The following is a 56944-nucleotide window of genomic DNA, read 5'->3' as shown; positions in this document are numbered from 1 at the left end:
GGTGCGCTTTTGCGAAAAAGTGAAAAACCATAAACCGGACGTCACTCTGGTCTGGACGCTGCACGACCACTGGAGTGTTACCGGACGCTGCGCCTTTACCGACGGTTGCGAAGGCTGGAAAACAGGCTGCCAGAAATGCCCGACCTTAAATAACTATCCGCCGGTGAAGATTGATCGCGCACACCAACTGGTGGCGGGCAAACGCCAGTTATTCCGTGAGATGCTGGCGCTGGGCTGTCAGTTTATTTCCCCCAGCCAGCATGTGGCTGACGCTTTCAATAGCCTGTACGGTCCAGGGCGTTGCCGGATTATCAATAATGGCATTGATATGGCAACTGAAGCGATTCTGGCGGACTTGCCTCCGGTGCGCGAAACCCAGGGCAAGCCGAAAATCGCGGTGGTGGCGCATGATCTGCGTTACGACGGCAAAACTAACCAGCAACTGGTACGCGAGATGATGGCGCTGGGCGACAAAATTGAACTGCATACCTTTGGTAAGTTCTCGCCGTTCACCGCTGGCAACGTGGTTAATCACGGCTTTGAAACCGACAAACGTAAGCTGATGAGCGCGCTCAATCAGATGGATGCGCTGGTATTCAGTTCTCGCGTCGATAACTACCCGCTGATTTTGTGTGAGGCGCTATCGATTGGCGTGCCGGTGATTGCCACCCATAGCGATGCGGCGCGGGAAGTGTTGCAAAAATCCGGCGGTAAAACCGTCAGCGAAGAAGAGGTGCTGCAACTGGTGCAGTTAAGCAAACCGGAAATCGCGCAGGCGATATTTGGTACCACGCTGGCTGAGTTCAGCCAACGCAGCCGTGCCGCTTACAGTGGACAACAGATGCTGGAGGAGTATGTCAACTTCTATCAGAATCTGTAGCTACCTGCTGCTGCCGCTGATCTACCTGCTGGTTAACGTCAAAATCGCCCAGCTTGGTGAAAGTTTCCCCATCACCATCGTAACTTTTTTACCTGTTTTGTTACTGCTGTTTTTAGAACGCATCAGCGTTAAAAAATTGATGATTGCCTTAGGGATTGGCGCGGGACTCACGGCGTTTAACTATCTGTTTGGTCAGTCGCTGGATGCCAGTAAATACGTCACTTCAACTATGCTGTTTGTCTATATCGTGATCATTATTGGTATGGTGTGGAGTATTCGCTTTAAAACGATTTCGCCACACAACCATCGCAAGATATTACGTTTCTTTTATCTGGTGGTCGGGCTGGTGGTGGCGCTGGCGGCGGTGGAGATGGCGCAAATTATCCTCACCGGCGGCAGCAGTATTATGGAGTCGATTTCGAAATATCTGATTTACAGCAACAGCTATGTGCTGAATTTCATCAAATTCGGCGGCAAGCGCACGACAGCACTTTATTTCGAACCGGCATTTTTCGCTCTGGCATTAATCTCAATTTGGCTCAGCATCAAACAGTTTGGTATCAAAACGCCTAAAACAGATGCTATGATTCTCGCAGGGATAATATTATCCGGATCGTTTTCAGGGGTTATGACCTTTATCCTGTTTTATTTGCTGGAGTGGGCATTTCAATATCTGAATAAAGAGGCGATTAAGAAAAAGTTACCGTTAGCATTGATTTCTCTGGCTGTATTCCTGGTTGGTGTGGTAATTGCATTTCCTTATATTTCCACCCGTCTGGGCGATTTAGGTACGGAAGGATCGTCATCGTATTATCGTATTGTCGGTCCGCTGGTGATGGTCGGTTATTCTTTGACCCATATTGACGGTGTAGTCAGATTTGGCTCACTTTATGAATATGTCGCATCATTCGGAATATTTAACGGTGCGGATGTCGGAAAAACCATAGACAATGGTTTGTATCTGCTGATTATTTATTTTTCCTGGTTCGCAGTGTTTTTATCGCTGTGGTACATGGGGAAAGTGATAAAAATGATGATCAACGCTTTTGGTGATAACCGCAATTTTCGCGTGCAATTATATCTTTTTACTCCGGTGTCGCTGTTTTTTACCGGTTCGATATTTAGCCCGGAATATGCATTTTTAATCGTCTGTCCGTTTATTTTGCGAAAAGCGTTAAATATTACGAGGTAAGAATAAGAACATGTTGCTTAGCATAATCACTGTCGCGTTTCGTAACCTCGAAGGGATAGTCAAAACACATGCCTCGCTGGCGCATCTGGCGCTGGCGGAAGATATCAGCTTCGAATGGATTGTTGTCGATGGCGGTTCCAATGACGGCACCCGTGAGTATCTGGAAAATCTCAATGGTATCTATAACCTACGCTTTGTCAGCGAGCCAGATAACGGTATCTACGACGCCATGAACAAAGGCATTACGATGGCACAAGGCAAGTTCGCGTTGTTTCTCAATTCGGGCGATATTTTTCATCAGGATGCCGCAAATTTTGTCCGTAAGTTAAAAATGCAAAAAGATAACATGATGATCACCGGCGATGCGCTGCTGGATTTTGGCGACGGGCATAAAATTAAACGTAGCGCCAAACCGGGCTGGTATATTTATCACAGCCTGCCCGCCAGTCATCAGGCGATATTTTTCCCTGTATCCGGCTTGAAAAAATGGCGTTATGACCTGGAGTATAAAGTTTCTTCCGACTACGCGCTGGCAGCCAAAATGTATAAAGCCGGTTATGCATTTAAAAAACTCAATGGCCTGGTGTCTGAATTTTCCATGGGTGGGGTATCTACCACCAATAATATGGAATTGTGTGCTGACGCGAAAAAAGTCCAACGACAAATATTACATGTACCTGGCTTTTGGGCTGAATTATCCTGGCATTTACGCCAACGTACTACCTCAAAGACGAAAGCCTTATATAACAAAGTCTGAATATAAGGAGAACCAATGCAAGATTTAAGCGGTTTCTCGGTGCCGAAAGGGTTCCGGGGCGGCAACGCTATTAAAGTGCAATTATGGTGGGCAGTACAGGCAACAATATTTGCCTGGTCGCCACAAGTATTGTATCGCTGGCGAGCATTTTTATTACGTTTATTCGGCGCAAAAATAGGAAAAAACGTAGTTATTCGTCCGTCAGTAAAAATTACCTATCCGTGGAAATTAACCTTAGGTGATTACGCGTGGGTCGGCGATGACGTCAATTTATATACCCTCGGTGAAATAACCATTGGCGCACATTCGGTGATATCGCAAAAAAGTTATTTATGCACCGGTAGCCACGACCATGCAAGTCAACATTTCACCATTAATGCTACGCCTATTGTGATTGGCGAGAAATGCTGGCTGGCAACCGATGTTTTTGTTGCCCCTGGCGTCACGATTGGCGACGGCACCGTCGTGGGTGCACGAAGCAGTGTTTTTAAAACGCTTCCGGCAAATGTGGTTTGCCGGGGGAATCCCGCAGTGGTGATACGCGAACGCGTTGAAACTGAATAAATTCAAAAAATACAGAGGAATAAGACATGTCAAAAGTCGCTCTCATCACCGGTGTAACCGGACAAGACGGTTCTTACCTGGCAGAGTTTCTGCTGGAAAAAGGTTACGAGGTGCATGGTATTAAGCGTCGCGCATCGTCATTCAACACCGAGCGCGTGGATCACATTTATCAGGATCCGCACACCTGCAACCCGAAATTCCATCTGCATTATGGCGACCTGAGTGATACCTCCAACCTGACGCGTATTTTGCGTGAAGTGCAGCCGGATGAAGTGTACAACCTGGGCGCAATGAGCCACGTTGCGGTTTCTTTTGAGTCACCGGAATATACCGCAGACGTCGATGCGATGGGTACGCTGCGCCTGCTGGAAGCGATCCGCTTCCTCGGTCTGGAAAAGAAAACCCGTTTCTATCAGGCTTCCACCTCTGAACTGTATGGTCTGGTGCAGGAAATTCCGCAGAAAGAAACCACGCCGTTCTACCCGCGATCTCCGTATGCGGTCGCCAAACTGTATGCCTACTGGATCACCGTTAACTACCGCGAATCCTACGGCATGTACGCCTGTAACGGTATTCTCTTCAACCATGAATCCCCGCGCCGCGGCGAAACCTTCGTTACCCGCAAAATCACCCGCGCAATCGCCAACATCGCCCAGGGGCTGGAGTCGTGCCTGTACCTCGGCAATATGGATTCCCTGCGTGACTGGGGCCATGCCAAAGACTACGTAAAAATGCAGTGGATGATGCTGCAACAGGAACAGCCAGAAGATTTCGTTATCGCGACCGGCGTTCAGTACTCCGTACGTCAGTTCGTGGAAATGGCGGCAGCACAGCTGGGCATCAAACTGCGCTTTGAAGGCACGGGTGTTGAAGAGAAGGGCATTGTGGTTTCCGTCACCGGGCATGACGCGCCGGGCGTTAAACCGGGGGATGTGATTATCGCCGTTGATCCGCGTTACTTCCGTCCGGCTGAAGTTGAAACGCTGCTCGGTGACCCGACCAAAGCGCACGAAAAACTGGGCTGGAAACCGGAAATCACCCTCAGAGAGATGGTGTCTGAAATGGTGGCTAATGACCTCGAAGCGGCGAAAAAACACTCTCTGCTGAAATCTCACGGCTACGACGTGGCGATCGCGCTGGAGTCATAAGCATGAGTAAACAACGCATTTTTATCGCTGGCCATCGTGGAATGGTCGGTTCCGCCATCACGCGGCAGCTCGAACAGCGCGGTGATGTGGAACTGGTATTACGCACCCGCGACGAGCTGAACCTGCTGGACAGCCGCGCCGTGCATGATTTCTTTGCCAGCGAACGTATTGACCAGGTCTATCTGGCGGCGGCGAAAGTGGGCGGTATTGTTGCCAACAACACCTATCCGGCGGATTTCATCTACCAGAACATGATGATTGAGAGCAACATCATTCACGCCGCGCATCAGAACGACGTGAACAAACTACTGTTTCTCGGATCGTCCTGTATCTACCCGAAACTGGCAAAACAGCCGATGGCAGAAAGCGAGTTATTGCAGGGCACGCTGGAGCCGACCAACGAGCCTTACGCCATTGCCAAAATCGCCGGGATCAAACTGTGCGAATCTTACAACCGCCAGTATGGACGCGATTACCGCTCAGTCATGCCGACCAACCTGTATGGCCCGCACGACAACTTCCACCCGAGTAATTCGCATGTGATCCCTGCATTGCTGCGTCGCTTCCACGAGGCGACGGCACAGAATGCACCGGACGTGGTGGTGTGGGGCAGCGGTACACCGATGCGTGAATTCCTGCACGTCGATGATATGGCGGCGGCGAGCATTCATGTCATGGAGCTGGCGCATGAAGTCTGGCTGGAGAACACCCAGCCGATGCTGTCGCACATTAACGTCGGCACGGGCGTTGACTGCACTATCCGCGAGCTGGCGCAAACCATCGCCAAAGTGGTGGGTTACAAAGGTCGGGTGGTTTTTGATGCCAGTAAACCGGATGGTACGCCGCGCAAACTGCTGGATGTGACGCGCCTGCATCAGCTTGGCTGGTATCACGAAATCTCATTGGAAGCGGGGCTTGCCAGCACTTACCAGTGGTTCCTTGAGAATCAAGACCGCTTTCGGGGGTAATGATGTTTTTACGTCAGGAAGACTTTGCCACGGTAGTGCGCTCCACACCGCTTGTCTCTCTCGACTTTGTTGTCGAGAACAGTCGCGGCGAGTTTCTGCTTGGCAAAAGAACCAACCGCCCGGCGCAGGGTTACTGGTTTGTGCCGGGAGGGCGCGTGCAGAAAGACGAAACGCTGGAAGCCGCATTCGAGCGGCTGACGATGGCGGAACTGGGGCTGCGTCTGCCGATAACAGCAGGCCAGTTTTACGGTGTCTGGCAGCACTTTTATGACGATAACTTCTCCGGCACGGATTTCACCACTCACTATGTGGTGCTCGGTTTTCGCTTCAGAGTCGCTGAAGAAGATCTGTTACTGCCGGATGAGCAGCATGACGATTACCGCTGGCTGACGCCGGACGCGCTGCTCGCCAGTAACGATGTTCACGCTAACAGCCGCGCCTATTTTCTCGCTGAGAAGCGAGCCGGAGTACCCGGATTATGAAAATACTGGTCTACGGCATTAACTACTCGCCGGAGTTAACCGGTATCGGCAAATACACCGGCGAGATGGTGGAATGGCTGGCGGCACAAGGTCATGAGGTGCGGGTTATTACCGCACCGCCTTACTACCCGCAGTGGCAGGTGGGCGAGAACTATTCCGCCTGGCGGTACAAACGAGAAGAGGGGGCCGCCACGGTGTGGCGCTGCCCGCTGTACGTGCCAAAACAGCCGAGCACCCTGAAACGCCTGTTACATCTCGGCAGTTTTGCCGTCAGCAGTTTCTTTCCTCTGATGGCGCAACGTCGCTGGAAGCCGGATCGCATTATCGGCGTGGTGCCAACGCTGTTTTGCACGCCGGGAATGCGCCTGCTGGCGAAACTTTCTGGTGCGCGTACCGTGCTGCATATTCAGGATTACGAAGTGGACGCCATGCTGGGGCTGGGCCTTGCCGGAAAAGGCAAAGGCAGCAAAGTGGCACAGCTGGCAACGGCGTTCGAACGTAGCGGACTGCATAACGTCGATAACGTCTCCACGATTTCGCGTTCGATGATGAATAAAGCCATCGAAAAAGGCGTGGCGGCGGAAAACGTCATCTTCTTCCCCAACTGGTCGGAAATTGCCCGTTTTCAGCATGTTGCAGATGCCGATGTTGACGCCCTTCGTAACCAGCTTGGCCTGCCGGATAACAAAAAAATCATTCTTTACTCCGGCAATATTGGTGAAAAGCAGGGGCTGGAAAACGTTATTGAAGCTGCCGATCGCCTGCGCGATGAACCGCTGATTTTTGCCATTGTCGGGCAGGGCGGCGGCAAAGCGCGGCTGGAAAAAATGGCGCAGCAGCGTGGACTGCGCAACATGCAATTTTTCCCGCTGCAATCGTATGACGCTTTACCCGCACTGCTGAAGATGGGCGATTGCCATCTGGTGGTGCAAAAACGCGGCGCGGCAGATGCCGTATTGCCGTCGAAACTGACCAATATTCTGGCAGTAGGCGGTAACGCGGTGATTACTGCTGAAGCCTACACAGAACTGGGGCAGCTTTGCGAAACCTTTCCGGGCATTGCGGTTTGCGTTGAACCGGAATCGGTCGAGGCGCTGGTGGCGGGGATTCGTCAGGCGCTCCTGCTGCCCAAACACAACACGGTGGCACGTGAATATGCCGAACGCACGCTCGATAAAGAGAACGTGTTACGTCAATTTATAAATGATATTCGGGGATAATTATGGCGCAGTCGAAACTCTATCCAGTTGTGATGGCAGGTGGCTCCGGTAGCCGCTTATGGCCGCTTTCCCGCGTACTTTATCCCAAGCAGTTTTTATGCCTGAAAGGCGATCTCACCATGCTGCAAACCACCATCTGCCGCCTGAACGGCGTGGAGTGCGAAAGCCCGGTGGTGATTTGCAATGAGCAGCACCGCTTTATTGTCGCGGAACAGCTGCGTCAACTGAACAAACTCACCGAGAACATTATTCTCGAACCGGCAGGGCGTAACACTGCACCTGCCATTGCGCTGGCGGCGCTGGCGGCAACACGTCATAGTCCGGAGAGCGACCCGTTAATGCTGGTGCTGGCTGCGGATCATGTGATTGCCGATGAAGACGCGTTCCGTGCCGCCGTGCGTAATGCCATGCCGTATGCCGAAGCGGGCAAACTGGTGACCTTCGGCATTGTGCCGGATCTACCAGAAACCGGTTATGGCTATATTCGTCGCGGTGAAGTATCTGCGGGCGAGCAGGATACGGTGGCCTTTGAAGTGGCGCAGTTTGTCGAAAAACCGAATCTGGAAACCGCCCAGGCCTATGTGGCAAGTGGCGAATATTACTGGAACAGCGGCATGTTCCTGTTCCGCGCCGGACGCTATCTCGAAGAACTGAAAAAATATCGCCCGGATATTCTCGATGCCTGTGAAAAAGCGATGAGCGCCGTCGATCCGGATCTCGATTTTATTCGCGTGGATGAAAAAGCGTTTCTCGCCTGCCCGGAAGAGTCGGTGGATTACGCGGTCATGGAACATACGGCAGATGCCGTTGTGGTACCGATGGATGCGGGCTGGAGCGATGTCGGTTCCTGGTCTTCATTATGGGAGATCAGCGCCCACACCGCCGAGGGCAACGTTTGCCACGGCGATGTGATTAATCACAAAACCGAAAACAGCTATGTGTACGCCGAATCTGGCCTGGTCACCACCGTCGGGGTGAAAGATTTGGTGGTAGTGCAGACCAAAGATGCGGTGCTGATTGCCGACCGTAACGCGGTGCAGGATGTGAAAAAAGTGGTCGAGCAGATCAAAGCCGATGGTCGCCATGAGCATCGGGTACATCGCGAAGTCTATCGTCCGTGGGGCAAATATGACTCTATCGACGCGGGCGACCGCTACCAGGTGAAACGCATCACCGTGAAACCGGGCGAAGGCTTGTCGGTACAGATGCACCATCACCGTGCGGAACACTGGGTGGTGGTCGCAGGAACGGCAAAAGTCACTATCGACGGTGATATCAAACTGCTTGGTGAAAACGAGTCCATTTATATTCCGCTGGGGGCGACGCATTGCCTGGAAAACCCGGGGAAAATTCCGCTCGATTTAATTGAAGTGCGCTCCGGCTCTTATCTCGAAGAGGATGATGTGGTGCGCTTCGCGGATCGCTACGGACGGGTGTAAACGTCGCATCAGGCGCTGTTTGTCGGATGCGGCGTGAACGCCTTATCCAACCTACGGTTCGGATTTGTAGGCCTGATAAGACGCGGCAGCGTCGCATCAGGCGCTGGCTGTCGGATGCGGCGTGAACGCCTTATCCGACCTACGGTTCGGATTTGTAGGCCTGATAAGACGCGGCAGCGTCGCATCAGGCGCTGGCTGTCGGATGCGGCGTGAAAGCCTTATCCGACCTACGGTTCGGGTTTGTAGGCCTGATAAGACGCGGCAGCGTCGCATCAGGCAATGAATGCGAAACCGAGATGTAAATAACGACAAAAACAAAATTGGCCGTTTCGGTCAGGGCCAACTATTGCCTGAAAAAGGGTAACGACATGAAAAAATTAACCTGCTTTAAAGCCTATGATATTCGCGGGAAATTAGGCGAAGAACTGAATGAAGATATCGCCTGGCGCATTGGTCGCGCCTATGGCGAATTTCTCAAACCGAAAACCATTGTGTTAGGCGGTGATGTCCGTCTCACCAGCGAAACCTTAAAACTGGCGCTGGCAAAAGGTTTACAGGATGCGGGCGTTGACGTGCTGGATATCGGTATGTCCGGCACCGAAGAGATCTATTTCGCCACGTTCCATCTCGGCGTGGATGGCGGCATTGAAGTTACTGCCAGCCATAATCCGATGGATTACAACGGCATGAAACTGGTGCGCGAAGGGGCTCGCCCGATCAGCGGCGATACCGGACTGCGCGACGTCCAGCGTCTGGCAGAAGCTAACGACTTCCCTCCAGTCGATGAAACCAAACGCGGTCGCTATCAGCAAATCAACCTGCGTGACGCTTACGTTGATCACCTGTTCGGTTATATCAATGTCAAAAATCTCACGCCGCTCAAGCTGGTGAGCAACTCCGGGAATGGCGCAGCGGGTCCGGTGGTGGACGCCATTGAAGCCCGCTTTAAAGCCCTCGGCGCGCCCGTGGAATTCATCAAAGTGCACAACACGCCCGACGGCAATTTCCCCAACGGTATTCCTAACCCGCTACTGCCAGAATGCCGCGACGACACCCGCAATGCGGTCATCAAACACGGCGCGGATATGGGCATAGCCTTTGACGGCGATTTTGACCGCTGTTTCCTGTTTGACGAAAAAGGGCAGTTTATCGAGGGCTACTACATTGTCGGCCTGCTGGCAGAAGCGTTCCTCGAAAAAAATCCCGGCGCGAAGATCATCCATGATCCGCGTCTCTCCTGGAACACTATTGATGTGGTGACTGCTGCAGGCGGCACGCCGGTAATGTCGAAAACCGGACACGCCTTTATTAAAGAACGGATGCGCAAGGAAGACGCCATCTACGGTGGCGAAATGAGCGCCCACCATTACTTCCGTGATTTCGCTTACTGCGACAGCGGCATGATCCCATGGCTGCTGGTCGCCGAACTGGTGTGCCTGAAAGGAAAAACGCTGGGCGAACTGGTGCGCGACCGGATGGCGGCGTTTCCGGCAAGCGGTGAGATCAACAGCAAACTGGCGCAACCCGTTGAGGCGATTAATCGCGTCGAACAGCATTTTAGCCGCGAGGCGCTGGCGGTGGATCGCACCGATGGCATCAGCATGACCTTTGCCGACTGGCGCTTTAACCTGCGCTCCTCCAACACCGAACCGGTGGTGCGGTTGAATGTGGAATCACGCGGTGATGTGCCGCTGATGGAAGCGCGAACGCGAACTCTGCTGACGTTGCTGAACGAGTAATGTCGGATCTTCCCTTACCCCACTGCGGGTAGGGGCTAATAACAGGAACAACGATGACAAATCTAAAAAAGCGTGAGCGAGCGAAAACCAATGCATCGTTAATCTCTATGGTGCAACGCTTTTCAGATATCACCATCATGTTTGCCGGACTATGGCTGGTTTGCGAAGTGAGCGGACTGTCATTCCTCTACATGCACCTGTTGGTGGCGCTGATTACGCTGGTGGTATTCCAGATGCTGGGTGGCATCACCGATTTTTATCGCTCATGGCGCGGTGTTCGGGCAGCGACAGAATTTGCCCTGTTGCTACAAAACTGGACCTTAAGCGTGATTTTCAGCGCCGGACTGGTGGCGTTCAACAATGATTTCGACACGCAACTGAAAATCTGGCTGGCGTGGTATGGGCTGACCAGCATCGGACTGGTGGTTTGCCGTTCATGTATTCGCATTGGGGCGGGCTGGCTGCGTAATCATGGCTATAACAAGCGCATGGTCGCGGTGGCGGGGGATTTAGCCGCCGGACAAATGCTGATGGAGAGCTTCCGTAATCAGCCGTGGTTAGGGTTTGAAGTGGTGGGCGTTTACCACGACCCGAAACCGGGCGGCGTTTCTAACGACTGGGCGGGCAATCTGCAACAGCTGGTCGAGGATGCGAAAGCGGGTAAGATTCATAACGTCTATATCGCGATGCAAATGTGCGACGGCGCGCGAGTGAAAAAACTGGTCCATCAACTGGCGGATACCACCTGTTCGGTGCTGCTGATCCCCGATGTCTTTACCTTCAACATTCTCCATTCACGTCTTGAAGAGATGAACGGCGTTCCGGTGGTGCCGCTTTACGACACGCCGCTTTCCGGGGTTAACCGCCTGCTAAAACGTGCGGAAGACATTGTGCTGGCGACGCTTATCCTGCTGCTGATCTCCCCGGTGCTGTGCTGCATTGCGCTGGCGGTGAAACTCAGTTCACCTGGGCCGGTTATTTTCCGCCAGACTCGCTATGGCATGGATGGCAAGCCGATCAAAGTGTGGAAGTTCCGTTCCATGAAAGTGATGGAGAACGACAAAGTGGTGACTCAGGCGACGCAGAACGATCCGCGCGTCACCAAAGTGGGGAACTTTCTGCGCCGCACCTCGCTGGACGAATTGCCGCAGTTTATCAATGTGCTGACCGGGGGGATGTCGATTGTCGGTCCGCGTCCGCATGCGGTGGCGCATAACGAACAGTATCGACAGCTCATTGAAGGCTACATGCTGCGCCATAAGGTGAAACCGGGCATTACCGGCTGGGCGCAGATTAACGGCTGGCGCGGCGAAACCGACACGCTGGAGAAAATGGAAAAACGCGTCGAGTTCGACCTTGAGTACATCCGCGAATGGAGCGTCTGGTTCGATATCAAAATCGTTTTCCTGACGGTGTTCAAAGGTTTCGTTAACAAAGCGGCATATTGATATGAGCTTACGTGAAAAAACCATCAGCGGCGCGAAGTGGTCGGCGATTGCCACAGTGATCATCATCGGCCTCGGGCTGGTGCAGATGACCGTGCTGGCGCGGATTATCGACAACCACCAGTTCGGCCTGCTGACTGTGTCGCTGGTGATTATCGCGCTGGCAGATACGCTTTCTGACTTCGGTATCGCTAACTCGATTATTCAGCGAAAAGAAATCAGCCACCTTGAACTCACCACACTGTACTGGCTGAACGTCGGGCTGGGGCTTGTGGTGTGCGTGGCGGTGTTTTTGTTGAGTGATGCCATTGGCGACGTGCTGAATAACCCGGACCTGGCACCGTTGATTAAAACATTGTCGCTGGCGTTTGTGGTGATCCCCCACGGGCAACAGTTCCGCGCGTTGATGCAGAAGGAGCTGGAGTTCAACAAAATCGGCATGATCGAAACCAGCGCGGTGCTGGCGGGCTTCACTTTTACAGTGGTTAGCGCCCATTTCTGGCCGCTGGCGATGACCGCGATCCTCGGTTATCTGGTCAATAGTGCGGTGAGAACGCTGCTATTTGGCTACTTTGGCCGGAAAATTTATCGCCCCGGTCTGCATTTCTCGCTGGCGTCTGTTGCGCCGAACTTACGCTTTGGTGCCTGGCTGACGGCGGACAGCATCATCAACTATCTCAACACCAACCTTTCAACGCTGGTGCTGGCGCGTATTCTCGGCGCGGGCGTGGCAGGGGGATACAACCTGGCGTACAACGTGGCCGTTGTGCCGCCGATGAAGCTGAACCCGATCATCACCCGCGTGTTGTTTCCGGCATTCGCCAAAATTCAGGACGATACCGAAAAGCTGCGCGTTAACTTCTACAAGCTGTTGTCGGTAGTGGGGATTATCAACTTTCCGGCACTACTGGGGCTGATGGTGGTGTCGAATAACTTTGTACCGCTGGTCTTTGGTGAGAAGTGGAACAGCATTATTCCGGTGCTGCAATTGCTGTGTGTGGTGGGGCTACTGCGCTCCGTGGGTAACCCGATTGGTTCGCTGCTGATGGCGAAAGCACGGGTGGACATCAGCTTTAAATTCAACGTATTCAAAACATTTCTGTTTATTCCGGCGATTGTTATTGGTGGGCAGATGGCGGGCGCAATCGGCGTCACGCTTGGCTTCCTGCTGGTGCAGATTATCAACACCATTCTGAGCTATTTCGTGATGATTAAACCGGTGCTCGGTTCCAGTTATCGCCAGTACATCCTGAGTTTGTGGCTGCCGTTTTATCTCTCGCTGCCGACGCTGGTGGTCAGTTCTGCGCTGGGCATTGTGCTGAAAGGGCAACTGGCGCTGGGGATGCTGCTGGCGGTGCAAATAGCCGCGGGCGTGCTGGCGTTTGTGGTGATGATTGTGCTGTCGCGCCATCCGCTGGTGGTGGAAGTGAAGCGTCAGTTTTGTCGCAGCGAAAAAATGAAAATGCTTTTACGGGCGGGGTGAGTTGTTGTTTTCGGTTCCGACAACGGTTGCCGGGTGCAGCGTAAAACGCCTTATCCATCCTACGGTTCGGTGCTCGGGACCTGTAGGCCTGATAAGACGCGTCAGCGTCGCATCAGGCACTGAATGCCGGATGCGGCGTGAACGCCTTATCCGGCCTACGGTTCAGGGCTTGGATCTTGTAGGCCCGATAAGACGCGCCAGCGTCGCATCAGGCACTGAATGCCGGATGCGGCGTAAAACGCCTTATCCGGCCTACGGTTCTGTGCTCGGGTCTTGTAGGCCTGATAAGACGCGCCAGCGTCGCATCAGGCACTGAATGCCGGATGCGGCGTGAACGCCTTATCCATCCTACGGTTCTGTGCTCGGGACCTGTAGGCCTGATAAGACGCGTCAGCGTCGCATCAGGCACTGAATGCCGGATGCGGCGTGAACGCCTTATCCGGCCTACGGTTCTGTGCTCGGGTCTTGTAGGCCTGATAAGACGCGTCAGCGTCGCATCAGGCAAAAAGCGGCAACGAACAAAACAAACACAGCCTCACCTGGCATCAAATTTATGAGGAAAAAATGAAATTACTTATTCTGGGCAACCACACTTGCGGCAATCGTGGCGACAGCGCCATCTTGCGTGGCTTACTTGATGCCATCAACATCCTCAATCCACACGCCGAAGTGGACGTGATGAGCCGCTATCCGGTCAGTTCTTCCTGGCTGCTCAACCGCCCGGTAATGGGCGATCCGCTGTTCCTGCAAATGAAACAACACAACAGCGCGGCGGGCGTTGTCGGGCGCGTTAAAAAAGTCCTCCGTCGCCGCTATCAACACCAGGTATTGCTCTCACGCGTCACCGACACTGGCAAGCTGCGTAATATCGCCATCGCCCAGGGATTCACCGACTTCGTGCGCCTGCTCTCAGGTTACGACGCCATTATTCAGGTCGGAGGATCGTTTTTTGTCGATCTATACGGCGTGCCGCAGTTTGAACATGCGCTTTGCACGTTTATGGCGAAAAAGCCGCTGTTTATGATTGGTCACAGCGTCGGCCCCTTCCAGGATGAGCAATTTAACCAACTGGCGAACTACGTTTTTGGTCACTGTGACGCGCTGATCCTGCGCGAATCGGTCAGCCTTGATTTGATGAAACGTAGCAATATTACTACCGCAAAAGTTGAACATGGCGTTGATACCGCGTGGCTGGTCGATCACCACACCAAAGATTTCACCGCCAGCTATGCCGTTCAACACTGGCTGGACGTTGCCGCACAACAGAAAACGGTAGCAATTACCCTGCGCGAACTGGCACCGTTCGACAAACGTCTCGGCACCACTCAGCAAGTGTATGAAAAAGCCTTTGCCGGGGTGGTCAATCGCATTCTCGATGAAGGGTATCAGGTCATTGCGCTCTCCACCTGTACGGGCATCGACAGCTATAACAAAGACGACCGCATGGTGGCGCTCAATCTTCGCCAGCACATCAGCGATCCTGCCCGTTACCACGTGGTGATGGATGAACTCAACGATCTGGAAATGGGCAAAATTCTCGGTGCCTGTGAACTCACCGTCGGTACGCGCCTGCACTCTGCCATTATCTCGATGAATTTCTCCACTCCGGCGATTGCCATCAACTATGAACATAAATCCGCTGGGATCATGCAACAGTTGGGACTGCCAGAGATGGCAATTGATATCCGTCATTTACTGGACGGCAGCCTGCAAGCGATGGTTGCGGATACCTTAGGCCAGCTTCCGGCGCTGAACGCACGACTTAACGAAGCTGTCAGTCGTGAGCGTCAGACAGGAATGCAGATGGTACAGTCTGTGCTTGAGCGCATCGGGGAGGTGAAATGAAGGTCGGCTTCTTTTTACTGAAATTCCCGCTGTCTTCGGAAACCTTCGTCCTCAATCAAATTACCGCGTTTATTGATATGGGCTTTGAGGTGGAGATTGTCGCGCTGCAAAAAGGCGACACACAAAACACCCACGCGGCATGGACGAAATACAACCTTGCCGCCAGAACCCGCTGGTTACAGGACGAACCTACGGGCAAAGTGGCGAAACTGCGCCACCGAGCCAGTCAGACCTTGCGCGGCATTCATCGTAAAAATACCTGGCAGGCGCTCAACCTCAAACGCTATGGTGCCGAGTCGCGGAACCTGATTTTGTCTGCCATTTGCGGCCAGGTCGCAACACCATTTCATGCCGATGTCTTTATCGCTCATTTTGGCCCGGCGGGGGTAACCGCAGCAAAACTACGCGAACTGGGTGTCATTCGCGGCAAAGTTGCCACTATTTTCCACGGCATTGATATTTCCAGTCGGGAAGTGCTCAACCATTACACTCCCGAATATCAGCAACTGTTTCGCCGTGGCGACCTGATGTTACCGATAAGTAATCTGTGGGCCGGAAGGCTGCAAAAAATGGGCTGCCCGAGGGAAAAAATTGCCGTATCGCGCATGGGCGTGGACATGACGCGCTTTAGCCCGCGTCCGGTGAAAGCGCCCGCAACGCCGCTGGAAATCATATCTGTCGCACGCTTAACTGAGAAAAAAGGCCTGCATGTGGCGATTGAAGCCTGCCGTCAGTTGAAAGAGCAGGGCGTGGCATTTCGCTATCGCATCCTCGGCATTGGCCCGTGGGAACGACGCCTGCGCACCCTCATCGAACAATATCAACTGGAAGATGTGGTGGAGATGCCGGGCTTTAAACCGAGCCATGAAGTGAAAGCGATGCTCGACAACGCGGATGTTTTCTTGTTGCCATCGGTAACGGGCGCGGATGGCGATATGGAAGGCATTCCGGTAGCGCTGATGGAAGCGATGGCGGTCGGCATTCCGGTGGTTTCTACTCTGCATAGCGGAATTCCTGAACTGGTAGAGGCCGATAAATCCGGCTGGCTGGTGCCTGAGAACGATGCTCGCGCACTGGCGCAACGACTGGCGGCGTTTAGCCAACTGGACACCGACGAACTGGCTCCGGTTATCAAACGTGCGCGCGAAAAAGTCGAACACGATTTTAACCAGCAGGTGATTAATCGAGAACTCGCCAGCTTGTTGCAGGCTTTATAGAGGAGAACGTATGCCATTTAAAAAACTCTCCCGACGCACCTTCCTGACGGCAAGCTCGGCGCTTGCCTTCCTTCATACCCCTTTCGCTCGCGCACTTCCCGCCCGACAAAGCGTTAACATTAACGACTACAACCCTCACGACTGGATCGCCTCATTTAAACAAGCCTTCAGCGAAGGGCAAACGGTCGTCGTGCCTGCTGGATTCGTTTGTGACAATATCAACACCGGCATCTTCATTCCTCCTGGCAAAACGTTACACATCCTTGGAAGCCTGCGCGGCAACGGCAGAGGGCGATTTGTTTTACAGGACGGCAGCCAGGTGACAGGGGAGAAGGGCGGCAGTATGCATAACATCACCCTGGATGTGCGTGGCTCCGACTGCACCATCAAAGGGCTGGCGATGAGCGGCTTTGGCCCGGTAACGCAGATTTATATTGGCGGCAAAAACAAACGGGTCATGCGCAACCTGACCATCGATAACCTGACCGTGAGCCACGCTAACTACGCTATCTTACGCCAGGGATTTCATAACCAGATTATCGGTGCCAACATCACCAACTGTAAGTTCAGCGACCTTCAGGGCGACGCTATTGAATGGAATGTGGCAATTAACGACAGTGATATTTTGATCTCCGACCACATCATCGAGCGCATCAACTGTACTAACGACAAAATCAACTGGGGCATCGGCATAGGTCTTTCGGGTAGTACCTACGATAACAACTACCCGGAAGACCAGGCAGTGAAAAACTTTGTCGTGGCGAATATCACGGGATCGGATTGTCGGCAGTTGATCCATGTTGAAAATGGTAAACATTTTGTTATTCGTAATATCAAAGCCCGCAATATCACACCGGATTTCAGTAAGAAAGCAGGCATTGATAACGCGACAGTTGCTATTTACGGTTGTGACAATTTCGTGATTGATAATATTGAAATGATTAATAGCGCCGGGATGTTAATCGGCTATGGGGTAATTAAAGGCAAATATCTCTCGATACCACAAAATTTCCGGGTGAATAATATTCAACTGGATAACACCCATCTTGCTTATAAATTGCGCGGCATCCAAATCTCCGCCGGGAATGCTGTCTCCTTTGTGGCGCTGACTAACATTGAGATGAAGCGTGCGTCGCTGGAGTTACACAACAAACCGCAACATCTTTTTATGCGTAATATCAAGGTGATGCAGGAATCCTCTGTTGGACCAGCATTGAGCATGAACTTCGACATGCGCAAAGACGTTCGCGGCGTCTTTATGGCGAAAAAAGAAACCCTGCTATCTCTTGCAAATGTTCATGCGGTGAATGAGAAAGGACAAAGCTCCGTCGATATCGACAGAGTTAATCACCATATTGTTAATGTGGAAAAGATTAACTTTAGATTGCCGGAACGGAGAGAGTAGATTTGCGACCATTCCTGGAAAAATGGAGCCATACTTAGGAACAATGCTACTGCAATCCACAACGAAGCGGCGTAACATCACAAGTAATTCAGTAATCAATTCAGGATAATTGATGCTGGCGAAAAAAATCGAACAAGCTATAATTCAGCAACCATTTTACAGGTGGATGAAATAATGACGAATTTAAAAGCAGTTATTCCTGTAGCGGGTCTTGGGATGCATATGTTGCCTGCCACTAAGGCGATTCCCAAAGAGATGCTACCAATCGTCGACAAGCCAATGATTCAGTACATTGTTGACGAGATTGTGGCTGCAGGGATCAAAGAAATCCTCCTGGTAACTCACGCGTCCAAGAACGCGGTCGAAAACCACTTCGACACCTCTTATGAATTAGAATCTCTCCTTGAACAGCGCGTGAAGCGTCAACTGCTGGCGGAAGTACAATCTATCTGTCCGCCGGGCGTGACCATTATGAACGTGCGTCAGGGTGAACCTTTAGGTTTAGGCCACTCCATTTTGTGTGCACGCCCCGCCATTGGCGACAACCCATTTGTCGTGGTGCTGCCGGACGTTGTTATCGATGATGCCAGCGCCGACCCGTTGCGTTACAACCTTGCTGCCATGATTGCGCGCTTCAATGAAACCGGACGCAGTCAGGTGCTGGCAAAACGTATGCCGGGTGACCTCTCTGAATACTCCGTCATCCAGACCAAAGAACCACTGGATCGCGAAGGTAAAGTCAGCCGCATTGTTGAATTTATCGAAAAACCGGATCAGCCGCAGACGTTGGACTCAGACATCATGGCCGTTGGTCGCTATGTGCTTTCTGCCGATATTTGGCCGGAACTTGAACGCACGCAGCCAGGTGCATGGGGGCGTATTCAGCTGACTGATGCCATCGCTGAACTGGCGAAAAAACAGTCCGTTGACGCCATGCTGATGACTGGGGACAGTTACGACTGCGGTAAAAAAATGGGCTATATGCAGGCGTTCGTGAAGTATGGACTACGCAACCTGAAAGAAGGGGCGAAGTTCCGTAAAGGGATTGAGAAGCTGTTAAGCGAATAATGAAAATCTGACCGGATGTAACGGTTGATAAGAAAATTATAACGGCAGTGAAGATTCGTGGCGAAAGTAATTTGTTGCGAATTTTCCTGCCGTTGTTTTATATAAACAATCAGAATAACAACGAGTTAGCAATAGGATTTTAGTCAAAGTTTTCCAGGGTTTTCCTTGTTTCCAGAGCGGATTGGTAAGACAATTAGCGTTTGAATTTTTCGGGTTTAGCGCGAGTGGGTAACGCTCGCTACATCGTAGGCATGCATGCAGTGCTCTGGTAGCTGTAAAGCCAGGGGCGGTAGCGTATCTAGGGGAAGATCATCGTGTGCGGTAAGCACAAAAATGCAAAAAGGAACGTTTTGCATGTAATAAGCATAAGCTTGTAAAGAGATCAGGGAACAGGGAAAGATCACATAACGCCGGTTTTTTGTACTAAATAATTCGCACTAAATGTTCAATAATTGAGACATTCCTTATTGTCTAAAACTGTTTTTCACAGCTTATATATGATCAAATACTCCTTACATAAATAAGGAGAACAAAATGGAACTTAAAAAACTGATGGAACATATTTCTATTATCCCCGATTACAGACAAGCCTGGAAAGTAGAATATAAATTTTCAGATACTCTACTATTGACTATTTGTGCTGTCATTTCTGGTGCAGAAGGTTGGGAAGATATAGAGGATTTTGGTGAAACGCATCTCGATTTTTTGAAGCAATATGGTGATTTTGAAAATGGTATTCCTGTCCATGATACCATTGCCGGAGTTGTATCCTGTATTAGTCCTGCAAAATTTCACGAGTGCTTTATTAACTGGATGCGTGATTGCCATTGTTCAGATTATAAAGACGTCATTGCAATTGATGGGAAAACGCTCCGGCACTCTTATGATAAGAGTCGTCGCAGGGGAGCGATTCATGTCATTAGTGTGTCCTCAACAATGCACAGTCTGGTTCTCGGACAGATCAAGACGGATGAAAAATCTAATGAGATTACAGTTATTCCTGAACTTCTTAACATGATGGATATTAAAGGAAAAATCATCACAACGGATGCGATGGGGTGCCAGAAAGATATTGCAGAAAAAATACAAAAACAGGGAGGTGATTATTTATTCGCTGTAAAGGGAAATCAGGGGCGACTAAATAAAGCCTTCGAGGAAAAATTTCCGCTGAAAGAATTAAATAATCCAAAGTATGACAGTTACGCAATTAGTGAAAAGAATCACGGCAGAGAAGAAATCCGTCTTCATATTGTTTGCGATGTCCCTGATGAACTTATTGATTTCACGTTTGAATGGAAAGGACTGAAAAAAATTATGCGTGGCAGTCTCCTTTCGTTCAATAATAGCAGAACAAAAGAAAGAGCCAGAAATGACGGTCAGATATTATATCAGTTCTGCTGATTTAACCGCTGAGAAGTTTGCGACAGCGATTCGAAATCACTGGCACGTGGAGAATAAGTTGCTCTGGCGTCTGGATGTAGTAATGAATGAAAGACGACTGCAAAATAGGAAGAGGAAACGTTCAGGGATAAGACATATTGCAATTAATATTTTGACGAAAGATAAGGTATTCAAGCACGGTTAAGACGTTCGATGAAGACAGCGACTACCTGCGTCAGTCTTTGTGAGGAGCGGACTCTAGTAATCCAACTTTGTTGTTAGGTTTTACTCGCGGAATAATCATGGGCGAATTTTATTAATAATGTATATTTTCCTAATTAAAAACATGTTAAGAAAAGAAACAAAACTTTCAAGCTAGGTTACTTATGATATGAAGTCAACACATTCTAAAATTAAAATTGCACATGTTCAATTGATGCCACTACTGAGTGGTGTTCAGCGAGTATCGTTACAAGAATTCGAATTATTACCAAATGAACAGTTCGACATTAATTTAATTTGCAAAGAGAGTGGACCATTAACTGATTATTTAGATGATAGTGTAAGGGCTTTTTTTGTCCCGACATTATGTAGAAATATATCGCTCATAAAGGATATGAAATCATTAATATCTTTATATAAATTATTGAAAAAAGAAAAATATGATATCGTCCATACACACTCCTCTAAAACTGGTATTCTAGGGCGGATAGCTGCGCGGCTGGCAGGAGTTCCTTGTGTAGTACATACTGTACATGGCTTTGCCTTTGAAAGCACAAAAAGAAAATCAGTAAAGCTCGTTTATAAATGGCTGGAAATATTTGCAGCCAAATGCACTACCCGATTAATTTGTCTTCATAATGAAGATAAAGAAATATGTATAAAAGAACTATATGTTGATCCAATGAAAATTTCTGTAATTCCAAATGGAGTTGATTTGGAAAAATTCGCTCCAGCAATTAATAAAGGAGACTTAAAAGAAAAAATATTAGGGTTAAAAAGAAATAGCTTTGTATTTACCATGGTGGGACGGTTGTGGCCACAAAAAAATCCGTTATATTTTGCTGAAGCAGCAAAGTATATTATAGAAAATAACTTAATACCTGATTCAGTTTTTGTCATAGTTGGTGATGGGGAGTTGATGAATGATTTAAAATACAATTATCAAACAGATATGAATTTAAAAAAAAGGTTATTACTTTTAGGCTGGCGAAATGATATCCCAAACATATTAAAAGCAAGTGACGTTTTTGTTCTTCCTTCTTTATGGGAAGGAATGCCTCTTGCCATATTAGAAGCTCAATCTACAGGGTTACCATGTATCGTTTCTAATATCAATGGTAATAATTGTTTGGTTAAGAATGAATTTGATGGATTCTTAATTGAACTTAATGATATTGATAGCTTTATAAATGCGTTAGTTAGAGTGACAGACGATAAAGTCTTAAACATTATGTCAAAAAATTGCCGTAATAAAATTGTTAATGAATTTAATATAGTTAAAAGAGTGGATAAAATTAAAGATCTATATATTGATATGGTTGTTAATAAATGATTGTGTGCTTTTTGAATGTTTATATCAATATCGCACTGTATATTTTATTTTATGTAGATTTATTATGAATATAAAGGCATGGTGATTTACATCATTATTTATATACAGACGCTGTTATTGGTATAGAGAAATATCATATAACATTAGTTTTCGTACAAAATGTAAAAAATGAAAGATTTATTACTAAGTAAGACTATTTTTGATAACCTATATATTATCAAATACTCTGTACATAAAGGAGGGAAATGGAACATGAAAAATAATAGTCGTATTTCTGTTAACCAATTTCAAACAACCTGGGAAAGTGGAACGTAAATTATTAGATATTTACTACTGATTATTTGCTCCTGCTTCGTCATTTCTGACGCAGAAGGATGGGAGTATACAAAGGATGTTTGTGAGACGTGTGTCGATTTCTTGAAGCAATACGATGATTTGGGACATGGTACTCCTGTTTATAATACCATAGCTGAGTTCTATTCCGTATCAGTCCTATTAACTGGTTACGTGATGTTATTCTTCAGATTATAAAGACATCATTGCAGTAGGTGGAACTTAATAGCGGAGCAGAATAAAGAGTTTAAAATGATATTCAATATTGTATCAGTTCTGCTGGTTGTTTAAATTCTGAGAAGTCCGCGATCGTGATTTGAAACTGCTAGAATGTTGAGAATAATCAGCGCTGGTGTCTGGATGTAGTAATGAATGAAGAGAAGTGCTCAATAAGCAAAGCAGCTATGGACAGTGATTAGCCCGCATCAGTTCTTGCAGGGGTGTGTTTTTATTATCTTTCCCTGATTATTGGGTGACTGTGTGACTTATACATTCTCTTATTTTGAGTGTGATGGTAAAAATGTTTGACTCTATGCATGTTCGGGTTGCTGTAAATTTTGCATCAAAGATAACATTTGCTTTGATATCTATAATTACAATTCCAGTTATAAAATCAAAATTAGGAGTAAATGCTTATGGTGTCCTAACATTCTTTCTATCAATCCAGGTAGTTATATTACTGCTTGAGGGGGGAATGAGTGCCACAATGGCTAGAGGACTATTGAATAAAAAATATAAGATATACAATATAAGTAAAGCAGAGTACCAAAGTGTTTATTTTATCTTTTTTATATTAGTGTCATTATTTGTATTTTCAATTTTTATTGTCTTTAATCATAATATTTCCACATTGATTTACAACCTTGATGATAGGGAAGTCTATAGTTTTATTAGTGCTGATTATGTTATTTTGCTGGCTGGTGCAATGATTGCCTTGCAGTTTTATATCATATATTATGAAGCATTATTTGTGGCTTATGAAAAACAAGTCTCTTATGGAATTCATATAATAGTATTTAATGTAATCAAAACCATAATATCATTATTCTTGTTGATTGTTTTTAATCTTGGGTTGGATGTTTATTTTTTAGTTCATGTATTTTGTACCTTTATACTTATTATTTTATTGCACATTAAGGCAATAAAAAACGGATTATTAGAAATAACAACATTGCGAGTGAAAAAAATATACACAAAAATATCATTTATGAAAGAAGAATTTCATTTTTCTAAAAATATATTATGCGTGTCCATTCTTTCTGCAATTGCATTCCAAGCTGACAGACTATTTATTACAAAATATATGGGTATTAGTGCTGTTGGAATGTATGGTATTGCTTATACATTATCAACAGTACCAACTTTATTTACATCATCATTGTATAATGTTATCTATCCAAGACTTATTATTTTAACAAGAGAGCAAAGCAGCAGTGCGATTTCATTTTTTGAATTAGTATCGAAATTAATATATATTATCATAATACCCACTTGTGTGATTATTTCGCTTAATTCGACCCAAATCCTAAATATTTGGATAGGAAAGCACGAAGGAATAATATCATTGCTGTTAAGTATTCTAATAATAGCGACGTTATTTCAGGGGTTGCAGGTGATTCCTTTTGCACTACAGATGGCTCAAGAACGACTAAAATTTACAGTTTTCATGAATGCTATATTTGTGCCCAGCCTAATATTGGCATATTATTTGGTTAGTATTCATAAAATTCTGTTATACATCTCCATAGTGTGGTCAGTATATAATATAATAACTTTTTTCTCTTTAACTATTTATTTATATGCTAAAAATAAAATGTATACAAGACTACTTATTTTATATTTTAATATATGCTTGTGTGCTGTCGTAACAGTAGTTATATGTAGCATTTTTAAGAATCAAGAATCTCAAATATTCTTGTCTCTAGTTAATATTTCTCTTCAGTTTTTTATGTCGATGAGTTTGTGCATAATACTGTTGTTCTGGAAAACTATATATGGAGCATTGAGATGTGTTTGTTGTCGGTAGTAATTGCGACTCATAATCGCGCGGGATATGCTAAAAAAAGCATAGAAAGTATTCTTTCAATTGATGTTGAAGAATTTCAACTAATTATTCATGATACAAGCGATAATAATGTACTTGAGGAATTTTGCGCTGAAATCCAGGATGCGAGATTAAAATATATCCATTGCAATGAATTATTGTCGATGACAGAAAATTTTAATAGAGCATTAGAATATGTTCAGGGAGAATATACTATAATGATAGGAGATGATGATACGATTTTATCGACTGCGATAAAATATTGTAGATATGCGAAAGAAAAAAAAATTGATGTAATCTCGCAGAAGATATCTGCAGAGTATTGTTGGCCGGATTTTAGATCTAAGATCTCAGGGGATTTTAACGCATCGTCTCTGATAGTGAACAAATTTACAAGTAACCAAGTTACTTATGAGGGGCGTAAACAATACTATGAAGCAGTTAAAAACTGTTTTCAAGGTACTGCAAGCCTCCCCAAGTTATATCATGGTATTGTTAAAACTTCTTTATTGTTAAAGATAAAAGAAAATACAGGTACTTACTTTCATGGGGTTAGCCCTGATATTTCAATTGCATTGTCGTTAGCGTATAACTGCGAACGATATATTGAAGTGGATTATCCAATTACCCTTCCAGGATCTTCGGGGGGAAGTAACGCAGGTAGAAGTGCAATGCGTACTCATGTTGGTAAATTAGACGACGATCCACATATGAAAAGATTTAAAAGTTATGTCTGGCCAAACTTATTGCCAAGATATTTCAGTGTAGAGACTGTGTGGGCTCAGGCAGGCTTAGTAACAATCCAAAAAATAGATAATAATAAAGGATTTAATTTTATTAAGTTCTATGCATTATGTTTGATTAAACATCGACCCTATAAAAAATTTATTATTGATGAGATAAAAAAATACAAGAAAGTAAAAGGAGGGTTTAATTGTATAATTTATACAAAAATTATTTATCACATGTCTTATTTTTATATTAATGGAATATCAAATCTTTCTAAAAAAATTATAAAATATGTCTTCAAAAAACTTAAGTCTCAAGAGAAGCAAAAAAATATAAAAGCAAATGATATTTTTGAAGCCAGGATGATAATTGAAAAGGAATTATCAAAGGAAACATTTGAATGATTATATTTTCTACTTTTCTACTTTTCTACTTTTTTATTTTTCTTTCATTGCTTCCTGTTTTAATTAAAGAGGGAGCTAGAGGGAATGGCAAATATTTTTATTTCTTTGATTTATATATTTACTTAGTATTAGCTAGTCTTATTATTTATATAATTTGTACACGAGATATTTTTTCTGACTCCGATACAGAACGTTATCTTAGTATATTAGAATATTATAGAATAAATGGCTTTTATCTTTTTGATAAGAACTATATTTTTGCTGTGTATACATATTTGTACTCTCTATATATAGATGGTTACTATATGTATATGATAATCCCACTTATTACCCTGCTATATTCATATTGTAAGTTAGTAAAACCACTAAAATATCCTGTTTATAGTTTTTCTTTAGTATTAATAGCAACATTTCCTGTTTTTTGGCAATTGAGCGCAAGCGCATTTAAACAATGCATTGCAATATCTTTTATTCTTTTAGCATTAGTGCATATTATACAAACAAAATATAAACAAGCGGTGCTTTTATCTCTTATAGCTAGTTCCTTCCATTTCACAGCATTAACGTTTTTTATATTTTCGTTGTTTTTCTATATTAGAAAAGAAAGGGTCAGTTTAAATTTATTTTTTTTAATTTGGTTTTTTAGTGTCATTTTTAGCATAAGCGGATTAAATTCGTATATTCCTTCAATTATACCTTTTTATGATTTAGTGGGTGAAAGTAAGGTCAATATTTATCTTGAATCAACAAATAATGCAACTGGTTTTCGTGTTGATTTCTTTTTGTTTTCACTAGCCCCTGTGTTAATTATATTTATTAACAGAACATTAGTAATAAAAGATCGCTATATTAAAATGATTGCATTAAGTTATTTATATTTCAATTCTATATATAATATAATGTCATTCATCCCATTTTCAGATAGAGTTGCCGCATATTCATGGTGTCTTTCCCCCATTATTCTATTATGGAGTGCTCTTAAGTGTAGATCATCAATTTATATGTTAAGTTCTATAGGGATCGCGTTATTAAATCCTTTGATTTTTATGTACTATAATTCAATGTTTATTTTTTTAAAGTGAGGATATATGTTTAACGGTAAAAAGATTTTAATCACTGGTGGTACTGGGTCATTTGGTAATGCAGTGTTACGTCGGTTTCTTGAGACAGATATTCAAGAGGTTATTATTTTCAGTAGAGATGAAAAAAAACAAGATGAGATGAGAACGCTATATCGCAATGATAAAATGAAATTTATTATAGGTGATATTAGAGATTATACATCTGTTTTAGCTGCAACTAGTGACGTTGACTATATATTCCATGCTGCGGCTTTAAAACAGGTGCCTTCATGTGAATTTTATCCATGGGAAGCAGTTAAAACGAATATAATTGGTACAGAAAATTTATTAAATGCTGCAAAACAAAATAAAGTTAAAAAAACAATTTGTTTGAGCACTGATAAAGCTGTGTATCCAATTAACGCAATGGGAATTTCGAAGGCTATGATGGAAAAAGTGATGACAGCAAAGGCTAGAACGTTCAACAATGAAGATTCAGTTGTTTGCGGAACTCGTTATGGCAATGTTATGGCATCACGCGGCTCTGTTATCCCTCTGTTCATTCAGCAGATTCAAACAAATCAACCATTAACTATAACAGACCCTGAAATGACTAGATTCATGATGACGTTAGATGATGCTGTAGATCTCGTATTATTTGCATTTAATAACGGGCAAAACGGTGACATTTTTGTTCAGAAAGCGCCTGCCGCGACAATTGCTGTGCTTGCTAAAGCATTAGTTGAATTGATGGGGGTGCCAAACCATCCTATTAAAGTAGTTGGTTCACGTCATGGGGAAAAGATATATGAAACCTTACTTAGCCGTGAAGAAATGGCAAAAGCGATTGATCATGGAGATTATTATCAGATTCAACCAGATAATCGTGATCTGAATTATGACAAATATTTAAGCGAAGGGAGTAAAAAAATTGAGCTGTTTGATGATTACAATTCCCATAATACATATAGACTCAATGTTGATGAAATGAAAAAATTATTGTTAAAACTCAATATCATTCAAAATGTGTTAAATAGTTAAGGATAATTTATAATGCAAAAAATATTGATCTTAGGTGTGAGTGGTATGCTTGGGCATACCCTCTTTCGTTTTTTATCATCTCAGCAGGATCTTTTAGTAACTGGTACAGTACGCCATATTACGCAAGAAATAAAATTAGTATCATCTAAGAATATAGTCCTGATGAGAGATGTCTTTAACAAAGAAAAATTAGAAAACATTATAAATTCGAATGATGTTATTATAAATTGCATTGGCGCAATTAAGCAGAAATATGATAATAAAAACACAGATTATATTCTATTAAATTCGTACTTTCCACATCTTCTTAATGAAATTTGTATAGAATCTAATAAAAGACTAATTCATTTCTCAACAGATTGTATTTTTAACGGTGAGAAAGGAAATTATGATGATGGTAGTTTATCAAATGTTATAGATATGTATGGTAAATCTAAATATTTAGGTGAGGTTTATGGTGATAAAACACTTACTTTAAGGACATCATTAATTGGGCATGAATTAAAATCATCGTATAGTTTGATTGATTGGTTTTTGAACTCAAACTCAACTGTTAATGGTTATACAAAAGCTATTTTCAGTGGATTGCCAACCATAGAAATTGCGCATTTTTTATATGAGCATGTTTTACAATCCCAGTTGCATGGTATTTATAATTTATCAGCAGCACCAATTTCAAAATTCGATTTATTGACTTTAGTCAATGAAGTATACAAACTTAATAAAACCATCGTTCCTAAAAGTGACTTTGTGATTGATCGTTCTCTTGACTCTCATAGGTTGCGTTCATTAACTAAGTATACACCTCCTGACTGGAATACTCTTGTTGTAAAGATGTATTTAGATTACTTAAGTTTAGGAGCATTGCTTAATGAAAGATAACTTATCTTTTTCTAAACTGATTTCTGAAGCTGAGATTAACTCCAGAAATCGTTCTCACCTTAATTTGCATGAATCTTTTTCTGATCCTATACAGAAAACTTTGATTTGCTGTTGTTCGAATACGTATATTCCTCCTCACTATCATAAATTTGCCCATCAAAGTGAATTGTTTATTAGATTAAAAGGATGTTTTAGTCTATTAATTTTTTCTGTTGATGGAGTGCTTACCCGTCGTATAACTATAGATGAGGAGAATCCTCTTTATGAGATAAAACCAGGTGTTATTCATACGGTGGTAGCTTTAGACAGACATAACATTTTACTTGAAATTAAGAGGGGACCGTATGTCGAATCTGAAGCGAAAAATTTTCCTGATTGGGTAACATTAGAAAATAGCGATAATCAACTTGATTTAGAGCGATTGCGAACATTGAAGGTCGGTGATAAGTTATCATAACAAGGCTGTTATAAATTTATTTTAGGTGATATCTATGCTTCCATTAATATCTATTATTACGCCGACATATAATAGAGCATATACTCTAGATCGGTTATATAATTCTTTAGTAACACAAGACTCTGAAAAATTCGAATGGATAATAATCGACGATGGTAGTACAGATGAAACACGGAAGAAATGTTTAGGTTATATAAATGATTCCATTTTTAAAATACAATATTACAAACAAAATAATAGTGGTAAACCCGCAGCTATCAATTTAGGAGTAACCAAAGCTGTTGGCGATTATATTTTTATTGTAGATAGTGATGATGCTTTAACATTAAATGCAATTGGTACTATTTATGACTGTATTGTAAAATACACAGTCGCATCTGACTTTGAATTTTCCGGCTTAGGATTTAGAAAATCTTTTTTTGATGGGAAAATGCTCGGCAAACATATTGAGCGGAATACGAATTCACCTATGCTGTTACATAGCACAGATTGTAATAATTTATTTAAAGTCGATTTAGCATATTGTTTTAAACGAGAGTTGATGATTAAATATCCTTTCCCAAAGTTTAAAGATGAAAAATTTGTTCCAGAACTGTTTATATGGAATAAAATTACAGATGTTGCCAAAATAATATTTTTTCCTAATGTTGTTGTATATTATTGTGAGTATCTGGCTGATGGACTTACAAATAATTTTAAAAAACAACTTCGACATAATCCAATTGGCTTTGCAGTATATTATAAAGATCAGTTCCATAGAGAACATTCTATATGGGGGAAAATAAAAATGGCAATAAGATATATCCAATGTATTATATATAAATTCATATAGTCATGCAGGGTTCATCCATTCATTTAATTAGTTGCTATGATTTTTATATGAAAATATTACATGTTGTACCACAGTTAAAGCATGGTGGTGTCGAAACTGCTGTTTTTAATTCTATTGAAAGGATAAGAAAGAGTGGATATGATTTTAATGTTTTGACTATTGAAAGAGGAAACTGCTTTAACAATTCATATGTAAAAGTAGAACACTGCTTAAATTCTTCTGTATACAATCCAGTTTGTTTTTATAAATTTATTAGGTTTATTCATAAAGAAAAACCTGATTTGATAGTTTATTCTTTATGGAAATCTGCATTGTTAGGAATTTCATTGTGTCTTTTAAAACCTTTTCTCAAAAGTAAGCCTAAAACCGCGTTAATTATACATAATACTAGGTTTGCACATTTTGTTGATTACATAATAACAAAACTTTCACTTAAAATAACCGACTCTATATATTTTGATTCGGAAAAATCAAAAGCTTACTTTCTGAATAGAGATTATGCAACAGGCGAGGTTATTAGTTTTATCGATAAAAAGATGGTGGCAAAAAAATTTAATAATATCAATGGTGAGATTAAGTTTGTATTTATTGGTAGGTTGCACTCTCAAAAAGGGGTTGATAGGGCATTAAAATATATACATCTTTTTAAAAAGCAACATGAAGAAATACGATTTGATATATATGGTCCAGACGAAGGAGAATTGAATAATATTATAAATAAGGTAAATAAATTAGGATTGCAGGATAAAGTTGTCTATAAAGGTGTTGTCGATAATAACAAAGTTAATGATATATTAACCCAATATGACTTTTATCTTCAATTCAGCCATTTTGAAGGAATGGCAATGTCTGTTGTTGATGCGATGCAGGTTGGGGTTATTCCAATCGTTAATAATGTTGGTGAGATACCAAATTACGTAAAAAACAATATTAACGGCATTATCTTAGATAATAAAAAGCTTGGTGATGAAAACTATCTTAATTTAAACATATCATGCTTATTAAATATCATAAAGAATGATGGTGGATATTTTTTATATAATAACGCGATAAAGACATTTCAGGATAATAATACTTATGTAGATGACTATATAAAGAAAATAATAAATGCTAACAACTGATATCATGTGTTAAAATGGTTTATATAGCTCCTACTAAATAATTTGGCTTTTTCGTAATGGCTGTGTAGCCGCAATCTCGCAGTAACCCCCTGACAGGAGTAAACAATGTCAAAGCAACAGATCGGCGTCGTCGGTATGGCAGTGATGGGACGCAACCTTGCGCTCAACATCGAAAGCCGTGGTTATACCGTCTCTATTTTCAACCGTTCCCGTGAAAAGACGGAAGAAGTGATTGCCGAAAATCCAGGCAAAAAACTGGTTCCTTACTATACGGTGAAAGAGTTTGTTGAATCTCTGGAAACGCCTCGTCGCATCCTGTTAATGGTGAAAGCAGGTGCAGGCACGGATGCTGCTATTGATTCCCTCAAGCCATACCTCGATAAAGGTGACATCATCATTGATGGTGGTAACACCTTCTTCCAGGACACCATTCGTCGTAACCGTGAGCTTTCTGCAGAAGGCTTTAACTTTATCGGTACCGGTGTTTCCGGTGGTGAAGAAGGTGCGCTGAAAGGTCCTTCCATTATGCCTGGCGGACAGAAAGAAGCCTATAAACTGGTTGCACCGATCCTGACCAAAATCGCCGCAGTGGCTGAAGACGGGGAGCCATGCGTTACCTATATTGGTGCCGATGGCGCAGGTCACTATGTTAAGATGGTTCACAACGGTATTGAATACGGTGATATGCAGCTGATTGCTGAAGCCTATTCTCTGCTTAAAGGCGGCCTGAATCTCTCTAACGAAGAACTGGCACAGACCTTTACCGAGTGGAATAACGGTGAACTGAGCAGCTACCTGATCGACATCACCAAAGACATCTTCACTAAAAAAGATGAAGACGGTAACTACCTGGTTGATGTGATCCTGGATGAAGCGGCTAACAAAGGTACCGGTAAATGGACCAGCCAGAGCGCGCTGGATCTCGGAGAACCGCTGTCGCTGATTACCGAGTCTGTGTTTGCACGTTATATCTCTTCTCTGAAAGATCAGCGCGTTGCCGCATCTAAAGTTCTCTCTGGTCCGCAAGCGCAGCCAGCTGGCGACAAGGCTGAGTTCATCGAAAAAGTTCGTCGTGCGCTGTATCTGGGCAAAATCGTTTCTTACGCTCAGGGCTTCTCTCAGTTGCGTGCTGCGTCTGAAGAGTACAACTGGGATCTGAACTACGGCGAAATCGCGAAGATTTTCCGTGCTGGCTGCATCATCCGTGCGCAGTTCCTGCAGAAAATCACCGATGCATATGCCGAAAATCCGCAGATCGCTAACCTGCTGCTGGCCCCGTACTTCAAGCAAATTGCCGATGACTACCAGCAGGCGCTGCGCGATGTCGTCGCTTATGCAGTACAGAACGGTATCCCGGTTCCGACCTTCGCCGCTGCGGTTGCCTATTACGATAGCTACCGTGCCGCTGTTCTGCCTGCGAACCTGATCCAGGCACAGCGTGACTATTTCGGGGCGCATACTTATAAGCGCATTGATAAAGAAGGTGTGTTCCATACTGAATGGCTGGATTAATCTTATTTAACTAACAATAAATTGAGGCCTGGCGTATATTGCGCCGGGCTTTTTTTTGCCAATTATCTTATAGACTAAATTTCACTGCTTAATATTAACTTAATAAATATCAGCTATTCTTATAAAGAAAATCTGAATTGTTTTTCGTTGCGTTGACCATCTCACAACGTAGCGTTAAAACTTTTAGCTCTTATCAGGATGCTAAAAACATCATGATTCACAGTTAAGTTAATTCTGAGAGCATGAAATGAAAATCACCATTTCCGGTACCGGCTATGTAGGCTTGTCAAACGGGCTTCTAATCGCACAAAATCATGAGGTTGTGGCATTAGATATTTTACCGTCACGCGTTGCTATGCTGAATGATCGGATATCTCCTATTGTTGATAAGGAAATTCAGCAGTTTTTGCAATCAGATAAAATACACTTTAATACCACATTAGATAAAAATGAAGCCTACCGGTATGCTGATTATGTCATCATCGCCACTCCAACCGACTATGATCCTAAAACTAATTATTTCAATACATCCAGTGTAGAATCAGTAATTAAAGACGTAGTTGAGATAAATCCTTATGCGGTTATGGTGATCAAATCAACGGTTCCCGTTGGTTTTACCGCAGCAATGCATAAGAAATATCGTACTGAAAATATTATTTTCTCTCCGGAATTTCTCCGTGAAGGTAAAGCTCTTTACGATAATCTCCATCCTTCACGTATTGTCATCGGTGAGCGTTCAGAACGCGCAGAACGTTTTGCTGCGTTGTTACAGGAAGGCGCGATTAAGCAAAATATCCCGACCCTGTTTACCGACTCCACTGAAGCAGAAGCGATAAAACTGTTTGCTAATACCTATCTGGCGATGCGCGTAGCATACTTTAATGAACTGGATAGCTATGCAGAAAGTTTAGGTCTGAATACTCGCCAGATTATCGAAGGCGTTTGTCTCGACCCACGCATTGGCAACCATTACAACAATCCGTCGTTTGGTTATGGTGGTTATTGTCTGCCGAAAGATACCAAGCAGTTACTGGCGAACTACCAGTCTGTGCCGAATAACCTGATCTCGGCAATTGTCGATGCTAACCGCACGCGTAAAGACTTTATTGCCGATGCCATTTTGTCACGCAAGCCGCAAGTGGTGGGTATTTATCGTCTGATTATGAAGAGCGGGTCAGATAACTTCCGTGCGTCTTCCATTCAGGGGATTATGAAACGTATCAAGGCGAAAGGCGTTGAAGTGATCATCTACGAACCGGTGATGAAAGAAGATTCATTCTTCAACTCTCGCCTGGAACGTGATCTCGCCACCTTCAAACAACAAGCCGATGTCATTATTTCCAACCGTATGGCAGAAGAGCTTAAGGATGTGGCAGACAAAGTCTACACCCGCGATCTCTTTGGTAGTGACTAACATCCTGTTATCAGGGCGATTTTCGCCCTGATTCTCTTATGTTCCCTTTGTAATAATTCATTATTTTTATCATTTATCCTATAGCATTCATGGCGATTATCGCTAAACTATGGCGACTTAAAATTATTTCGTCCGTTAGGGTAATGATGAGAGTAGAAAATAATAATGTTTCTGGGCAAAACCATGACCAGGAACAGATTGATTTGATTGATTTACTGGTGCAGTTGTGGCGTGGCAAGATGACAATTATCATCTCTGTCATTGTTGCTATTGCCCTGGCTATTGGGTATTTGGCGGTAGCGAAGGAGAAATGGACGTCAACAGCAATTATCACTCAGCCTGACGTGGGGCAAATTGCTGGCTATAACAATGCCATGAATGTTATCTATGGTCAGGCTGCACCTAAAGTGCCGGATTTACAGGAGGCGTTAATTGGTCGCTTCAGTTCTGCCTTCTCTGCATTAGCAGAAACGCTGGATAATCAGAAAGAACCAGAAAAACTTACCATCGAACCTTCTGTAAAGAACCAGCAATTACCATTGACTGTTTCTTATGTTGGGCAAACTGCAGAGGACGCACAAATGAAATTGGCCCAATACATTCAGCAAGTTGATGATAAAGTAAATCAAGAGCTAGAAAAGGATCTCAAGGACAACCTTGCTTTGGGACGGAAAAACTTGCAGGACTCTTTAAGAACTCAGGAAGTGGTTGCGCAGGAGCAGAAAGATCTGCGTATCCGTCAGATTCAGGAAGCGTTGCAGTATGCGAATCAGGCGCAGGTGACAAAACCGCAGATTCAACAGACTGGCGAAGATATCACACAAGATACGTTGTTCCTTTTGGGGAGCGAAGCGCTGGAGTCGATGATTAAGCATGAGGCAACTCGTCCGTTGGTGTTTTCGCCAGACTACTATCAGACTCGTCAAAACCTGCTGGATATCGAAAACTTAAAGGTTGACGATCTTGATATTCATGCTTACCGTTATGTGATGAAACCGACGTTACCTATTCGTCGCGATAGCCCGAAAAAGGCAATTACCTTGATTCTGGCGGTGCTGCTGGGCGGCATGGTTGGCGCGGGGATTGTGTTGGGGCGTAATGCTCTGCGTAATTACAACTCGAAGTAATCTTTTCGGTTTTAAAGAAAATGGGCAGGGTGGTGACACCTTGCCCGTTTTTTTTGCCGGATGCGACGACAATATCGCATCCGCTTACCCCGCAACTCACTGATGCCGTTTACGCAGGTTCTCAATCACCGTCGTTAAGTCCAGATCCTGATCCTGCAATAGCACCAGCAGGTGATACATCAAATCAGATGCCTCGTTGGTCAGCTCAAAGCGGTCATGTACTGTCGCTGCCAGTGCGGTTTCCACGCCTTCTTCGCCCACTTTCTGCGCAATGCGCTTGGTGCCGCTGGCATACAGTTTGGCGGTATAGGAGGTTTCCGGGTCGGCAGATTTACGTTCGGCGAGCAGTTGTTCCAGTTGATACAGGAACAGCCACTGGTGAGCGGTGTCGCCGAAGCAGCTGCTGGTGCCTTTGTGGCAGGTCGGGCCGATGGGATTCGCCAGCAACAGTAACGTGTCGTTGTCGCAGTCCGGCGTAATATTTACTACGTTGAGGAAATTGCCCGACGTTTCGCCTTTGGTCCACAGTCGCTGTTTAGTGCGCGAGAAGAAGGTGACTTTGCCGCTTTCGATGGTTTTGTCCAGGGCTTGCGGGTTCATATAGCCCAGCATTAACACTTCACCGGATACCGCGTGTTGCACAATCACCGGCATAAGTCCGTCGGTTTTTTCCCAGTCCAGTTCGCGACGTTGTTGTTCTGTTAACATATCCTGATCTCCACGCCCTGTGTTGCCAGGTACGCTTTTAATTCACCAATATTGATTATTTGTTTGTGGAATACGGAAGCTGCCAGCGCGCCGTCAACGTCGGCATCGCGGAAGGCTTCGAGGAAGTGTTCCATGGTGCCCGCGCCACCGGAGGCAATCAGCGGGACGTGGCAAACTTCACGCACTTTTTTCAGCTGCTCGAGGTCGTAACCGTTACGCACACCGTCCTGATTCATCATGTTGAGGACGATTTCTCCGGCACCGCGTTTTTGCACTTCCTCTACCCAGTCGAGTGTTTCCCACTGAGTGACGCGGGTGCGGCTTTCATCGCCGGTATATTGATTCACATGATATTTACCGGTTTCAGCGTCGTACCAGGTATCAATACCGACCACAATACACTGCACGCCAAATCGATCCGCCAGGCGAGTAATTAACGTCGGGTCCGCCAGCGCAGGGGAGTTGATGGAAATTTTATCCGCGCCAAAGGAAAGAATTTTCGCGGCATCTTCCAGAGACTTAATCCCACCCGCCACACAAAACGGAATGTCGATCACTTCCGCCACGCGAGATACCCAGCTTTTATCTACCACACGGCCATCGCTGGAAGCGGTGATATCGTAGAACACCAGTTCGTCTGCACCTTCTTCGGCGTAGCGTTTTGCCAGCGGCACGATGTCGCCAATGATTTCATGGTTGCGAAACTGTACGCCTTTCACCACCTGACCATCACGAACGTCGAGACATGGGATTATGCGTTTTGCCAGCATGCGATGGCCTCCTTCACGGTGAATTTACCTTCCAGTAATGCCCGACCAACTATTACGCCGCGCACGCCAGTGCCACGCAGGGCAGCAACATCGTTAATGTCGCCAATACCGCCGGAAGACTGAAATGCCACCTGCGGGTATCTGGCGCACACTTCTTCATATAAAGAGACGTTAGAACCTGCCAGCGTGCCGTCGCGCGAGATATCGGTACACAGCACATGTTTCAGGCCGACGGGCAGATAGGTTTCCACCAGTTGTTCCAGTGAAACGCCCGAGTTCTCTTGCCAGCCGCTGACTGCCACCTGCTTGTTGCCTTGCTCGTCAATACGGACATCCAGCGCCAGCACTAAGGCATCGGCACCGAAACGTTCAAACCAGCCTTTCACCATTTCTGGTGATTTCACCGCGGTGGAGCCGACCACCACGCGCGCAACGCCCGCTTCCAGTAACGCCGCGACGTCTTCTTCGCTACGCACGCCGCCGCCAACCTGCACCGGAACGTTAACGCCCGCGACCAGGGTTTTAATCAACGGGATTTGACGTTTTGCTGGATCTTTTGCCCCGGTCAGATCCACCAGATGCAACACTTCGGCACCCTGCGTGGCGTAATCCTGTAAGCGCGGCAGCGGGTCGTTACCGTAATCGCGCTGTTTGCCGTAATCGCCCTGATGGAGACGCACCACGGTGCCGTCGATTAAATCTAATGCCGGAATAATCATCACATCTCCAGGAAGTTTTTCAGCAACTTAGCGCCAGCGGCACCAGAACGCTCCGGGTGGAACTGCACGCCGTAGAAGTTATCTTTTTGTACCGCCGCGGTGAACGGTTCGCCGTAATTACACTGGGCGATGGTCCACGGATTGACTGGCATTGCGTAGCTGTGAACAAAGTAAAAGTACGCGCCGTCTTCAATCCCCTGAAACAGGCGGTTGCCTGCCTGCGGGTAAACGCGGTTCCAGCCCATATGGGGCAGCGGTAGACCAAAGTCGGTCATTTTCGGCACGTCTTCGTCGATGATGCCCAGCAAATCGACGCCGTTGCTCTCTTCGCTGCGCCGCCCCAGCAGTTGCATCCCTAAGCAGATGCCCAGCACCGGTTGGGTACAGGCTTTAATGAGATCAAACAGTTCGCGCTCACGCACCTGATCCATCGCTGCTTGTGCGGTGCCAACGCCGGGTAGAAATAGTTTATCGGCCAGCAACACCACGTCCGGGTCACGGCTGACTTTGGGTTCATAACCGTGGCGCGCAATGGCAGACTTCACCGAGTTCAGGTTGGCGCAGCCAGTATCAAGGATCACCACGTTCATTACAGCACTCCTTTCGACGAGGGCAGGGTATCGCCTTCCACGCGGATGGCCTGGCGCAGGGTGCGACCAAAAGCTTTGAACAGGCTCTCTACACGGTGATGATCGTTTTTACCTTTGGTTTTCAGGTGCAACGTCACGCCCATGGTGTAAGAGAGCGAACGGAAGAAGTGCTCGATCATTTCAGTGCTGAGATCGCCCACGCGCTGGTAGGTAAATTCAGCTTTATATTCCAGGTGCGGGCGACCAGAGATATCCAGTGCGCAGCGGGCAAGGCATTCGTCCATCGGCAGCACAAAACCAAAGCGGCAAATACCGCGTTTGTCGCCAAGAGCAATTTTTAACGCTTCGCCCAGCGCCAGGCCGGTATCTTCGACGGTGTGGTGATCGTCGATATAGAGGTCGCCTTTGACGTTGATTTCCATCCGGAAACCGCCGTGGGTGGCGATCTGATCCAGCATGTGATCAAAGAAGCCAACGCCGGTGTTAATCTTGCTGCCACCTTCGCGATCCAGCCACACCTGGACGTCAATTTGCGTCTCTTTGGTGTTGCGCACCACATGGGCGTAACGGTCTCGTTTAGTGAGCTGCTCGCCAATCATTGGCCAGTTCAGGGTTTCGCGGTCATAGCGTAAACCATTAATGCCCATGTTTTCCGCCAGTTGAATGTCGGTCGCGCGATCGCCAATCACATAACTGTTGGCACGGTCCATCGCTTGCTCAGCCAGATAACGCTCTACCAGTTTTACTTTCGGCTTACGGCAGTCGCACTCATCGGCGGGCAGGTGCGGACAAATCAGCACTTCATCAAACTGCACGCCTTGCGAGGTGAAGATCTGCATCATCAGGTTGTGCGGGCCATCAAAATCCGCCTGCGGGAAACTTTGTGTTCCCAGACCATCCTGATTAGTGATCATCACCAGCTTGTAGCCCGCTTTTTGCAGCTTCAGTAGCTCCGGGATCACGCCCGGTTCAAAGGCGAGTTTGTCAAAACGGTCCACCTGAAAATCACTCGGCGGTTCGCTAATCAGGGTTCCATCGCGATCGATAAAAAGATACTTCTGACTCATCAAACTTGCTCCGCACGTAAGGCGTCAATGACGCGCTGGCTTTCTTCACGGGTTCCGACGGTAATTCGCAGGCAGCCGCTTAAAGAGGGTTGTTTATTCTGATCACGTAAGATAATGCCCTGATCCCACAAAGATTTAAACACTGCACTGGAGGCTTTAAAGCGCGCCAGAATGTAGTTGGTTTCAGAGTCAAAAACCTGCTCCACGCAGGGGATCTCTTTCAATGCGGCAATCAGATATTCGCGTTCTGCAATAATTTGCGCCACCCGCTCACGCATGGCGACGATCCCCTGCGGGCTTAACGCCTGGGCCGCAATGTCGGCAACCGGCGTCGAGAGCGGGTAGGGGGCGATCACTTTCATTAACAGATTGATGACCTCTTCGTTTGCCAGCGTAAATCCGCAACGAAGCCCCGCCAGAGCAAAAGCTTTCGACAGTGTGCGCAAAATAGCCAGGTGCGGATATTCCGCCAGCCAGCCAGCCAGCGATGCCTGTGGACAAAACTCTATATAGGCTTCATCGGCAACCACAATCGCCTTACCGCGCGTTAACTCCAGCAGGGTGCGAAAATCCTGCGGCTTGATCAGTTGCCCGGTCGGGTTGTTGGGGCTGCAAACATAGACCACTTTTACGCCGTCCAGCTTGTCGGAAATGCCCTGTAAGTCCAGTTGCCAGTTGTCCAGCCTCGGCACTGTGCGGCACTCGACGCCAATCGTTTCGGCGCTGACACTGTACATGCCGTACGTTGGCGGGCAGTAGAGGATGGCGTCTTTACCCGGTTCGCAAAAAGCGCGAATCAGCAGTTCAATACCTTCGTCCGCGCCACGGCTGACCAGCACCTGCTCCGGTTTTACGCCTGCATATTGCGCGTAATTTTCAATCACTGCTTTCGGCTGACATTCCGGGTAGCGGTTGAGCGTTTGCTGAGTAAGCTGAAACTCCACGGCTGTGGGATATTCGTTGGCGTTCAGCCAGACGTCGCCATTACCGCCCAGACGACGCGCCGACTGATACGGCGTCAGGTTGCGGACGTTTTCACGCGCTAAATCGGTAATAGTCACGGTGCTCATGCTTGCTCCTTAAGGGCGTTAACACGCAAAGTAACGGCATTTTTATGGGCGGTCAGGCGCTCGGCGGCGGCCAGTGTTTCTATGGTCGAAGCCAGCGCAGAAAAGCCTTCTTTCGACAGTTCCTGCACGGTCATGCGCTTCTGGAAATCTGCCAGCCCGAGGCTGGAACAGGTGGCGGTGTAACCGTAAGTCGGTAGAACGTGGTTGGTGCCGGAGGCGTAATCACCTGCCGATTCCGGTGACCAGTCACCAAGAAATACCGAACCGGCGCTGGTGATGCCATCGACCAGTTCGCGGGCGTTGCGGGTCTGAATGATCAGGTGCTCCGGGCCGTACTGGTTGGAGATCTCTACGCACTGCGCTAAATCTTTAGTCACGATCAGGCGGCTGGCGTTTAGTGCCTGACGTGCGGTTTCGGCACGCGGCAGTTCTGCCAGCTGGCGTTCGACAGCTTCGGCAACGCGACGCGCCATATCAGCATCGGGCGTCAGTAAAATCACCTGAGAGTCCGGGCCGTGTTCAGCCTGAGAAAGCAAATCAGAAGCCACGAAATCTGGCGTAGCGCCGCTGTCAGCAATCACCAGCACTTCCGACGGGCCTGCGGGCATATCGATCGCCGCACCGTCCAGACGCTGGCTCACCTGACGTTTCGCTTCGGTGACAAAGGCGTTACCCGGCCCGAAGATTTTGTCCACTTTCGGCACAGATTCCGTACCAAACGCCAGAGCGGCAATGGCCTGTGCGCCGCCGACGTTAAACACGTCCTGCACACCGCACAGCTGCGCCGCATAAAGGATCTCATCGGCAATCGGCGGCGGTGAGCACAACACCACTTTTTTACAGCCCGCAATACGCGCCGGAGTTGCCAGCATTAATACCGTTGAGAAGAGTGGGGCGGAGCCGCCAGGAATATACAACCCAACTGAAGCTACCGGGCGCGTGACTTGCTGGCAACGCACGCCTGGCTGTGTTTCAACATCTACCGGCGGCAGTTTTTGCGCAGTGTGGAAGGTTTCAATATTTTTTACTGCCACCGCCATCGCCTGTTTTAGCTCGTCGCTAAGGCGTTCGCTGGCGGCGGCGATCTCCTCAGCAGACACCTTCAGCGCGGTAACCGTGGTTTTATCAAACTTCGCGCTGTATTCCCGCAGGGCGTCATCGCCGCGTGCTTTCACGTTATCGAGAATATCGTTAACGGTGCGGGTAATGCTTTCAGAAGCGGAGATCGCCGGGCGCATTAACAGCTGGCGTTGTTGCTCCGCAGTACAGCTATTCCAGTCAATGATTGTGTTAAAGCTCATGGCGATCACTCCATCATCTTCTCAATCGGCAGGACCAGGATTGAACTGGCACCCAGCGCTTTCAGTTTTTCCATGGTTTCCCAGAACAGGGTTTCGCTACTGACCATGTGCATCGCTACGCGCTGTTGATCACCCGCCAGCGGTAGAATAGTTGGGCGTTCGGCACCTGGCAGCAGGGCGATGACTTCATCCAGACGTTCGGTCGGTGCGTGCATCATGATGTATTTTGATTCGCGCGCCTGGATCACACCCTGAATACGGGTCAGCAGTTTGTCGATCAGTTGCTGTTTGGATTCTTCCATTTCGCCATCGCGCTGGATCAGGCAGGCTTTCGAGCGGTAGATAACTTCGACTTCGCGCAGGCCGTTAGCTTCCAGCGTGGCACCGGTGGAAACCAGATCGCAAATCGCATCCGCCAGTCCGGCACGCGGGGCGACTTCAACAGAACCGTTCAGTAAGCAGGATTTAAAAGAGATGCCTTTCTGGTCGAGATAACGCTTGAGCAGGTGAGGATAAGAGGTGGCGATACGTTTACCGTTTAAGGAGAGCGGGCCGTCCCAGGCTTCATCAACTGGCGTTGCCAGCGAAAGACGGCAGCCGCCGAAATCCAGACGACGCAGGGTAAAGTAGCGTGGATCTTCACCCTGGGCGCGGCGGTTAAGCAGCTCTTCTTCCAGCACGTTTTCGCCGATAATCCCAAGGTCTACCACGCCATCCATTACCAGACCGGGAATGTCGTCGTCACGCACGCGCAGAATATCAATCGGCATGTTTTCTGCCATCGCGATCAGGCGCTGGGTGTGAAGATTGATTTTAATGCCACAGCGCGCCAGCAATTCGCGTGAGTCATCACTTAAACGGCCGGATTTCTGCATAGCTATGCGTAAACGAGTGTTGTCTGTCATTTTCTTATTCCTCTTTAAACCTGTCTGAACCGTTATCAACCGCGCAATAAAAAAGCCCCCGGAAGGTGATCTTCCGGGGGCTTTCTCATGCGTTCATGCACCACTGGAAGATCTGAATGTCTTCCAGCACACATCGCCTGAAAGACTAGTCAGGATGATGGTGATGATGGTGGTGTTTAAATTGAACGCGTGTCATAAAAGTCTCTGTGAATGTTTATTCAACTGATGTCTTTTAACCTAAACCACTTTCACGTTAGAAAGCAAGGGCTTTTTTATATATTTTATGGCAATGGATTTGTTTAATGAATGAGCGGGGAAAGGAGGGGGCTAAGAGGACTGTCCTCTAAGCTGATGGCACCAAAAATAGCGAAGCCTGGATTTTCGTCTCACTGACAATACCTTGATCTACAAACTAATTAATAAATAGTTAATTAACGCTCATCATTGTACAATGAACTGTACAAAAGAGGAGATTGACATGCGTACAATTAGCTACAGCGAAGCGCGTCAGAATTTGTCGGCAACAATGATGAAAGCCGTTGAAGATCATGCCCCGATCCTTATTACTCGTCAGAATGGAGAGGCTTGTGTTCTGATGTCACTCGAAGAATACAACTCGCTGGAAGAGACGGCTTATCTACTGCGCTCCCCCGCTAACGCCCGGAGATTGATGGACTCAATCGATAGCCTGAAATCAGGCAAAGGAACGGAAAAGGACATCATTGAGTGAAACTAATCTGGTCTGAGGAATCATGGGACGATTATCTGTACTGGCAGGAAACAGATAAGCGAATTGTTAAAAAGATCAATGAACTTATCAAAGATACCCGCAGAACGCCATTTGAAGGTAAGGGGAAGCCAGAACCCCTGAAACATAATTTGTCAGGTTTCTGGTCCCGACGCATTACAGAGGAGCACCGTCTGGTATACGCGGTTACCGACGATTCACTGCTCATTGCAGCATGTCGTTATCATTATTGAACAGATTCATTCATAGAATGAATTGTCAGTTTTGATACGCTAGCGTAGCCTTATAGATCTAAGGTGTATCAGGAGATAACGGATGAAAAAGGTCGCAATTGTCGGGTTAGGGTGGTTAGGCATGCCGCTGGCGATGTCACTTTCAGCGCGAGGCTGGCAAGTCACCGGGAGTAAAACCACACAAGATGGTGTCGAAGCGGCCCGAATGAGTGGCATTGATAGCTATCTGCTTCGCATGGAGCCTGAGTTAGTTTGCGATTCTGACGATCTGGATGCCCTGATGGATGTCGATGCGCTGGTCATTACGCTTCCGGCACGTCGTAGCGGCCCCGGCGATGAGTTCTATTTACAAGCGGTACAAGAGTTAGTGGATAGCGCGCTGGCCCATCGTATTCCCCGCATTATTTTTACCAGCTCAACATCTGTCTATGGCGACGCGCAAGGCACGGTGAAAGAAACTACCCCGCGTAATCCGGTAACCAACAGTGGACGAGTATTAGAAGAACTCGAAGACTGGCTGCACAATTTACCCGGTACTTCGGTCGATATTCTGCGTCTTGCGGGGCTGGTCGGACCGGGACGTCATCCCGGACGCTTCTTTGCCGGAAAAACCGCGCCTGATGGTGAACATGGTGTTAATTTAGTCCATTTAGAAGATGTTATTGGCGCTATCACTCTGTTGTTACAGGCACCTAAAGGCGGACACATCTATAATATATGCGCGCCAGCTCACCCTGCGCGTAATGTTTTCTATCCGCAGATGGCCCGTTTACTGGGGCTGGAGCCTCCGCAGTTCAGAAATAGTCTGGACAGCGGCAAAGGTAAGATTATTGATGGCAGTCGGATTTGTAATGAACTGGGATTTGAATACCAGTATCCCGATCCGCTGGTAATGCCGCTGGAGTAAACGATCACGCCAGCAGGACGCCGCATGCACTGCAAGGGGGCGTGTATGAAACCACTGCTGGATGTGTTGATGATCCTCGATGCCTTAGAAAAAGAAGGCAGTTTTGCGGCGGCGTCGGCCAAACTCTATAAGACGCCGTCCGCTCTGAGTTACACCGTTCACAAGCTGGAAAGCGACCTTAATATTCAATTGCTTGATCGTAGCGGTCACCGCGCTAAATTCACCCGTACCGGAAAAATGTTATTAGAGAAAGGGCGGGAAGTTCTGCATACCGTGCGAGAACTGGAAAAGCAGGCGATCAAACTGCATGAAGGCTGGGAAAACGAGCTGGTGATTGGCGTGGACGACACGTTTCCTTTTTCTCTGCTTGCGCCACTGATTGAAGCTTTTTATCAACATCATAGCGTGACGCGCCTGAAGTTTATCAATGGCGTACTCGGTGGTTCCTGGGATGCCCTGACTCAGGGGCGAGCGGATATTATTGTTGGCGCGATGCATGAGCCACCATCTTCCAGTGAGTTTGGTTTTTCACGGTTGGGCGATCTGGAACAAGTCTTTGCGGTCGCGCCTCATCATCCGTTAGCTCTGGAAGAAGAGCCGTTAAACCGTCGTATTATTAAGCGATATCGGGCGATTGTGGTGGGGGATACTGCGCAGGCAGGCGCTTCTACGGCCTCACAACTTCTCGACGAACAAGAAGCCATTACCGTTTTCGATTTTAAAACCAAGCTGGAGCTGCAAATTAGCGGCCTCGGCTGCGGCTATTTACCCCGTTATCTGGCGCAACGGTTTCTCGATAGTGGCGCGTTAATCGAGAAGAAAGTGGTCGCCCAAACTCTCTTTGAACCCGTCTGGATTGGCTGGAATGAACAGACCGCAGGGCTTGCCAGCGGCTGGTGGCGGGATGAAATTTTAGCAAATAGTGCGATCGCCGGTGTTTATGCAAAATCTGATGACGGAAAATCAGCCATTTAAAGAAAAATTATTATGACAAGCCTCTCATTCTCTTGTCATTTCCCCCCCATTTAGGCACAATGCGCCGCTGTCAAAAAATGACTAAAAACCGACGTTTCATCAGCGTCGGTTATTTTTTGCTTCAAACCAATCATTCATACCAAGAGGCCGGGCTTCGTACCGGATAGATATTTACTAAAAATCGACAGTTGTTGTCGCTGAGGAATCCAAAAAAATGGGGCAATTTTTTGCTTACGCGACGGTTATCACCGTAAAGGAGAATGACCATGTCGCATAACGTTACTCCAAACACCTCTCGCGTGGAATTGCGTAAAACGCTTACGTTAGTTCCGGTTGTAATGATGGGTCTTGCCTATATGCAGCCGATGACGCTGTTTGATACTTTTGGTATCGTTTCAGGCCTCACGGATGGTCATGTGCCGACAGCCTATGCGTTCGCATTGATTGCGATCCTGTTTACGGCTCTGAGCTACGGGAAGCTGGTTCGCCGCTATCCTTCTGCTGGCTCTGCATACACTTACGCCCAGAAATCCATTAGCCCGACTGTCGGCTTTATGGTGGGTTGGTCTTCTCTGCTCGACTATCTGTTCGCGCCGATGATCAACATTCTGCTGGCGAAAATTTATTTTGAAGCTCTGGTGCCTTCCATCCCATCGTGGATGTTTGTGGTGGCGCTGGTGGCCTTTATGACCGCCTTTAACCTGCGTAGTCTGAAATCCGTAGCGAACTTCAACACTGTAATCGTCGTGTTGCAGGTAGTGCTGATCGCGGTGATTCTGGGCATGGTTGTTTATGGCGTATTTGAAGGTGAAGGCGCTGGTACGCTGGCGAGCACTCGTCCATTCTGGTCTGGCGATGCGCATGTTATCCCGATGATTACCGGGGCGACAATCCTGTGCTTCTCCTTTACCGGCTTTGACGGCATCAGCAACCTGTCGGAAGAAACCAAAGATGCAGAGCGCGTGATCCCGCGTGCGATTTTCCTGACCGCGCTGATTGGCGGCATGATCTTCATCTTTGCAACTTACTTCCTGCAGCTGTACTTCCCGGATATCTCTCGCTTTAAAGATCCGGATGCGTCACAGCCTGAAATCATGCTGTATGTTGCAGGTAAAGCATTCCAGGTTGGTGCGCTGATCTTCTCCACCATTACCGTACTGGCGTCCGGTATGGCGGCGCATGCAGGCGTTGCGCGTCTGATGTACGTAATGGGGCGTGACGGCGTATTCCCGAAAAGCTTCTTCGGTTATGTACACCCGAAATGGCGTACTCCGGCGATGAACATCATCCTGGTTGGCGCGATTGCCTTGCTGGCAATCAACTTCGACCTGGTAATGGCTACAGCGCTGATCAACTTTGGTGCGTTGGTGGCGTTCACCTTCGTTAACCTGTCGGTCATCTCGCAGTTCTGGATCCGTGAGAAGCGTAACAAGACGCTGAAAGATCACTTCCAGTATCTGTTCCTGCCGATGTGTGGTGCGCTGACCGTTGGTGCGCTGTGGGTTAACCTGGAAGAAAGCTCAATGGTTCTGGGTCTGATCTGGGCGGCTATCGGTCTGATTTACCTGGCTTGCGTCACCAAGAGTTTCCGTAATCCGGTTCCGCAGTACGAAGACGTAGCGTAATCATCTTTTGTAATAATAAACCGGAGTCGAATGAATATTGGGCTCCGGTTTTTTTATTCTTTTTTATCGACATCCTCATTAATAACCATTTGTTCTAATTTAGAGAATTTGGTTATTGGTCTGCATTCCACCAGTCATGAATAATTTCCCTATTAACATTCATCTGGTTAATTAATTTATGTTTTCAATGATATTAAGCGGGCTAATTTGTGGTGCTCTGCTGGGATTTGTCATGCAGCGTGGGCGTTTTTGCCTGACTGGTGGTTTTCGCGATATGTATATCGCGAAAAATAATCGCATGTTTTATGCCCTGCTGATTGCAATTTCGGTACAAAGCGTGGGGGTTTTTGCGTTAATTCAGGCGGGCCTACTGACTTACGAAGCCGGGGCGTTCCCGTGGCTTGGTACTGTTATAGGTGGGTATATCTTCGGGCTGGGAATTGTTCTGGCGGGTGGATGTGCCACCGGGACCTGGTATCGCGCGGGGGAGGGATTGATCGGCAGTTGGATCGCGCTTTTCACTTATATGGTGATGAGTGCGGTGATGCGTTCTCCACATGCCAGTGGTTTAAATCAAACCTTGCAGCACTACAGTACTGAACATAACTCTATTGCTGAGACTTTTAATGTGTCTGTGTGGCCGTTGGTTACCGTTTTGCTGGTGATAACGCTCTGGGTGGTGATGAAAGAGTTGAAGAAGCCAAAACTCAAAGTCGCGACCTTACCGCCGCGCCGAACCGGGATCGCTCATATTCTGTTTGAAAAACGCTGGCATCCCTTTGTCACTGCTGTACTCATCGGTTTGATTGCGCTTTTAGCCTGGCCCCTGAGTGAAGCAACCGGACGCATGTTTGGGTTAGGAATCACTTCCCCAACGGCCAATATTCTGCAATTTCTGGTCGCGGGTGACGTGAAATACATTAACTGGGGCGTTTTCCTGGTGTTAGGGATCTTCGTGGGGTCATTTATTGCAGCCAAAGGGAGCCGTGAGTTCCGCGTTCGCGCAGCTGATGCACAAACAACATTACGTAGCGGGTTAGGTGGTGTACTGATGGGCTTCGGTGCCAGTATTGCAGGTGGTTGCTCTATCGGTAATGGACTGGTTATGACTGCAATGATGACCTGGCAGGGCTGGGTTGGCCTTGTATTTATGATTCTCGGTGTCTGGACTGCGTCCTGGCTTGTGTATGTTCGACCGCAGCGTAAGGCGCGACTGGCGACTGCTGCGGCAAATTAAGTAAGGTGTAAAGATGGCGATTAAAAAGCTGGATGTGGTGACGCAGGTCTGTCCGTTTCCACTCATAGAAGCAAAAGCAGCACTGGCAGAAATGACCAGCGGCGATGAGTTGGTAATTGAGTTTGATTGCACCCAGGCAACAGAAGCAATCCCACAATGGGCGGCAGAAGAAGGACATGCCATCACCGATTATCAGCAGATTGGCGATGCTGCGTGGAGCATCACCGTTCAAAAAGCCTGACCCAACATTGTCCTCCGCCGTATCAGCGGCGGAGGCTTCAAACTAGACAATCTCTTCCGCGTACTGCCAAAGCGCTTTTAACAGCGCCACTTTTTCTTTATCGTCGGCATACTGCTGCGCCAGCATCTGAATCTCTTCTGCATAGCCTTGTAAAAACTCGGGTGTGAATACCTGGCGGCGGTGCTCCAGCCAGCGTTGCTGCTCGGCATAATCCAGCGTCCCCGGGAAGTTGCGCGCCCGATAATTGAACAACAGCTTTTCAATCCGTTTATCGACAAAAGTGATATCCAGTGCCGGTAAATTACGCGGCTCGGTTTCCAGCACAATTTTCATTGCTGCACGATCGGCGTCACTGAAAAAGCCGTTATAAAGCTGTGCATCCACGTTATCTGAAGGCGTAAACGGTTCGGCTTCCGCGAATATCGCCACCACTTTTTCGCGCACTTGCGGATTTTCACGCAGAATTTTCAGGTTATCGAGGCAATGCTGACGATTAATTCCCAGTCGGTCGGCATCTTCCGGGCGTAGCGTATTCGCCTGGGCCAGCACCGGACATTTATTGATGTGCACCAGCTTAACCGGAACGGCGGCGTTATCGCCAAGATCGGTTTTTGCGGTATATAAACGCTCGCGCAATGTGTCGCTATCCAGTTCCAGTAATGGCGAAATGTCTCCTGCCAAATCCACCATAATTACGGCATTGCGATTTTCAGGATGCCACGCCAGCGGTGCCACCCAGCTGGTGTTGCCGCGCCATGCCCCAAACATTCCGGAAACGTGCACCAGGGGTTTCATCTGCGGAACATCAATCAACGCCATCAGTTTGTGTTTATTACGATGGGTAAAGAGATAATCAAACAGGCGTGGCTGACGCGTTTTTACCAGCTTTGCCATCGCAATAGTGGCGTACACATCAGCCATCGCATCGTGGGCGTTGCTATGTTCAATACCATTCGCTTTGGTTAAATGCTCAAGGCGAAAGCTCGGTAGACCGTCATCATTTTCAGGCCAGTTTATTCCTTCCGGGCGCAGGGCATAACAGGCACGCATAACATCCAGTAAATCCCAGCGCGAGTTATCATGCTGCCAGCTCCAGGCGTAAGGATCGTAGAAATTACGATAAAAAACGTTGCGTGTGACTTCGTCGTCGAAACGCACATTGTTGTAGCCCAGAATACAGGTCTTCGGTACGGTAAAAAGCGAGTGAATACGGGCGGCAAACGCGGCTTCGTTTTCTCCTTTCGACCGTGCTTCCTGCGGGGTAATACCGGTAATTAATACTGCTCCAGGCTGGGGTAAATAGTCATCAGCGGGCTTGCAGTAAAAGACTTCGGGTTCGCCGATGACATTGAATTCGCTATCGGTGCGAATGGCTGCGAACTGTGCAGGGCGATCTAACGCGGGGTGCGTGCCAAAGGTTTCGTAATCGTGAAACAAAAAGGTAGATTGTTGCTTACCGTCATTCATCATTAGGTTAAATCCGTTATTTCTGCTGTCTGCCAGAGTATCAAATATCACCGTGCTAATCAGCTTTAGCGCCACAATTTGGCAGCGAGTGGCAACAGATCATGTCAGATAAAAATGAGAGGGTAGTCACATTTTCTTGCACTTTATTCCAGCCAGTTCATAAGTATTTCCGTAAAAAGAACAGCTATTTGAAACTCCTGAGGGTTTGCTGTTGAAACGCCGTCTTATTATTGCTGCTTCTTTGTTCGTTTTTAACTTATCGTCTGGTTTTGCGGCGGAAAACATTCCTTTTTCACCTCAGCCTCCAGAGATTCATGCCGGGTCCTGGGTATTGATGGATTACACCACCGGTCAGATCCTCACCGCGGGTAATGAGCATCAACAGCGCAATCCCGCCAGCCTGACAAAGCTGATGACGGGTTATGTCGTGGATCGCGCTATCGATAGTCATCGCATTACGCCAGACGATATTGTCACCGTGGGGCGCGATGCGTGGGCGAAAGATAATCCGGTGTTTGTCGGTTCTTCACTGATGTTTTTGAAAGAGGGCGATCGCGTATCGGTACGTGATTTAAGCCGTGGTTTAATTGTGGATTCCGGAAATGACGCTTGTGTTGCTCTGGCTGACTATATTGCCGGTGGGCAACGGCAGTTTGTTGAAATGATGAACAACTATGCCGAGAAGCTGCATCTCAAGGATACGCATTTTGAAACAGTGCATGGTCTGGATGCACCTGGCCAGCATAGCTCGGCTTATGATTTAGCTGTGCTTTCTCGTGCTATCATCCACGGCGAGCCCGAGTTTTATCATATGTACAGTGAGAAAAGTCTCACCTGGAACGGTATCACCCAGCAAAACCGTAACGGGTTGTTGTGGGATAAAACCATGAATGTTGACGGCCTGAAAACGGGTCATACTTCTGGTGCCGGGTTTAATCTCATTGCTTCGGCTGTAGATGGGCAGCGTCGTCTCATTGCAGTGGTAATGGGGGCTGACAGTGCAAAAGGTCGTGAGGAAGAGGCAAGAAAATTACTGCGTTGGGGGCAACAAAACTTTACTACGGTGCAAATTTTGCACCGTGGGAAAAAGGTCGGAACGGAACGCATCTGGTATGGCGATAAAGAAAATATCGACCTGGGAACGGAACAAGAGTTCTGGATGGTGCTACCGAAAGCCGAAATTCCACATATCAAAGCCAAATATACCCTTGATGGTAAAGAACTCACCGCGCCAATTAGCGCCCATCAGCGGGTAGGGGAAATTGAACTTTACGACCGTGATAAACAGGTGGCGCACTGGCCGCTGGTTACCCTGGAATCTGTCGGGGAAGGCAGCATGTTTTCTCGCCTGAGTGATTATTTCCACCATAAGGCCTGACCTTTCTTTTGCAGCAGACTGGCAGGAGTGCGAGTCTGCTCGCATAATCAACACTCATTCCTTGTGGTTTTAATTTTGCAACTATACTGTATATGAAAACAGTATCAATGGAGGCGTCATGAACTACGAGATTAAGCAGGAAGAGAAACGTACCGTTGCAGGTTTCCATCTCGTTGGCCCGTGGGAACAGACGGTAAAGAAAGGCTTTGAGCAGTTGATGATGTGGGTAGATAGCAAAAATATTGTGCCGAAGGAGTGGGTTGCTGTCTATTACGACAATCCAGATGAAACACCCGCCGAAAAATTACGCTGCGACACCGTCGTGACGGTGCCGGGTTACTTTACGCTTCCCGAAAACAGTGAGGGCGTCATTCTGACAGAAATTACAGGTGGTCAGTATGCGGTGGCGGTAGCTCGTGTAGTCGGTGATGATTTTGCTAAACCCTGGTATCAGTTCTTTAATAGTCTCTTGCAGGACAGTGCTTATGAAATGTTACCAAAGCCCTGCTTCGAGGTTTATTTGAACAATGGCGCGGAAGATGGGTACTGGGATATCGAAATGTATGTTGCGGTGCAGCCAAAACATCACTAATTCATCTCAGGGCGGTGTGTTAACGCGATGACCACTCTTTTTTTTGAAAGCGAAAAGAGTAAGATGCGCCTTTCAATTTTTTCGCTCCTGCCGGGAAATTACACTGTTCCCGGTTTGTCCGTCGGATAATTCAGAGGCGCGCCTTCTGGCCGACAGATGAGTTATGAGCGCTTTTAATCTCATTACGGAGTTTCTGCGTGCGTGCCGATAAGTCATTAAGCCCGTTTGAAATCCGGGTATACCGCCATTACCGCATTGTGCATGGTACTCGGGTCGCGCTGGCATTCCTGCTCACTTTTCTCATTATCCGCCTGTTTACTATCCCGGAAAGCACCTGGCCGCTGGTCACCATGGTGGTGATTATGGGGCCAATCTCGTTCTGGGGTAACGTTGTCCCTCGCGCCTTTGAGCGTATTGGCGGTACGGTGTTGGGTTCGATTTTAGGTCTTATCGCTCTGCAACTGGAGTTAATCTCGTTACCGCTGATGTTAGTCTGGTGCGCGGCGGCCATGTTCCTTTGCGGTTGGCTGGCGCTGGGCAAGAAACCGTATCAAGGTTTATTGATTGGGGTGACGCTGGCAATTGTTGTGGGTTCCCCGACAGGTGAAATTGATACGGCGTTATGGCGAAGCGGCGATGTGATCCTCGGCTCTTTACTGGCAATGTTGTTTACCGGTATCTGGCCACAACGGGCGTTCATCCACTGGCGCATTCAACTGGCGAAAAGTCTGACCGAGTATAATCGGGTCTATCAATCTGCATTCTCACCGAACTTACTCGAACGCCCACGTCTGGAAAGCCATCTACAAAAACTCCTGACCGATGCCGTGAAAATGCGTGGACTGATTGCGCCCGCCAGCAAAGAAACCCGTATTCCAAAATCGATATATGAAGGTATCCAGACCATTAACCGCAATCTGGTTTGTATGCTGGAGTTGCAAATCAATGCATACTGGGCCACGCGCCCCAGCCATTTCGTGTTATTGAACGCGCAAAAACTTCGTGATACCCAGCACATGATGCAGCAAATACTGCTGAGCCTTGTTCATGCGCTGTACGAAGGTAATCCGCAGCCGGTTTTTGCCAATACGGAAAAATTGAACGATGCTGTGGAAGAGCTGCGTCAGTTGCTCAATAACCACCATGACCTGAAGGTTGTGGAAACACCAATCTATGGTTATGTGTGGCTGAACATGGAAACGGCGCATCAGCTTGAGTTGCTATCGAATCTGATTTGCCGGGCCTTGCGCAAATAATTCCTGAACTTCAGAATCATCTTGCTGCTGCTTCGATTCAGCAAGGATAAAGGGTATGATAGTGAAAAGGGATAAAAGCATTGTCATCTGCGGCAGCTATGAGTAATGTTGGCCCTAACGAATAGCGGTTGCTTAAACGAATCCGACTCTCACATTATCAGGGGTATAAAAATGGAAACTACCAAGCCTTCATTCCAGGACGTACTGGAATTTGTTCGTCTGTTCCGTCGTAAGAACAAACTGCAACGTGAAATTCAGGACGTTGAGAAAAAGATCCGTGACAACCAGAAGCGCGTCCTGCTGCTGGACAACCTGAGCGATTACATCAAGCCGGGGATGAGCGTTGAAGCAATCCAGGGCATCATCGCCAGCATGAAAGGTGACTATGAAGATCGCGTTGACGATTACATCATCAAAAATGCCGAGCTCTCCAAAGAACGCCGCGATATCTCCAAAAAGCTGAAAGCTATGGGCGAAATGAAAAACGGCGAAGCGAAGTAATTCCCGTTTTATTCAATGAGGGTTGCCCGGCAACCCTCATTGCTCATTGATTCTTATCTGTGTATCACCGTCATCATTCTCATCCGAGAACCAATCGAAATTAACAACAGCCTTCTTCTGTATGCAGCAAGGCAAAAAGTTCTGTAACTCCATTGTTATTAACTGCACTGGTTACTAACACGTTGTGCGCTCCAGCTTCCCGTAACCAACTTTTCACCAAAGATATTTGTTCCATGCTGGCTAAATCTGCTTTGGTTACTACTCCAATGACCGGGTGATTCATGGCCCGGTAGGGCGTTTTTACCTCTAATTCCTGCTTCAGCGCTGAGATTCCTGCTTGTTGCCAGAAAAGCAGGCACCTGCCGTCTGAACGGTATCGATCCGGAAGCGTATCTGCGCCATATTCTGAGCATACTGCCGGAATGGCCCTCCAACCGTGTTGACGAACTCCTGCCATGGAACGTAGTTCTCACCAATAAATAAGCGTCAATACGGTGCTCCGTTGACGCTTACTTTAATCCGTTTTCTGAGCTTAGATTTTTCTGTTCCTACCCAGACCGTGGATTTGGAATTCATTTTTTGTCAGGTCAATGCTAATCGTTAAAACGGCCATAACGCACCTCCACTGGAAGGTTTATCAGTAATATCCTACCGTTGCTTCATGGTCGGGGCGTCCATTCCATTATTATCGGTTTTCCTTTCTGTTTATAAATGAAAACGCCAGCTGTATTCAGGCTGGCGTCAGGAGAAATGAAGCCTGTTGAGTGAGATTCACCGGTTCTGGTTCAGAAGCTGCAGATGGCGCAGGGTAAGGACATCTTCTCTTGCCTGCTTAATACAGGACAACAGTGCTGTTTCTGTGGTTAATGGCACTATACCCTGTATCACTGCATTGTCTTACAGCAACTGGTGAGGGCTGGCATAAGTTGCCGGTGTTTCGGTAGAGTCACGGTCATCCACCACGCGGAGTGAATAACCGTTTTCAGCGGCCTTATTAATCAGTTCAGTGATATTAACACCATCAATGTCAACGACAATGTGCCCCATATCCAGCGCCTGTACGTTAACGCTGTCGGCTTCCAGTGTCATCATTTCGCCTCCGGATACTTACCCAGGGTAATGTTATTTACCGTTCTGTAATTGTCGCGGGTCATCAGGCCGGTCGCCCTGCGAGCCCGGAGGATATCGATGCTGTTTATTAACTGAGAGCGGGTACAGGCGCTGAATCCCGGCTGGTCGGTACGCACCAGCGCGTATTTTTCCACGAGAAAGTTCACCGCATCACACAGTGAAATGCCTGCCTCAATATGCTGCTCAATCACACGTTCATCGGCAAAAGGTGTGTCATTCAGTGTGAGGCCATAGTGCTGGTCCAGCAGTCGGGACAGCAGTATCTGCCAGATTTCAACAGGAGACGGGCGAGAACTGGCCGCCTGCCCGGGTAATACAGGTAATGTTTTCATACTGAAGATTTTCCTGATATGCAGATATAAAAATGGAAAAGTGGCGTGGTGAAAACACCAGGCCGTAGCAGAAGGCTATTCTGGAGAGTTAATTTTTCATTTCGGGCGTCGGATAAACAGCCAGATAAACGTAACCACAACTGCTGAGGGTATCGGCTTTGCAGGTCAGCCCTTTTGCATACAGCGTGACGGTATGCTGATGGCGGGGATTCAGTTCACCGCTGGTGAGCATGAGTTCCAGTTGTTTCATCAGCAGCGGAAAGGCCTGGTCCAGGTGGTACGCATCTGCATCGCTGAACAGGCCTCTGATACCGGCGCGGTCGGCAAGGTAATGCAACCGGTTACCCTCCTGCACCAGACGTGCCCCGAAACAGGGCGTCACGGTGCAGGGCAGCCCCCACCAGGGGCGGTCGTGATTGTCGTCGGGAAGTGTTGTCCCGGGGAGTGTGTCTGACACGATAAAATCCTTACAGAAAATCGGCTAAGAATGGTCCGGTAGTGGCGATAATTCTGCTCATCAGAATTCCCACTCAGTTCAGGGTGACGCTCATCAGCCGGACATACGGACCAAAACTGTCCTTACGGCGTTCAGCAAACACGGCCAGCACACCGGGAATATCCTGCACTTCACGACCGGTATACGCTTCAGCACTGCCGTGCCAGCGGTATTTACCGGTACAGAACGGAAAAAGACGGGATGTCGGATGTTGTTGGTGAATACGCATGGCTTCACCACGGGTGATAATTTTCATAATGGGATACCTCTGAAGACAGAAGATAAAAGTGAAAACAGGTGTGATGTGGTTGTGAAGGGTTAAAGCAGACCATGTTCGGCAAAGGAGAAAACCTGGTTGCCACCGACTATCAGATGGTCCGGCACCCGGATATCCACCAGGCCCAGTGCCTGTACCAGACGTTCGGTGATAAGCCGGTCTGCCTTACTGGGTGTGACTTCACCGGACGGGTGATTGTGTGCCAGTACCACGGCAGCGGCATTGTGGTACAGGGCGCGTTTAATCACTTCCCGGGGATGGACTTCCGTGCGGTTGATGGTGCCGGTGAAGAGGGTTTCACCGGCAATCAGCTGATTCTGGTTATTCAGATACAGCACCCGGAACTCTTCACGCTCCAGTCCCGCCATGTTCAGAATCAGCCATTCCCGTGCCGCACGGGTGGAGGTGAAGGCCACGCCGGGTTCATGAAGATGGCGGTCCAGGGTTTTCAGGGCCCGTTGAATGAGGCTGCGCTCGCCGGGCGTCATCTCTCCGGGCAGAAAGGAAAGTTGTTGCATTGTGCTTCTCTCCATTCAGTCGATGATGCGCATAATGGCGCTGCATTCCGGATGCTGCAGGGCGTAATCCCGCAACCGGTAATAATGGACCGTCATGGCATAATTCTCCGTACGACAGGCATGATGACTGTACGTCATCAGACAGGCGGCAATACCGGCGGCTTCCGGGCTCATTTCTGCGCGGTTACCGTTCATGGCATTGAACAGTACCCATGTTTCGTCATCATCGTCATCCGGTTCGGGTGCCATAAATGCCCCGCCGTTGTTCAGGGTGTACAGATTCCAGATACCACCGCAGTAGTCTTCGCACAGACGGTCCATCCAGCCGAAGACACGGGGCTCCAGGGTCACCCACTGTGGAATGAGGCCAAAATGCTGCGGCCAGAAGCTGATGCGCTGTTCATCAGGGACGAGGCTGGCAACCAACTGAGGCGGATTATTCTCTGGTGTTGTAGCTGAATAAATTGTGGGGGTATTCTGAGAAACGGTTTTCATGAGATAACTCCTTAAATAACAAATAAATGTGTGTTTTTCAGGAACGAAAGCTGAATGATTCCCTCACTCAGGGAAACGGCATCAGCGCAGGCTCTCCAGCATCGTTTCTGCCATCACCCACAATGCGCGATTGAGCTTAATGTCGGTATCAATGCTGTGAATGGCCCGGGTATGGATACGTTTTCCTTTTGCACTGCGACCGGAAATCCCGCCTTTCAGCATATTCTCCTGGATGGTCTGATATGCGCTCCACAGGTCCTTACCGTAATCCTCCCGGCGTCGCGGCGTCAGAATGTCGGCGGTGGTGACGGGCTGATGTTCGTCACCATAACGGTAAGTCAGTGCCGCCTGTGCCAGCGCCTGGCGTGCCGGTGGCGGCAGGACCAGCGACTGCATGGCATCACGCTTCTCCTCTATCCGGTCAAACACGCCCACCACCTCGTAAGCCCCTTCAATGACTCTGTCCACCACATTTCCCCGGTGCGGAACACGTACTTCCCCCAGAGACTGACCACAGACGCAGCCGTTCTGGCAGACGAACCTGAAGTACCCCGGCAGCATCTGGTAGCTGGAGGTACCGTCATGAGAGTTGAGCAGAATAATTTCAGGGACATGTTCTCCGTTTATCTCTCCGGCCCGCCGCAGACGCAGCATGTGTTTT

The 56944-nt window shown here is 47.2% G+C and carries 61 protein-coding genes, 1 pseudogene and 1 other annotated feature (1 of these 63 cut by a window edge); of the genes and pseudogenes, 43 read left to right on the top strand and 19 right to left on the bottom strand.

Annotation, left to right across the window (positions count from 1 at the left end; all coding sequences use genetic code 11):
• From wcaC to wzzB, 30 genes are all read left to right on the top strand, one after another.
• Positions 1 to 880 carry the 3' portion of a colanic acid biosynthesis glycosyltransferase WcaC gene (wcaC, locus tag ACJHX3_RS20715; RefSeq protein ID WP_001023871.1) on the top strand. Its footprint begins 338 nt before the window's first position, so the window shows 880 of its 1218 coding nt (coding positions 339-1218); its start codon lies beyond the left edge, outside the window; the stop codon is at positions 878 to 880.
• Positions 855 to 2072, top strand: a complete 1218-nt coding sequence (gene wcaD / locus ACJHX3_RS20710; RefSeq protein WP_000107816.1) for a colanic acid polymerase WcaD — start codon at positions 855 to 857, stop codon at positions 2070 to 2072. Before wcaC ends, wcaD begins: the two co-directional genes overlap by 26 nt.
• A 10-nt stretch (positions 2073 to 2082) precedes the next feature.
• Positions 2083 to 2829 (top strand): colanic acid biosynthesis glycosyltransferase WcaE, encoded by a 747-nt coding sequence (wcaE, locus tag ACJHX3_RS20705; RefSeq protein ID WP_021562645.1) that lies wholly within the window; start codon positions 2083 to 2085, stop codon positions 2827 to 2829.
• A gap of 15 nt (positions 2830 to 2844) precedes the next feature.
• Positions 2845 to 3393, top strand: a complete 549-nt coding sequence (gene wcaF, locus ACJHX3_RS20700; RefSeq protein ID WP_001153550.1) for a colanic acid biosynthesis acetyltransferase WcaF — start codon at positions 2845 to 2847, stop codon at positions 3391 to 3393.
• 26 nt (positions 3394 to 3419) lie between these two features.
• Positions 3420 to 4541: a GDP-mannose 4,6-dehydratase gene (gene gmd / locus ACJHX3_RS20695; protein ID WP_000048190.1), complete on the top strand. Its 1122-nt coding sequence runs from the start codon at positions 3420 to 3422 to the stop codon at positions 4539 to 4541.
• A 2-nt stretch (positions 4542 to 4543) separates the two neighbouring features.
• Positions 4544 to 5509, top strand: a complete 966-nt coding sequence (gene fcl / locus ACJHX3_RS20690) for a GDP-L-fucose synthase (RefSeq protein WP_000043623.1) — start codon at positions 4544 to 4546, stop codon at positions 5507 to 5509.
• A gap of 2 nt (positions 5510 to 5511) precedes the next feature.
• The gene (gmm, locus tag ACJHX3_RS20685; RefSeq protein WP_024243381.1) at positions 5512 to 5991 is read left to right on the top strand and encodes a GDP-mannose mannosyl hydrolase; all 480 of its coding nucleotides are present in this window, start codon (positions 5512 to 5514) and stop codon (positions 5989 to 5991) included.
• A complete protein-coding gene (wcaI, locus tag ACJHX3_RS20680; protein ID WP_001718496.1) occupies positions 5988 to 7211 on the top strand; it encodes a colanic acid biosynthesis fucosyltransferase WcaI in 1224 nt (407 codons plus the stop codon). The genes gmm and wcaI overlap by 4 nt, the downstream gene beginning before the upstream one ends.
• A 2-nt stretch (positions 7212 to 7213) precedes the next feature.
• Complete coding sequence (gene cpsB / locus ACJHX3_RS20675; protein WP_024243380.1) at positions 7214 to 8650, top strand: mannose-1-phosphate guanyltransferase; 1437 nt, start codon at positions 7214 to 7216, stop codon at positions 8648 to 8650.
• 368 nt (positions 8651 to 9018) lie between these two features.
• On the top strand, positions 9019 to 10389 hold the full coding sequence (cpsG, locus tag ACJHX3_RS20670) for a colanic acid biosynthesis phosphomannomutase CpsG (protein WP_138217210.1): 1371 nt from the start codon (positions 9019 to 9021) through the stop codon (positions 10387 to 10389).
• A 53-nt stretch (positions 10390 to 10442) separates the two neighbouring features.
• Positions 10443 to 11837, top strand: coding sequence for an undecaprenyl-phosphate glucose phosphotransferase (gene wcaJ / locus ACJHX3_RS20665; RefSeq protein WP_000183130.1), 1395 nt, complete (start codon positions 10443 to 10445; stop codon positions 11835 to 11837).
• 1 nt (position 11838) lies between these two features.
• The gene (gene wzxC, locus ACJHX3_RS20660; RefSeq protein WP_021562647.1) at positions 11839 to 13317 is read left to right on the top strand and encodes a colanic acid undecaprenyl disphosphate flippase WzxC; all 1479 of its coding nucleotides are present in this window, start codon (positions 11839 to 11841) and stop codon (positions 13315 to 13317) included.
• A gap of 564 nt (positions 13318 to 13881) precedes the next feature.
• Entirely contained in the window at positions 13882 to 15162 is a 1281-nt protein-coding gene (wcaK, locus tag ACJHX3_RS20655; protein WP_021562648.1) for a colanic acid biosynthesis pyruvyl transferase WcaK, read from the top strand.
• Entirely contained in the window at positions 15159 to 16379 is a 1221-nt protein-coding gene (gene wcaL, locus ACJHX3_RS20650; RefSeq protein WP_021562649.1) for a colanic acid biosynthesis glycosyltransferase WcaL, read from the top strand. The genes wcaK and wcaL overlap by 4 nt, the downstream gene beginning before the upstream one ends.
• A gap of 10 nt (positions 16380 to 16389) precedes the next feature.
• A complete protein-coding gene (gene wcaM / locus ACJHX3_RS20645; protein WP_021562650.1) occupies positions 16390 to 17784 on the top strand; it encodes a colanic acid biosynthesis protein WcaM in 1395 nt (464 codons plus the stop codon).
• 174 nt (positions 17785 to 17958) lie between these two features.
• On the top strand, positions 17959 to 18852 hold the full coding sequence (gene galF / locus ACJHX3_RS20640; RefSeq protein ID WP_000183060.1) for a UTP--glucose-1-phosphate uridylyltransferase GalF: 894 nt from the start codon (positions 17959 to 17961) through the stop codon (positions 18850 to 18852).
• Between the two features lie 534 nt (positions 18853 to 19386).
• Entirely contained in the window at positions 19387 to 20253 is an 867-nt protein-coding gene (locus ACJHX3_RS20635; protein WP_072658085.1) for an ISAs1 family transposase, read from the top strand.
• Positions 20222 to 20437, top strand: a complete 216-nt coding sequence (locus ACJHX3_RS20630) for an ISAs1 family transposase (protein WP_016242246.1) — start codon at positions 20222 to 20224, stop codon at positions 20435 to 20437. The genes ACJHX3_RS20635 and ACJHX3_RS20630 overlap by 32 nt, the downstream gene beginning before the upstream one ends.
• A 186-nt stretch (positions 20438 to 20623) precedes the next feature.
• A complete protein-coding gene (locus tag ACJHX3_RS20625) occupies positions 20624 to 21787 on the top strand; it encodes a glycosyltransferase family 4 protein (RefSeq protein WP_042106065.1) in 1164 nt (387 codons plus the stop codon).
• Positions 21788 to 22652: 865 nt separating this feature from the next.
• Complete coding sequence (gene wzx / locus ACJHX3_RS20620) at positions 22653 to 24146, top strand: O3 family O-antigen flippase (RefSeq protein WP_157658972.1); 1494 nt, start codon at positions 22653 to 22655, stop codon at positions 24144 to 24146.
• Entirely contained in the window at positions 24128 to 25297 is a 1170-nt protein-coding gene (locus ACJHX3_RS20615) for a glycosyltransferase family 2 protein (RefSeq protein ID WP_016242243.1), read from the top strand. Before wzx ends, ACJHX3_RS20615 begins: the two co-directional genes overlap by 19 nt.
• A complete protein-coding gene (gene wzy / locus ACJHX3_RS20610) occupies positions 25294 to 26379 on the top strand; it encodes an O3 family O-antigen polymerase (RefSeq protein ID WP_016242242.1) in 1086 nt (361 codons plus the stop codon). Before ACJHX3_RS20615 ends, wzy begins: the two co-directional genes overlap by 4 nt.
• Before the next feature lie 6 nt (positions 26380 to 26385).
• Positions 26386 to 27399, top strand: coding sequence for a polysaccharide biosynthesis protein (locus ACJHX3_RS20605; RefSeq protein ID WP_016242241.1), 1014 nt, complete (start codon positions 26386 to 26388; stop codon positions 27397 to 27399).
• Positions 27400 to 27411: 12 nt separating this feature from the next.
• Positions 27412 to 28281 (top strand): dTDP-4-dehydrorhamnose reductase family protein, encoded by an 870-nt coding sequence (locus ACJHX3_RS20600; RefSeq protein ID WP_021562653.1) that lies wholly within the window; start codon positions 27412 to 27414, stop codon positions 28279 to 28281.
• Positions 28271 to 28738 (top strand): WbuC family cupin fold metalloprotein, encoded by a 468-nt coding sequence (locus tag ACJHX3_RS20595; RefSeq protein WP_016242239.1) that lies wholly within the window; start codon positions 28271 to 28273, stop codon positions 28736 to 28738. The genes ACJHX3_RS20600 and ACJHX3_RS20595 overlap by 11 nt, the downstream gene beginning before the upstream one ends.
• A 34-nt stretch (positions 28739 to 28772) precedes the next feature.
• Positions 28773 to 29570, top strand: a complete 798-nt coding sequence (locus tag ACJHX3_RS20590) for a glycosyltransferase family 2 protein (RefSeq protein ID WP_016242238.1) — start codon at positions 28773 to 28775, stop codon at positions 29568 to 29570.
• A gap of 47 nt (positions 29571 to 29617) precedes the next feature.
• Positions 29618 to 30691 (top strand): glycosyltransferase family 4 protein, encoded by a 1074-nt coding sequence (locus ACJHX3_RS20585; protein ID WP_162783852.1) that lies wholly within the window; start codon positions 29618 to 29620, stop codon positions 30689 to 30691.
• Positions 30692 to 30796: 105 nt separating this feature from the next.
• Positions 30797 to 32203: an NADP-dependent phosphogluconate dehydrogenase gene (gene gndA / locus ACJHX3_RS20580; RefSeq protein ID WP_000043505.1), complete on the top strand. Its 1407-nt coding sequence runs from the start codon at positions 30797 to 30799 to the stop codon at positions 32201 to 32203.
• Between the two features lie 247 nt (positions 32204 to 32450).
• On the top strand, positions 32451 to 33617 hold the full coding sequence (gene ugd, locus ACJHX3_RS20575) for a UDP-glucose 6-dehydrogenase (protein WP_000704893.1): 1167 nt from the start codon (positions 32451 to 32453) through the stop codon (positions 33615 to 33617).
• A 146-nt stretch (positions 33618 to 33763) separates the two neighbouring features.
• A complete protein-coding gene (wzzB, locus tag ACJHX3_RS20570) occupies positions 33764 to 34744 on the top strand; it encodes an LPS O-antigen chain length determinant protein WzzB (protein ID WP_016242236.1) in 981 nt (326 codons plus the stop codon).
• Between the two features lie 96 nt (positions 34745 to 34840).
• Here wzzB and hisIE read toward each other — a convergent pair whose 3' ends face one another.
• From hisIE to hisL, 9 genes are all read right to left on the bottom strand, one after another.
• Entirely contained in the window at positions 34841 to 35452 is a 612-nt protein-coding gene (gene hisIE, locus ACJHX3_RS20565) for a bifunctional phosphoribosyl-AMP cyclohydrolase/phosphoribosyl-ATP diphosphatase HisIE (protein WP_000954919.1), read from the bottom strand.
• Complete coding sequence (gene hisF / locus ACJHX3_RS20560; RefSeq protein ID WP_000880175.1) at positions 35446 to 36222, bottom strand: imidazole glycerol phosphate synthase subunit HisF; 777 nt, start codon at positions 36220 to 36222, stop codon at positions 35446 to 35448. Before hisF ends, hisIE begins: the two co-directional genes overlap by 7 nt.
• On the bottom strand, positions 36204 to 36941 hold the full coding sequence (hisA, locus tag ACJHX3_RS20555) for a 1-(5-phosphoribosyl)-5-[(5-phosphoribosylamino)methylideneamino]imidazole-4-carboxamide isomerase (protein WP_000586485.1): 738 nt from the start codon (positions 36939 to 36941) through the stop codon (positions 36204 to 36206). Before hisA ends, hisF begins: the two co-directional genes overlap by 19 nt.
• Positions 36941 to 37531: an imidazole glycerol phosphate synthase subunit HisH gene (gene hisH, locus ACJHX3_RS20550; RefSeq protein ID WP_001103560.1), complete on the bottom strand. Its 591-nt coding sequence runs from the start codon at positions 37529 to 37531 to the stop codon at positions 36941 to 36943. The genes hisA and hisH overlap by 1 nt, the downstream gene beginning before the upstream one ends.
• Positions 37531 to 38598, bottom strand: a complete 1068-nt coding sequence (gene hisB, locus ACJHX3_RS20545) for a bifunctional histidinol-phosphatase/imidazoleglycerol-phosphate dehydratase HisB (RefSeq protein ID WP_000080093.1) — start codon at positions 38596 to 38598, stop codon at positions 37531 to 37533. The genes hisH and hisB overlap by 1 nt, the downstream gene beginning before the upstream one ends.
• The gene (hisC, locus tag ACJHX3_RS20540; RefSeq protein ID WP_075362563.1) at positions 38598 to 39668 is read right to left on the bottom strand and encodes a histidinol-phosphate transaminase; all 1071 of its coding nucleotides are present in this window, start codon (positions 39666 to 39668) and stop codon (positions 38598 to 38600) included. The genes hisB and hisC overlap by 1 nt, the downstream gene beginning before the upstream one ends.
• Positions 39665 to 40969 carry a histidinol dehydrogenase gene (gene hisD, locus ACJHX3_RS20535; protein ID WP_021562654.1) on the bottom strand — a complete coding sequence of 435 codons (1305 nt, stop codon included), beginning with the start codon at positions 40967 to 40969 and terminating at the stop codon, positions 39665 to 39667. The genes hisC and hisD overlap by 4 nt, the downstream gene beginning before the upstream one ends.
• 5 nt (positions 40970 to 40974) lie before the next feature.
• Positions 40975 to 41874, bottom strand: a complete 900-nt coding sequence (gene hisG / locus ACJHX3_RS20530) for an ATP phosphoribosyltransferase (RefSeq protein WP_000131782.1) — start codon at positions 41872 to 41874, stop codon at positions 40975 to 40977.
• A 46-nt stretch (positions 41875 to 41920) separates the two neighbouring features.
• Positions 41921 to 42044: a sequence feature (His leader region), on the bottom strand.
• Positions 42020 to 42070, bottom strand: a complete 51-nt coding sequence (hisL, locus tag ACJHX3_RS20525) for a his operon leader peptide (RefSeq protein WP_001364200.1) — start codon at positions 42068 to 42070, stop codon at positions 42020 to 42022. (Overlaps the previous feature by 25 nt.)
• A gap of 282 nt (positions 42071 to 42352) precedes the next feature.
• On the opposite strand from hisL, the gene yefM reads away from it, so the two are divergent.
• The 8 genes from yefM to tsuB all read left to right on the top strand — a co-directional run bounded on the left by yefM (position 42353) and on the right by tsuB (position 47840).
• Positions 42353 to 42604: a YoeB-YefM toxin-antitoxin system antitoxin YefM gene (yefM, locus tag ACJHX3_RS20520; protein ID WP_001259255.1), complete on the top strand. Its 252-nt coding sequence runs from the start codon at positions 42353 to 42355 to the stop codon at positions 42602 to 42604.
• Entirely contained in the window at positions 42601 to 42855 is a 255-nt protein-coding gene (yoeB, locus tag ACJHX3_RS20515; RefSeq protein WP_000767829.1) for a type II toxin-antitoxin system mRNA interferase toxin YoeB, read from the top strand. Before yefM ends, yoeB begins: the two co-directional genes overlap by 4 nt.
• 82 nt (positions 42856 to 42937) lie before the next feature.
• Positions 42938 to 43762 carry an SDR family oxidoreductase gene (locus ACJHX3_RS20510; protein ID WP_000754758.1) on the top strand — a complete coding sequence of 275 codons (825 nt, stop codon included), beginning with the start codon at positions 42938 to 42940 and terminating at the stop codon, positions 43760 to 43762.
• A gap of 45 nt (positions 43763 to 43807) precedes the next feature.
• Positions 43808 to 44737 carry a LysR substrate-binding domain-containing protein gene (locus tag ACJHX3_RS20505; protein WP_000803351.1) on the top strand — a complete coding sequence of 310 codons (930 nt, stop codon included), beginning with the start codon at positions 43808 to 43810 and terminating at the stop codon, positions 44735 to 44737.
• A gap of 214 nt (positions 44738 to 44951) precedes the next feature.
• Complete coding sequence (yoeI, locus tag ACJHX3_RS20500) at positions 44952 to 45014, top strand: membrane protein YoeI (protein ID WP_010723108.1); 63 nt, start codon at positions 44952 to 44954, stop codon at positions 45012 to 45014.
• Positions 45004 to 46362 carry a putrescine/proton symporter PlaP gene (plaP, locus tag ACJHX3_RS20495; protein ID WP_000019197.1) on the top strand — a complete coding sequence of 453 codons (1359 nt, stop codon included), beginning with the start codon at positions 45004 to 45006 and terminating at the stop codon, positions 46360 to 46362. Before yoeI ends, plaP begins: the two co-directional genes overlap by 11 nt.
• Positions 46363 to 46540: 178 nt before the next feature.
• Positions 46541 to 47599 (top strand): thiosulfate utilization transporter TsuA/YeeE, encoded by a 1059-nt coding sequence (tsuA, locus tag ACJHX3_RS20490; RefSeq protein WP_072656680.1) that lies wholly within the window; start codon positions 46541 to 46543, stop codon positions 47597 to 47599.
• Positions 47600 to 47612: 13 nt separating this feature from the next.
• On the top strand, positions 47613 to 47840 hold the full coding sequence (gene tsuB, locus ACJHX3_RS20485) for a thiosulfate utilization sulfurtransferase TsuB/YeeD (protein WP_000985278.1): 228 nt from the start codon (positions 47613 to 47615) through the stop codon (positions 47838 to 47840).
• A gap of 42 nt (positions 47841 to 47882) precedes the next feature.
• On the opposite strand, the gene sbcB is transcribed toward tsuB, so the two are convergent.
• Complete coding sequence (gene sbcB, locus ACJHX3_RS20480) at positions 47883 to 49310, bottom strand: exodeoxyribonuclease I (protein WP_072656679.1); 1428 nt, start codon at positions 49308 to 49310, stop codon at positions 47883 to 47885.
• A 208-nt stretch (positions 49311 to 49518) separates the two neighbouring features.
• Here sbcB and dacD point away from each other — a divergent pair, with 208 nt between their 5' ends.
• From dacD to ACJHX3_RS20460, 4 genes are all read left to right on the top strand, one after another.
• A complete protein-coding gene (gene dacD / locus ACJHX3_RS20475) occupies positions 49519 to 50685 on the top strand; it encodes a serine-type D-Ala-D-Ala carboxypeptidase DacD (protein ID WP_000830156.1) in 1167 nt (388 codons plus the stop codon).
• Positions 50686 to 50803: 118 nt separating this feature from the next.
• Positions 50804 to 51277 (top strand): DNA gyrase inhibitor SbmC, encoded by a 474-nt coding sequence (sbmC, locus tag ACJHX3_RS20470; protein ID WP_001105415.1) that lies wholly within the window; start codon positions 50804 to 50806, stop codon positions 51275 to 51277.
• A 197-nt stretch (positions 51278 to 51474) separates the two neighbouring features.
• Entirely contained in the window at positions 51475 to 52533 is a 1059-nt protein-coding gene (locus ACJHX3_RS20465) for an FUSC family protein (RefSeq protein WP_001200891.1), read from the top strand.
• 171 nt (positions 52534 to 52704) lie between these two features.
• Complete coding sequence (locus ACJHX3_RS20460; RefSeq protein ID WP_000450409.1) at positions 52705 to 53034, top strand: DUF496 family protein; 330 nt, start codon at positions 52705 to 52707, stop codon at positions 53032 to 53034.
• Positions 53035 to 53134: 100 nt separating this feature from the next.
• Here ACJHX3_RS20460 and ACJHX3_RS20455 read toward each other — a convergent pair whose 3' ends face one another.
• On the bottom strand, positions 53135 to 53317 hold the full coding sequence (locus ACJHX3_RS20455) for a EutP/PduV family microcompartment system protein (protein WP_001016348.1): 183 nt from the start codon (positions 53315 to 53317) through the stop codon (positions 53135 to 53137).
• Positions 53318 to 53388: 71 nt separating this feature from the next.
• Between ACJHX3_RS20455 and ACJHX3_RS20450 the strand changes: the two are divergent.
• Positions 53389 to 53517, top strand: a pseudogene (locus tag ACJHX3_RS20450) (transposase domain-containing protein); the annotation flags it as partial.
• Positions 53518 to 53805: 288 nt separating this feature from the next.
• On the opposite strand, the gene ACJHX3_RS20445 reads toward ACJHX3_RS20450, so the two are convergent.
• The 8 genes from ACJHX3_RS20445 to ACJHX3_RS20410 form a co-directional block, all read right to left on the bottom strand.
• Positions 53806 to 53919, bottom strand: coding sequence for a DUF957 domain-containing protein (locus ACJHX3_RS20445; protein WP_032154230.1), 114 nt, complete (start codon positions 53917 to 53919; stop codon positions 53806 to 53808).
• A gap of 12 nt (positions 53920 to 53931) precedes the next feature.
• Entirely contained in the window at positions 53932 to 54126 is a 195-nt protein-coding gene (locus ACJHX3_RS20440; RefSeq protein ID WP_000988600.1) for a DUF5983 family protein, read from the bottom strand.
• Complete coding sequence (gene cbtA, locus ACJHX3_RS20435; protein ID WP_000854814.1) at positions 54123 to 54497, bottom strand: type IV toxin-antitoxin system cytoskeleton-binding toxin CbtA; 375 nt, start codon at positions 54495 to 54497, stop codon at positions 54123 to 54125. The genes ACJHX3_RS20440 and cbtA overlap by 4 nt, the downstream gene beginning before the upstream one ends.
• 88 nt (positions 54498 to 54585) lie before the next feature.
• Positions 54586 to 54954 (bottom strand): type IV toxin-antitoxin system cytoskeleton bundling-enhancing antitoxin CbeA, encoded by a 369-nt coding sequence (gene cbeA, locus ACJHX3_RS20430; RefSeq protein WP_001285585.1) that lies wholly within the window; start codon positions 54952 to 54954, stop codon positions 54586 to 54588.
• A 73-nt stretch (positions 54955 to 55027) separates the two neighbouring features.
• Positions 55028 to 55249: a DUF987 domain-containing protein gene (locus ACJHX3_RS20425; protein ID WP_000692323.1), complete on the bottom strand. Its 222-nt coding sequence runs from the start codon at positions 55247 to 55249 to the stop codon at positions 55028 to 55030.
• Positions 55250 to 55311: 62 nt separating this feature from the next.
• On the bottom strand, positions 55312 to 55788 hold the full coding sequence (locus ACJHX3_RS20420) for a RadC family protein (RefSeq protein ID WP_001186773.1): 477 nt from the start codon (positions 55786 to 55788) through the stop codon (positions 55312 to 55314).
• Positions 55789 to 55803: 15 nt separating this feature from the next.
• Entirely contained in the window at positions 55804 to 56283 is a 480-nt protein-coding gene (locus ACJHX3_RS20415) for an antirestriction protein (RefSeq protein ID WP_000860076.1), read from the bottom strand.
• 81 nt (positions 56284 to 56364) lie between these two features.
• Positions 56365 to 56944, bottom strand: a 580-nt coding sequence (locus ACJHX3_RS20410) for a DUF932 domain-containing protein (RefSeq protein ID WP_053287808.1), incomplete at its 5' end; no start/stop codon positions are given.

Origin of the sequence: Escherichia sp. WS1265 (assembly GCF_046487585.1) — a bacterium.
In the GTDB taxonomy this organism is placed as follows: domain Bacteria; phylum Pseudomonadota; class Gammaproteobacteria; order Enterobacterales; family Enterobacteriaceae; genus Escherichia; species Escherichia coli.
The sequence above is the reverse complement of the archived record's forward strand: the minus strand, read 5'-3'. Positions and strand labels throughout refer to the sequence as shown.

Excerpts from the sequence above, each read along its gene's own strand:
- wcaD (WP_000107816.1), top strand. The coding sequence starts at position 855 with ATGTCAACTTCTATCAGAATCTGTAGCTACCTGCTGCTGCCGCTGATC.
- wcaE (WP_021562645.1), top strand. The coding sequence starts at position 2,083 with ATGTTGCTTAGCATAATCACTGTCGCGTTTCGTAACCTCGAAGGGATA.
- wcaF (WP_001153550.1), top strand. The coding sequence starts at position 2,845 with ATGCAAGATTTAAGCGGTTTCTCGGTGCCGAAAGGGTTCCGGGGCGGC.
- gmd (WP_000048190.1), top strand. The coding sequence starts at position 3,420 with ATGTCAAAAGTCGCTCTCATCACCGGTGTAACCGGACAAGACGGTTCT.
- fcl (WP_000043623.1), top strand. The coding sequence starts at position 4,544 with ATGAGTAAACAACGCATTTTTATCGCTGGCCATCGTGGAATGGTCGGT.
- gmm (WP_024243381.1), top strand. The coding sequence starts at position 5,512 with ATGTTTTTACGTCAGGAAGACTTTGCCACGGTAGTGCGCTCCACACCG.
- wcaI (WP_001718496.1), top strand. The coding sequence starts at position 5,988 with ATGAAAATACTGGTCTACGGCATTAACTACTCGCCGGAGTTAACCGGT.
- cpsB (WP_024243380.1), top strand. The coding sequence starts at position 7,214 with ATGGCGCAGTCGAAACTCTATCCAGTTGTGATGGCAGGTGGCTCCGGT.
- cpsG (WP_138217210.1), top strand. The coding sequence starts at position 9,019 with ATGAAAAAATTAACCTGCTTTAAAGCCTATGATATTCGCGGGAAATTA.
- wcaJ (WP_000183130.1), top strand. The coding sequence starts at position 10,443 with ATGACAAATCTAAAAAAGCGTGAGCGAGCGAAAACCAATGCATCGTTA.
- wzxC (WP_021562647.1), top strand. The coding sequence starts at position 11,839 with ATGAGCTTACGTGAAAAAACCATCAGCGGCGCGAAGTGGTCGGCGATT.
- wcaK (WP_021562648.1), top strand. The coding sequence starts at position 13,882 with ATGAAATTACTTATTCTGGGCAACCACACTTGCGGCAATCGTGGCGAC.
- wcaL (WP_021562649.1), top strand. The coding sequence starts at position 15,159 with ATGAAGGTCGGCTTCTTTTTACTGAAATTCCCGCTGTCTTCGGAAACC.
- wcaM (WP_021562650.1), top strand. The coding sequence starts at position 16,390 with ATGCCATTTAAAAAACTCTCCCGACGCACCTTCCTGACGGCAAGCTCG.
- galF (WP_000183060.1), top strand. The coding sequence starts at position 17,959 with ATGACGAATTTAAAAGCAGTTATTCCTGTAGCGGGTCTTGGGATGCAT.
- ACJHX3_RS20635 (WP_072658085.1), top strand. The coding sequence starts at position 19,387 with ATGGAACTTAAAAAACTGATGGAACATATTTCTATTATCCCCGATTAC.
- ACJHX3_RS20630 (WP_016242246.1), top strand. The coding sequence starts at position 20,222 with ATGACGGTCAGATATTATATCAGTTCTGCTGATTTAACCGCTGAGAAG.
- ACJHX3_RS20625 (WP_042106065.1), top strand. The coding sequence starts at position 20,624 with ATGAAGTCAACACATTCTAAAATTAAAATTGCACATGTTCAATTGATG.
- wzx (WP_157658972.1), top strand. The coding sequence starts at position 22,653 with ATGCATGTTCGGGTTGCTGTAAATTTTGCATCAAAGATAACATTTGCT.
- ACJHX3_RS20615 (WP_016242243.1), top strand. The coding sequence starts at position 24,128 with ATGTGTTTGTTGTCGGTAGTAATTGCGACTCATAATCGCGCGGGATAT.
- wzy (WP_016242242.1), top strand. The coding sequence starts at position 25,294 with ATGATTATATTTTCTACTTTTCTACTTTTCTACTTTTTTATTTTTCTT.
- ACJHX3_RS20605 (WP_016242241.1), top strand. The coding sequence starts at position 26,386 with ATGTTTAACGGTAAAAAGATTTTAATCACTGGTGGTACTGGGTCATTT.
- ACJHX3_RS20600 (WP_021562653.1), top strand. The coding sequence starts at position 27,412 with ATGCAAAAAATATTGATCTTAGGTGTGAGTGGTATGCTTGGGCATACC.
- ACJHX3_RS20595 (WP_016242239.1), top strand. The coding sequence starts at position 28,271 with ATGAAAGATAACTTATCTTTTTCTAAACTGATTTCTGAAGCTGAGATT.
- ACJHX3_RS20590 (WP_016242238.1), top strand. The coding sequence starts at position 28,773 with ATGCTTCCATTAATATCTATTATTACGCCGACATATAATAGAGCATAT.
- ACJHX3_RS20585 (WP_162783852.1), top strand. The coding sequence starts at position 29,618 with ATGAAAATATTACATGTTGTACCACAGTTAAAGCATGGTGGTGTCGAA.
- gndA (WP_000043505.1), top strand. The coding sequence starts at position 30,797 with ATGTCAAAGCAACAGATCGGCGTCGTCGGTATGGCAGTGATGGGACGC.
- ugd (WP_000704893.1), top strand. The coding sequence starts at position 32,451 with ATGAAAATCACCATTTCCGGTACCGGCTATGTAGGCTTGTCAAACGGG.
- wzzB (WP_016242236.1), top strand. The coding sequence starts at position 33,764 with ATGAGAGTAGAAAATAATAATGTTTCTGGGCAAAACCATGACCAGGAA.
- hisIE (WP_000954919.1), bottom strand. The coding sequence starts at position 35,452 with ATGTTAACAGAACAACAACGTCGCGAACTGGACTGGGAAAAAACCGAC.
- hisF (WP_000880175.1), bottom strand. The coding sequence starts at position 36,222 with ATGCTGGCAAAACGCATAATCCCATGTCTCGACGTTCGTGATGGTCAG.
- hisA (WP_000586485.1), bottom strand. The coding sequence starts at position 36,941 with ATGATTATTCCGGCATTAGATTTAATCGACGGCACCGTGGTGCGTCTC.
- hisH (WP_001103560.1), bottom strand. The coding sequence starts at position 37,531 with ATGAACGTGGTGATCCTTGATACTGGCTGCGCCAACCTGAACTCGGTG.
- hisB (WP_000080093.1), bottom strand. The coding sequence starts at position 38,598 with ATGAGTCAGAAGTATCTTTTTATCGATCGCGATGGAACCCTGATTAGC.
- hisC (WP_075362563.1), bottom strand. The coding sequence starts at position 39,668 with ATGAGCACCGTGACTATTACCGATTTAGCGCGTGAAAACGTCCGCAAC.
- hisD (WP_021562654.1), bottom strand. The coding sequence starts at position 40,969 with ATGAGCTTTAACACAATCATTGACTGGAATAGCTGTACTGCGGAGCAA.
- hisG (WP_000131782.1), bottom strand. The coding sequence starts at position 41,874 with ATGACAGACAACACTCGTTTACGCATAGCTATGCAGAAATCCGGCCGT.
- yefM (WP_001259255.1), top strand. The coding sequence starts at position 42,353 with ATGCGTACAATTAGCTACAGCGAAGCGCGTCAGAATTTGTCGGCAACA.
- ACJHX3_RS20510 (WP_000754758.1), top strand. The coding sequence starts at position 42,938 with ATGAAAAAGGTCGCAATTGTCGGGTTAGGGTGGTTAGGCATGCCGCTG.
- ACJHX3_RS20505 (WP_000803351.1), top strand. The coding sequence starts at position 43,808 with ATGAAACCACTGCTGGATGTGTTGATGATCCTCGATGCCTTAGAAAAA.
- plaP (WP_000019197.1), top strand. The coding sequence starts at position 45,004 with ATGTCGCATAACGTTACTCCAAACACCTCTCGCGTGGAATTGCGTAAA.
- tsuA (WP_072656680.1), top strand. The coding sequence starts at position 46,541 with ATGTTTTCAATGATATTAAGCGGGCTAATTTGTGGTGCTCTGCTGGGA.
- tsuB (WP_000985278.1), top strand. The coding sequence starts at position 47,613 with ATGGCGATTAAAAAGCTGGATGTGGTGACGCAGGTCTGTCCGTTTCCA.
- sbcB (WP_072656679.1), bottom strand. The coding sequence starts at position 49,310 with ATGATGAATGACGGTAAGCAACAATCTACCTTTTTGTTTCACGATTAC.
- sbmC (WP_001105415.1), top strand. The coding sequence starts at position 50,804 with ATGAACTACGAGATTAAGCAGGAAGAGAAACGTACCGTTGCAGGTTTC.
- ACJHX3_RS20460 (WP_000450409.1), top strand. The coding sequence starts at position 52,705 with ATGGAAACTACCAAGCCTTCATTCCAGGACGTACTGGAATTTGTTCGT.
- ACJHX3_RS20455 (WP_001016348.1), bottom strand. The coding sequence starts at position 53,317 with ATGAATCACCCGGTCATTGGAGTAGTAACCAAAGCAGATTTAGCCAGC.
- ACJHX3_RS20440 (WP_000988600.1), bottom strand. The coding sequence starts at position 54,126 with ATGATGACACTGGAAGCCGACAGCGTTAACGTACAGGCGCTGGATATG.
- cbtA (WP_000854814.1), bottom strand. The coding sequence starts at position 54,497 with ATGAAAACATTACCTGTATTACCCGGGCAGGCGGCCAGTTCTCGCCCG.
- ACJHX3_RS20425 (WP_000692323.1), bottom strand. The coding sequence starts at position 55,249 with ATGAAAATTATCACCCGTGGTGAAGCCATGCGTATTCACCAACAACAT.
- ACJHX3_RS20420 (WP_001186773.1), bottom strand. The coding sequence starts at position 55,788 with ATGCAACAACTTTCCTTTCTGCCCGGAGAGATGACGCCCGGCGAGCGC.
- ACJHX3_RS20415 (WP_000860076.1), bottom strand. The coding sequence starts at position 56,283 with ATGAAAACCGTTTCTCAGAATACCCCCACAATTTATTCAGCTACAACA.